This is a genomic window from Streptomyces sp. A0642 (assembly GCF_004795105.1).
GTDB lineage: Bacteria > Actinomycetota > Actinomycetes > Streptomycetales > Streptomycetaceae > Streptomyces.
On record NZ_SSBL01000019.1, the window covers coordinates 111,609 to 152,548 of the forward strand.

Annotated in this window: 45 protein-coding genes (1 of these 45 only partly in view); 40 read left to right on the forward strand and 5 right to left on the reverse strand. The window is 67.0% G+C overall.

Annotation, left to right across the window (positions count from 1 at the left end; all coding sequences use genetic code 11):
* The 7 genes from E6R60_RS26835 to E6R60_RS26865 all read left to right on the forward strand — a co-directional run.
* A protein-coding gene (locus E6R60_RS26835; RefSeq protein WP_136329246.1) for a hypothetical protein crosses the window boundary here: on the forward strand, positions 1–645 show its 3' end. Its footprint begins 1,476 nt before the window's first position; 645 of the gene's 2,121 nt are visible here — the last part of the coding sequence; its start codon lies beyond the left edge, outside the window; the stop codon is at positions 643–645.
* Positions 642–1,025 carry a hypothetical protein gene (locus E6R60_RS26840; RefSeq protein WP_136329247.1) on the forward strand — a complete coding sequence of 128 codons (384 nt, stop codon included), beginning with the start codon at positions 642–644 and terminating at the stop codon, positions 1,023–1,025. Before E6R60_RS26835 ends, E6R60_RS26840 begins: the two co-directional genes overlap by 4 nt.
* Positions 1,026–1,027: 2 nt before the next feature.
* On the forward strand, positions 1,028–2,272 hold the full coding sequence (locus E6R60_RS26845; protein WP_136329248.1) for a hypothetical protein: 1,245 nt from the start codon (positions 1,028–1,030) through the stop codon (positions 2,270–2,272).
* Positions 2,272–2,484, forward strand: a complete 213-nt coding sequence (locus tag E6R60_RS26850; protein WP_136329249.1) for a hypothetical protein — start codon at positions 2,272–2,274, stop codon at positions 2,482–2,484. The genes E6R60_RS26845 and E6R60_RS26850 overlap by 1 nt, the downstream gene beginning before the upstream one ends.
* The gene (locus tag E6R60_RS26855; RefSeq protein WP_136329250.1) at positions 2,484–2,750 is read left to right on the forward strand and encodes a hypothetical protein; all 267 of its coding nucleotides are present in this window, start codon (positions 2,484–2,486) and stop codon (positions 2,748–2,750) included. The genes E6R60_RS26850 and E6R60_RS26855 overlap by 1 nt, the downstream gene beginning before the upstream one ends.
* Before the next feature lie 115 nt (positions 2,751–2,865).
* Entirely contained in the window at positions 2,866–3,342 is a 477-nt protein-coding gene (locus E6R60_RS26860; protein ID WP_136329251.1) for a hypothetical protein, read from the forward strand.
* Positions 3,339–3,521: a hypothetical protein gene (locus E6R60_RS26865; RefSeq protein WP_136329252.1), complete on the forward strand. Its 183-nt coding sequence runs from the start codon at positions 3,339–3,341 to the stop codon at positions 3,519–3,521. Before E6R60_RS26860 ends, E6R60_RS26865 begins: the two co-directional genes overlap by 4 nt.
* Here E6R60_RS26865 and E6R60_RS26870 read toward each other — a convergent pair.
* Complete coding sequence (locus E6R60_RS26870; RefSeq protein WP_136329253.1) at positions 3,518–3,901, reverse strand: hypothetical protein; 384 nt, start codon at positions 3,899–3,901, stop codon at positions 3,518–3,520. The two genes, E6R60_RS26865 and E6R60_RS26870, sit on opposite strands and share 4 nt — an antisense overlap.
* 82 nt (positions 3,902–3,983) lie before the next feature.
* On the opposite strand from E6R60_RS26870, the gene E6R60_RS26875 reads away from it, so the two are divergent.
* The 6 genes from E6R60_RS26875 (at position 3,984) to E6R60_RS26900 (ending at position 13,025) form a co-directional block, all read left to right on the forward strand.
* Positions 3,984–6,119 (forward strand): hypothetical protein, encoded by a 2,136-nt coding sequence (locus E6R60_RS26875; protein ID WP_136329254.1) that lies wholly within the window; start codon positions 3,984–3,986, stop codon positions 6,117–6,119.
* Positions 6,116–9,298, forward strand: a complete 3,183-nt coding sequence (locus E6R60_RS26880) for a glycerophosphodiester phosphodiesterase family protein (protein ID WP_136329255.1) — start codon at positions 6,116–6,118, stop codon at positions 9,296–9,298. The genes E6R60_RS26875 and E6R60_RS26880 overlap by 4 nt, the downstream gene beginning before the upstream one ends.
* Before the next feature lie 65 nt (positions 9,299–9,363).
* A complete protein-coding gene (locus tag E6R60_RS26885; protein ID WP_136329256.1) occupies positions 9,364–10,185 on the forward strand; it encodes a hypothetical protein in 822 nt (273 codons plus the stop codon).
* A gap of 115 nt (positions 10,186–10,300) precedes the next feature.
* Positions 10,301–10,663 carry a hypothetical protein gene (locus E6R60_RS26890; RefSeq protein ID WP_136329257.1) on the forward strand — a complete coding sequence of 121 codons (363 nt, stop codon included), beginning with the start codon at positions 10,301–10,303 and terminating at the stop codon, positions 10,661–10,663.
* A 68-nt stretch (positions 10,664–10,731) separates the two neighbouring features.
* Positions 10,732–12,621, forward strand: coding sequence for a hypothetical protein (locus E6R60_RS26895; protein ID WP_136329258.1), 1,890 nt, complete (start codon positions 10,732–10,734; stop codon positions 12,619–12,621).
* On the forward strand, positions 12,609–13,025 hold the full coding sequence (locus tag E6R60_RS26900; RefSeq protein ID WP_136329259.1) for a hypothetical protein: 417 nt from the start codon (positions 12,609–12,611) through the stop codon (positions 13,023–13,025). The genes E6R60_RS26895 and E6R60_RS26900 overlap by 13 nt, the downstream gene beginning before the upstream one ends.
* Positions 13,026–13,050: 25 nt before the next feature.
* Here the strand turns inward: E6R60_RS26900 and E6R60_RS26905 are convergent, their stop codons facing one another.
* From E6R60_RS26905 to E6R60_RS26920, 4 genes are all read right to left on the reverse strand, one after another.
* Complete coding sequence (locus E6R60_RS26905; RefSeq protein WP_206309522.1) at positions 13,051–13,620, reverse strand: hypothetical protein; 570 nt, start codon at positions 13,618–13,620, stop codon at positions 13,051–13,053.
* Between the two features lie 8 nt (positions 13,621–13,628).
* A complete protein-coding gene (locus E6R60_RS26910; RefSeq protein WP_136329261.1) occupies positions 13,629–14,930 on the reverse strand; it encodes an MAB_1171c family putative transporter in 1,302 nt (433 codons plus the stop codon).
* Positions 14,927–15,463, reverse strand: coding sequence for a hypothetical protein (locus E6R60_RS26915; protein ID WP_136329262.1), 537 nt, complete (start codon positions 15,461–15,463; stop codon positions 14,927–14,929). The genes E6R60_RS26910 and E6R60_RS26915 overlap by 4 nt, the downstream gene beginning before the upstream one ends.
* Before the next feature lie 95 nt (positions 15,464–15,558).
* On the reverse strand, positions 15,559–16,149 hold the full coding sequence (locus E6R60_RS26920) for a hypothetical protein (protein WP_136329263.1): 591 nt from the start codon (positions 16,147–16,149) through the stop codon (positions 15,559–15,561).
* Positions 16,150–16,457: 308 nt separating this feature from the next.
* On the opposite strand from E6R60_RS26920, the gene E6R60_RS26925 reads away from it, so the two are divergent.
* From E6R60_RS26925 to E6R60_RS27050, 27 genes are all read left to right on the forward strand, one after another.
* Positions 16,458–16,763: a hypothetical protein gene (locus tag E6R60_RS26925; RefSeq protein ID WP_136329264.1), complete on the forward strand. Its 306-nt coding sequence runs from the start codon at positions 16,458–16,460 to the stop codon at positions 16,761–16,763.
* 371 nt (positions 16,764–17,134) lie between these two features.
* Positions 17,135–19,888, forward strand: coding sequence for a hypothetical protein (locus E6R60_RS26930; protein WP_136329265.1), 2,754 nt, complete (start codon positions 17,135–17,137; stop codon positions 19,886–19,888).
* 50 nt (positions 19,889–19,938) lie between these two features.
* Positions 19,939–20,778: a hypothetical protein gene (locus tag E6R60_RS26935; protein WP_136329266.1), complete on the forward strand. Its 840-nt coding sequence runs from the start codon at positions 19,939–19,941 to the stop codon at positions 20,776–20,778.
* A 169-nt stretch (positions 20,779–20,947) separates the two neighbouring features.
* A complete protein-coding gene (locus E6R60_RS26940; RefSeq protein WP_136329267.1) occupies positions 20,948–21,448 on the forward strand; it encodes a hypothetical protein in 501 nt (166 codons plus the stop codon).
* A gap of 38 nt (positions 21,449–21,486) precedes the next feature.
* Positions 21,487–22,476 carry an HK97-fold major capsid protein gene (locus E6R60_RS26945; protein ID WP_136329268.1) on the forward strand — a complete coding sequence of 330 codons (990 nt, stop codon included), beginning with the start codon at positions 21,487–21,489 and terminating at the stop codon, positions 22,474–22,476.
* A gap of 501 nt (positions 22,477–22,977) precedes the next feature.
* Entirely contained in the window at positions 22,978–23,355 is a 378-nt protein-coding gene (locus E6R60_RS26950; protein WP_136329269.1) for a hypothetical protein, read from the forward strand.
* A gap of 5 nt (positions 23,356–23,360) precedes the next feature.
* Complete coding sequence (locus tag E6R60_RS26955) at positions 23,361–23,681, forward strand: hypothetical protein (protein WP_136329270.1); 321 nt, start codon at positions 23,361–23,363, stop codon at positions 23,679–23,681.
* Positions 23,682–23,693: 12 nt separating this feature from the next.
* Positions 23,694–24,704, forward strand: coding sequence for a hypothetical protein (locus tag E6R60_RS26960; RefSeq protein WP_136329271.1), 1,011 nt, complete (start codon positions 23,694–23,696; stop codon positions 24,702–24,704).
* A gap of 171 nt (positions 24,705–24,875) precedes the next feature.
* Positions 24,876–25,535 (forward strand): hypothetical protein, encoded by a 660-nt coding sequence (locus tag E6R60_RS26965; RefSeq protein ID WP_136329272.1) that lies wholly within the window; start codon positions 24,876–24,878, stop codon positions 25,533–25,535.
* Entirely contained in the window at positions 25,535–26,404 is an 870-nt protein-coding gene (locus E6R60_RS26970) for a hypothetical protein (RefSeq protein WP_136329273.1), read from the forward strand. Before E6R60_RS26965 ends, E6R60_RS26970 begins: the two co-directional genes overlap by 1 nt.
* A 12-nt stretch (positions 26,405–26,416) precedes the next feature.
* Positions 26,417–26,725, forward strand: a complete 309-nt coding sequence (locus tag E6R60_RS26975) for a hypothetical protein (RefSeq protein ID WP_136329274.1) — start codon at positions 26,417–26,419, stop codon at positions 26,723–26,725.
* Entirely contained in the window at positions 26,725–26,901 is a 177-nt protein-coding gene (locus E6R60_RS36840; protein ID WP_168713686.1) for a hypothetical protein, read from the forward strand. Before E6R60_RS26975 ends, E6R60_RS36840 begins: the two co-directional genes overlap by 1 nt.
* The gene (locus E6R60_RS26980) at positions 26,901–27,569 is read left to right on the forward strand and encodes a hypothetical protein (RefSeq protein WP_136329275.1); all 669 of its coding nucleotides are present in this window, start codon (positions 26,901–26,903) and stop codon (positions 27,567–27,569) included. Before E6R60_RS36840 ends, E6R60_RS26980 begins: the two co-directional genes overlap by 1 nt.
* 41 nt (positions 27,570–27,610) lie before the next feature.
* Positions 27,611–28,327 (forward strand): FAD-dependent thymidylate synthase, encoded by a 717-nt coding sequence (gene thyX, locus E6R60_RS26985; protein WP_136329276.1) that lies wholly within the window; start codon positions 27,611–27,613, stop codon positions 28,325–28,327.
* A gap of 124 nt (positions 28,328–28,451) precedes the next feature.
* On the forward strand, positions 28,452–29,180 hold the full coding sequence (locus tag E6R60_RS26990) for a hypothetical protein (protein WP_136329277.1): 729 nt from the start codon (positions 28,452–28,454) through the stop codon (positions 29,178–29,180).
* Positions 29,177–29,899 carry an NAD(+)--rifampin ADP-ribosyltransferase gene (locus E6R60_RS26995; RefSeq protein WP_136329278.1) on the forward strand — a complete coding sequence of 241 codons (723 nt, stop codon included), beginning with the start codon at positions 29,177–29,179 and terminating at the stop codon, positions 29,897–29,899. Before E6R60_RS26990 ends, E6R60_RS26995 begins: the two co-directional genes overlap by 4 nt.
* A gap of 60 nt (positions 29,900–29,959) precedes the next feature.
* Positions 29,960–30,595: a hypothetical protein gene (locus tag E6R60_RS27000; protein ID WP_136329279.1), complete on the forward strand. Its 636-nt coding sequence runs from the start codon at positions 29,960–29,962 to the stop codon at positions 30,593–30,595.
* A gap of 121 nt (positions 30,596–30,716) precedes the next feature.
* A complete protein-coding gene (locus E6R60_RS27005; protein ID WP_136329280.1) occupies positions 30,717–32,249 on the forward strand; it encodes a hypothetical protein in 1,533 nt (510 codons plus the stop codon).
* 137 nt (positions 32,250–32,386) lie between these two features.
* Positions 32,387–32,890 (forward strand): hypothetical protein, encoded by a 504-nt coding sequence (locus E6R60_RS27010; RefSeq protein ID WP_136329281.1) that lies wholly within the window; start codon positions 32,387–32,389, stop codon positions 32,888–32,890.
* Positions 32,891–32,903: 13 nt separating this feature from the next.
* Complete coding sequence (locus tag E6R60_RS27015) at positions 32,904–33,425, forward strand: hypothetical protein (RefSeq protein ID WP_136329282.1); 522 nt, start codon at positions 32,904–32,906, stop codon at positions 33,423–33,425.
* Positions 33,426–33,487: 62 nt separating this feature from the next.
* Positions 33,488–33,844: a hypothetical protein gene (locus tag E6R60_RS27020; RefSeq protein ID WP_136329283.1), complete on the forward strand. Its 357-nt coding sequence runs from the start codon at positions 33,488–33,490 to the stop codon at positions 33,842–33,844.
* A complete protein-coding gene (locus E6R60_RS27025) occupies positions 33,841–36,012 on the forward strand; it encodes a hypothetical protein (RefSeq protein ID WP_136329284.1) in 2,172 nt (723 codons plus the stop codon). Before E6R60_RS27020 ends, E6R60_RS27025 begins: the two co-directional genes overlap by 4 nt.
* A 3-nt stretch (positions 36,013–36,015) precedes the next feature.
* Positions 36,016–36,678, forward strand: coding sequence for a hypothetical protein (locus E6R60_RS27030; RefSeq protein WP_136329285.1), 663 nt, complete (start codon positions 36,016–36,018; stop codon positions 36,676–36,678).
* On the forward strand, positions 36,678–36,923 hold the full coding sequence (locus E6R60_RS27035) for a hypothetical protein (protein ID WP_136329286.1): 246 nt from the start codon (positions 36,678–36,680) through the stop codon (positions 36,921–36,923). The genes E6R60_RS27030 and E6R60_RS27035 overlap by 1 nt, the downstream gene beginning before the upstream one ends.
* A complete protein-coding gene (locus tag E6R60_RS27040; protein ID WP_136329287.1) occupies positions 36,899–37,555 on the forward strand; it encodes a hypothetical protein in 657 nt (218 codons plus the stop codon). Before E6R60_RS27035 ends, E6R60_RS27040 begins: the two co-directional genes overlap by 25 nt.
* A gap of 670 nt (positions 37,556–38,225) precedes the next feature.
* Positions 38,226–40,703, forward strand: coding sequence for an NlpC/P60 family protein (locus tag E6R60_RS27045; RefSeq protein WP_136329288.1), 2,478 nt, complete (start codon positions 38,226–38,228; stop codon positions 40,701–40,703).
* Positions 40,700–40,940, forward strand: a 241-nt coding sequence (locus E6R60_RS27050; RefSeq protein WP_136329289.1) for a hypothetical protein, incomplete at its 3' end; no start/stop codon positions are given. The genes E6R60_RS27045 and E6R60_RS27050, both read left to right, overlap by 4 nt.

The window sequence follows — 40,940 nt, forward strand, 5'->3', positions numbered from 1 at the left end:
TACGCGTCGCGGAAGGTCGCCACGCGTGAGGAGATGGCGCACCCCGACTTCCAGCGCGGCTACAAGTACGCGGCAAAGTGGGCCCCGGGCACTCCGCTCGTCACCCCGGGCTCCCCGGAGCTGGAAGCCGGAATCTACGCCGGGCTCACCGACCAGCCGCTGCAGCGCACCGCATGGCTCGCCCAGCACGCCGAGCTCGCCAAGGTGGAGCCCCGGCTCGGCCAGCGGATCGCGGCGCACCGCCAGTTCACGCACCGGGTCGCGGCCGAGCACGCCCTGCCGACCGACGGAACGTACCTGAGTGTCGAGGCCGCCACCGGCATCGACCTCGACACGACGAACCCGACCACGTCCCCGTCGCCCGCCGGGAACACCCCGGTCAACGGTCCCGGGCAGCCGGGCCCGCTCGCCGGAGGCATGAACGCGGCCGCTCCGGCCGGTGCCGCCCCGTACAACGGCGCCGAGCCGTTCGGGCAGCCGGTCGTCCCGGCCGCGCCGTCCGTGCCGCAGGGCGCGCCCGTGCACATCCCCGACACCGGGATGGCGTCGTCCGCTCCGGCCGGGCAGGGGCTGTCGGCGCCGATGGCCTCTTTCCGGCGCACCGTGCAGGCCGCGCTCCTCACTGAGAGCGAGGGCTCGCGATGAGTGACCTCAAAGAGCTCGCGAAGGAGTGGGCGGATTACGTCGGCCAGGACTCCACGGAGGACCCGGTGTGGCGGCGCGTGCACCTAGTGCACGCGGACGGATCGGACGAGGTGCTCATCCTGCGCAAGGACGAGGGGCCGGGGCTGATCGAGAGGACGGCTGAGGAGGTTGCGTGGCAGCGGGACTTCATGGATGCCGCGCCGAAGGGACTGAGCCTGCTGCGAGCGGCGCGGACTGACAAGGAACTGCACGGCTTTACCGGCGTATCCGTGGTCCTCCCCGAAATGGAGGCGGCGATCCGTGGGCTGCTGCTCAGCGCAGGCATGGACGCGCCGGAGTCCGGCTTCTTCGAGACCTACTCCACGGCGAAGGAGCTGTGATCATGGACTTCACTTCCCTGCTCTGGGACGAGACCGGCCGCGACATTGACACCGAGCAGTCCGAGCTGGCCCGTACGGCGGCGCTGACTGATGCGTCGGCGCTTGTGGGGCCGCTGCTGTTCCAGGCGACGGATGCCGAGGACTTCGGTCACCGTCTCGCGCTGGCGGAACCGCACCTGCAGGCGATCAGCACCCGGCGCGGGTACCCGGTCGAGGATCTGGCCGGGGACCTGACGCGGCGCTTCGAGATCCTGGCCCAGGCCACCAGTGCGGCCCGGGGCAAGCAGGCTGAGGCGCGCCGGGTTACGGCGGCTCAGGAAGCCCTCATGGACGCTCAGGTGGGCAAGCTGGCGGCGCACGCGGCTCGGGAGAACCCGAACATTCCGATGCGCGAGTGCCTGCGTCTGGCCACCGAGGCCGTCGCGAAGCACGCGGACTCCTACCCGCTGGCGTACGAGTCGTGGAACGGCACGGAGGACGGCCCGTTCACCGACAGGGCGAAGAAGTGGCAGCCGCCCGCCCTGCCCGGGGCCAAGCAGCCCGCCGCCGCTGCTGTACCGGGGAGCGGGGCGGGCCCGCAGGGCGGCGCGGGGCCGGGGATGTTCGACGAGGTCAAGCAGCGCCTGGACGACGCGGAGAACCGGGTCAACCAGCTGTCCGGCCCGTCGCGCCCCTCCGGCCCGACCTCGCCGACCGCGTCCCTGGACGAAATCACGACCGCCGGATTCATGGACCGCGTCAAGAACTGGTGGAACGGCAACGAAGCACGCGAGCCCCTCGGCCCGCCGGTCACCCCGATCCTGACGCACGTGCCTGATCCGCCCAGCGTCCCTGCGGCTACGGACCACGTGGAGCACTCCTACACCGACGGCCTGATGGACGGCTTCGACAAGCACAAGACCCACCTCGACGAGAAGTGGGACGCGAACGCCGCAGGACCGGGCGCCTCGCGCGAGTACCGCGACGCGCACGACCCGCTCCATGACACCTCCAACTACACCAAGGGGCTGATGGACGTGTTCGACCACGCGAAGTCCGAGATCGGTACCGGCGCCCACCACCCGGCCCCGGCCGGTGTCCCGGGCGGCTTCAGCCATGCCGAGACCGGTAGCAACCACGGCCAGCAGCAGCTGCCGACCGACCCGACGCCGGAGTTTTCCCACCCGGCGCACCCCGACGCAGCGGGCGGCCGCAACAGCGGAACGGAGCCGATCCCCAGCTACTTCCAGTACGGGGCCCCCCGGTAATGGGCCCCAACGGAGTCTGGGGCGTCATCCTCGGTGCCGCGTTCGCGTACGAGATGTATGGCGTGTTCAACAAGACCAGCGGCGACACGCTCTCCGAGCGGGTCCGCGCCTGGTTCCGCACCAGCACCCGGGGCGGGAAGGCGGCCTTCGTTATCGCTTGGCTCGGCCTGACCGCCTGGTTCATCCCGCACATCATCTTCGGAGGTAACTGATGAGCACCCCCGCCCAGCCCGAGTGGGCCTATGGAGCAGACTTCCAGGGCACCTCGACCGTGATACCGGGGCCGGACACTTACTCCGGTGTCACGCTGGAGTTCCGGATCAGCCGTGACATTCAGGGGCTTCCGGAAGGCACGACGGACCTCACTCCGCTGATGGTCGCCGAGTCGCTCAACAGTCTGCTCGTCGACAACGGCTGGCCCCCGGCCCAGTTCTGGGGCACGCCGGTCGACGCGAAGCTCAACGAACTGCCCTCCTGAGCGGAACCGGCCCTGTTACCGTCTGCGCAACGCCCCTTCCCGAACCTTGCCCCGGGGAGGGGCGTTGTGCTGTCCCCCTACGGCCGCGCGGCCGTAGGGGGTGGAGGTGGGGGCTATGACGCTGCGCCCGGTAGAGGCACACCAATCTGGCGATGGGATTACCATCGCGCACTGCCCGTTCTGCGGCTCGGGGCAGGTCATCGGCCGGTCCGACGGCAACACCGAGTGCAGTTTCTGCAATCAATCGTTCCTGGTGCGTGTCCAGCCGACGTACTCGGCGTTCCCGCAGTCGGTCGGAGGAGCCCCTGTCGACATCCCCGGCATGCCCGATCCCGCGATGGGCGGGATGCCGCCCGGCGGCGCGCCGGGCGAAGAGGGAATGGATGACGGTGGCGGTACCCCGCCGTTCGGTGGCGACGCGGACGGCGACGACCAGGGAGCCGAGGGTCCGCCGGATGACTCCGAGGACGACAGCGGAGGCGGCGCACCTCCGTTCGGGAAGAAGGAGTCCTCCTACCGCACAGGCCGGGGCCAGCGCCTCTCGCGCCCCTCGTACATCGGGTATCTGGCCGGTCTCCTGGAGGCGAAATGACGACCTCGGTGAAGGCGCGGGTGCAGCTCACCCTGGACGGGCAGACGTACGAGCCCGGTGAGTGGATCACACTTCCGGACGATCAGCGCCCGCGCGCGCAGGAGCTGATGGCCTACGGTCTGGTCGACGAAGCTCCGGCCGCTCCGGTGAAGGTGTCGCGGCGAAGGAAGGCATCCTAGAGCCGCTTGATCGCCTTCAGTGCGTTGATCACGAGCATGGAGTTGTGGCTGTCCATGCTCGTGAATAGATCCCTGAAGTTGACCTTTACCGAGCCGCTGCCGATCGAGCAGGCGGCCATCAGGAGAGCCAGCTCTCCGCCGGACTGGGGCCAGCGTTTTTTGGAAGCGGCCACCCAGTCGAGGACAGCGATCGGTTCGCCGTCGGGTCCAACGATGTCCGGGTCGTCGCTGTAGTCGATCAGGCCGCCCGCCCATAGGCGGCGCAGCCACCATTCCTCCTCGATCAGCATGTCGACTGCCGCCCTGGCCCCGGGGTCTCCTCCGTAGGTCCATGCCCGTAGCGCCGCATGCACCTGTTCCATCGTCACGTCTGTTCGCATGCGGGCATCCTCCCATCCGCTGCGCCCTGTCCGTGATGGCTTCCCCGGCCCTAGGGGGTGAGCCACCACCGGGGAGGAACCCATGCCGCAGAACAACAGCGAGGCAAGGACCGAGGCCGCGCTGAGCCGGATGTCCCGCCTCTTCCGCCGCGCGTCCCAACATCCCGGGGCTTCGCCGGAGGAGGCCGAGATGCGGGCGAACCGCCGCATGCGCAAGCGCGCGGCCGTTGGCGGCGGGGCGGGTGGCAGCAGTCCTCAGGTGAGCTTCGCGACGGCCCGGCCGCGCGACCCGCTGTTCTACTGGCGGCAGAACAACATGCCGTTCCAATTCGATGACCCGGCGCAGATGCAGAAAATGCGCGCGTACTGCCGCCTCGTTTATGCCTCGCACCCCATTGTGGGGTCCTGCGTCGACATCTATTCGAAGTACCCGCTGCTCGGAATGAAAATGTCATGCAAGGACGAGCGGCTGACCGAGTTTTACACCCAGCACTTCCTGACAAAGGACGGGCTGGACTACAACAAGTTCCTCGTCGATCTCGGCCGGGAGTACTGGACGGTCGGTGAGGCGTGGCCGCTGGGGACGTTCAACGAGCAGCTCGGCGTCTGGGACACCGAAGAGCTCCTCAACCCCGACGACGTGGAGGTTCAGCCCTCACCGTTCCTGCGTGACCCCCGGTTCCTGATCCGGCTGCCCACGCAGATGCGGGAGCTGATCCGCACCCGTCAGCCGGTGTGGGAGTACGCCAAGCTGATGGAGGCGTACCCGGAGCTGACGTATTACGCGGATGACAATTCACTGATGCCTGTTTCGAATATTCTGCTGCGTCAGCTGAAGTTCGAGGCGGATACGTTTAACCGTCGCGGCATTCCTCTTCTGTACCGGGCGATGCGTTCGCTGATGCAGGAGGAGATGCTGAATACGGCGGTCGATTCAATTGCCGACCGGCTGTATATGCCGATCATTCTGGCGAAGCTCGGCGCGTCCGCGTCCGACCTGGGCACGCAGGTGCCGTGGATCCCGACGCAGGACGACCTCGCCGACTTCGAGGAGGCCGTAGACACGGCCCTGGCGGGCGACTTCCGCATCATCCTGTCCCACTTCGGCGTGGAGATGGAGGCGGTCCTCGGCAAGGAGGACATGCCTGACATGAGCGGCGAGTTCGAGCGGATCGAGGGCCGGATCCTCCAGACGTTCGGCCTGTCCAAGACGATGCTCGCCGGTGCCTCCTCCGGCGAGACGTACGCGGCCGACGCCCTGAACCGCGACCTGGTCACGCAGATGCTGACGAACTACCAGCAGCTCGTGAACTCGCACTACCGCGAGCGCGCGCTGGTCGTCGCCGAGGCGCAGGAGCACTTCGACTACGAAGAACGCGGCGGCCGCCGGTACGTGAAGATGGAAGAAGTCTTCGAGATCGACGAGGAGTCCGGCGAGGAACGCATCGTCGAGCAGCCGAAGCTCCTCATCCCGGACCTGCAGTTCCGCACCATGTCGCTGCAGGACGAGGCCGCGCAGACCGAGTTCTTCGAGGCCCTGCGCGAGGCCGGAGTCCCGATCTCCATGCGGACCCGGCTGCACAACGTGCAGATCGACCTCGACGACGAGGTCGAGCGGGCGCGCGATGAGGCTGTGCAGCTCGCGGTGGCTGAGCAGGAGACCCGCAAGGCGACGTACATCGCGTTGCGGGATGCGGGCCTGCCGATCCCGATCGATCTGCGTGCCGACTTCGAACCGCGCGCGCTGCCGGAGGGTCAGGACCCCCTGCAGTTGCAGGCGGACGGGCTGAGGGTCCCGATGCTGGGCCTGGACCCGACCGGGTCGCAGCCCACGCTCGCGCCCACGGTGCAGGACCTGCAGACCACTCCGGCCGACGGCGGTGTCGTCGAGCCCGGTTCGGTGCCGGAGCCGGTGGACGCCGACGGCGGGGCCCGGCCGGACGAGTCAGACGAGCAGCGCGAGTCGATGCCCAAGCAGTCCTCCCTCACGGCCAAGTCGGTTCTGCACCGGCGCGCGGGCCGGATCCGGGAGCTCGCCAACGTGCATCAGCCCAAGGTCAAGATCCCCGCGAAGCAGAGCGCCGTGGAGGGCGAGCCCGAGCCGGAGCCCCCCGTGGCTGTGCAGCGCCGCCAGCCGGTCGGAATCTACGGCGACCCCCGCCATATCGGGATGCGGCGCCACATCCCCAAAGACGAAGTACAGGAGCTGCAGGCATGAGTTTCACGCTGATCCCGATCACCGGCACGTACCTCAACGGGGCGACCCCGCGTACGGGCACGGTGCAGCTGCAGCTCACCGGGGCGCTTTACAACCAGGGCGTCACGGCTGACCGGCAGCCCAAGATCGTTTCTCTGGTCAACGGGGAGATCAGTACGTCGTTCGTGGCCACGAACGACCCGGACACGCTGCCGGTTGGCGGCGGCACGGTGGAGGTCACCGAGACACTGTCGGGCCTGCCCACGGTCACCTACCTCATCGCACTGCCGTACAACGGCGGCCCTGTGAATCTGCAGACCGCTCCCCGGCTGTCTGCGGAGGACGTTCCAGGCCCGGCGATGATCGCCCAGCCGCTCAACGAACGGGGGCGGCCCAACGGATATGCGGGGCTCGACGGGTCCGGCCGCGTCTTCCGGGACCAGCTGCCCGCAGATCTGGGCGGCGGAGGCAGCGGAGGAGGCGGGGTCGTGATCAGCGGCCAGGCCACCGATATCCAGCCGCTCGGCTCCCGGGCAGCAGGATCCACCGGCATGGCAGCCGACGCCAGTCACGTACACGAGGTGCCGCCCTTGCACCAGCTGAAGCCGCCCACGGCACCAGTTGCCATGGGCGGGCAGCGACTGACCGGCCTCGCGGCCGGGGTGGACCCTCAGGACGCGGCCACCATGGCCCAGATCGGACAGTCCGTCCTGGGCTGGGTCAACGTCAAGGACAAGGCGTACGGGGCCAAGGGAGACGGCGTAACGAACGACACCGCCGCGATCCAGGCCGCCTTGAACGCATGCGCGCCTGGTGGCATCGTCTACATTCCCGAGGGCGTCTACCGGACCTCCGCACCCCTCACGCCTCCTCCCGCCGTCACCGTGCGGGGCTCGCACGCGAACATGATGGCTGTCCCCGGACTCGTGGATCCGCCGTGCTACCTCCAGCCGCTGCCCACCTTCACCGGCACGGCCATGATCGTGCTTAAGGACCAACAGGCCGGGGCCTACCCGTCCGGTTCGGCGGAGCACCGCATCGAGAACCTGATGCTCGACGGATCCACACTGGACGGTACGAAGCCGGTCGACGGGGTCTACGCCGAGGGCAACATCCAGAACGTCCGGCTGCTGAACGTGACGATCCGCCGGATGTCCAACAACGGCATCGTTACGGCGGGCAAGGCCAACGTCTTCCCCTCCAACTGGCGCATGTCGAACGTGATAGTCGACAGCTGCCGGGCCAACGGTGTGGCCATCACGCGGCTGGCCGACCTGACCATGCTCGACTGCCAGGTCGTCGGATCCTGGGGCCACGGCATAGTCCTCGACAACATCGCCAACGGCCTGGTGATCGGCTGCCGCAGCGAGTGGAACGGGAACCACGGCATCCGGCTCACCGGCGCGTGGGGCAACGGAACGGGCTCCGGCGGGCTGCTGATGTCGGCGTGCGCGACCGACCGCAACGGCTGGAACGGGGTCCATATCGACGCCTCCGGCGCCGCGCCCCTCACCATCAGCGGCCTGATGACGCGGCGTGACGGGCGCAACGGCGGCACGGGCGGCGGATCGTATGCAGGGTTCGCGGTCGCCTCGGCCACGGCGCCGGTCCTGGTCGACGCCCTCACCTGCTACCCGGGCACCGACGACGACGGCACGGGCGTCGCCTCCCCGCAGTACGGGGCCTACCTCACCGGGGCCAGCCAGGTCCAGATCGGCGGCGGCTACCTTCACGCCGTCGAGGACGGTCTCAAGGACTCCACGGTGGGCGGATCCGTCGCGGTCGGCGCCGAAGTCACCGTGCGCAGCGGCGCCTCCAACACGACGTCGGACCGGTTGCGCCGCTACACGCGCGAGACGAACGTGACCATCAACAGCCTGCTGGGTGAGACCCCGTTCTTCATCGCCCACCGGGGCAGCGGGATGGAGTACCCCGAGCACACCATGGCCGCTTACGAGTCCGCCGTGGCGGGCGGGGTCAAGGCCATCGAGGTGTCGGTACAGGTCACGGCCGACGGGGTGCTGGTGTGCTGCCACGACCAGACGCTGGAGCGCACGACCAACGGAGTCGGGAACGTCTCGGCCTGGACATACCAGGCACTGCGGAACAAGGTGCGCACGAACCTGCGGCCGCTGCTGGGTGACGGCTGGATCGAGCAGGAGATCCCGACGCTCAAGGATGTCCTGGACCGGTTCCTCGGCAGGGTCGTGATCTTCCTGGAGGCGAAGTCGAACGTCTCCGTCCCGATCGTGCAGAAGATGCTGACCGACTTCTACCCGCACGCCAACCAGTCCTTGGTGTGGAAGGGGCACTACCAGGGAACGTCCTTCCCTTGGGCAAAAGCGCACAATATGGCTACATGGGCATATGTGGATGCAAACACCACAGATGCTCAGATGGATGCGATCTCTACACAACCGGACATGTGGGGGGTGCCTCACACGATGACCGACACCCGGATCGGACAGATCGTCGCCCGGAACAAGCCGACCATCTGCTGGGAGGTCCACCGTCGTTCGGACGTCACCCGGCTCTCGGCCCTCGGAGTGCGGGGCATGATGTGCGCGCAGCTCCAGTACGTACGCGGGACCACCCAGCTGGGTACCACGGACGACTGGGACACGTCGGTCAAGGCTCCCGGCGACATGGGGACCGTGCTCTACACCAACAACCGGGCCCTGAAGTACGCGGGTGACGGCAGCGTCCACTTCGACGTCGTCGGCGCTGCAGCGCTCATCGGTTCCCGATCCCTGCCGACGTTTCCGACCAACGGCTACCGGATCCTCTTCAAGATGAAGTACGAGGGGCTGCCCGCCTCCAACGAGCACGCGGGCATCGCCTTCGGGAAGGTTGCGGACGACTCGTACCGGTTCGACCTGGCGAACCCGTCGGGCGGCTACCACGTCGTCATGCGCGGATCGGGTCAGATGCAGCTGTACACGCATGCGGCCGGGTCGACCACAGGAACGGCGATCGGCACCGCCACAACGACGGCGCCGGTAGCCGGTCAGTGGATGTCGTTCCAGATCGACGTGACCCCCACCCAGGTCATCCTCAGCCGTACCGACGTCGGGCCGGTGGTCACGATCACAGCCGACAACACCGACTACCGGGGCGGGTATCTGCACCTGACGGCAGGGTCGGTCGGCTCTCTGGCCAACCGCCCGCACTGGCAGGACCTGATCGTCACACCGCTGTAGGTGCTGTCCGGCCCCGCCCAGCCCTCCCCAAGGGGCGAGAAATCATCGTCCCGGGGAGGGCCACCATGGCAGCCGAGATCAACGCCGCTGACGTCATCAGCAAAGCCAGGAGCGAAGTCGGTCACCACGAGGGCCGCTCCGGAGGTCACTGGAACAACGACCAGAAGTACTCCAAGGAGACGCCGGGCCTTCAGTGGTCCAACTTCATGGCCTGGTGCTGCACGTTCATCGTCTGGTGCGCCAACAAGGCGGGCGACAAGACGATCGTGCCGGTCACCGCCTCGTGCATCAACGCGGTGAACACCTACCGCGCCTGGAAGCGATTCTCGTACTTCCCCGCGACCGGCGCGCAGGTCTTCTTCGGGCCGAACGGCGGCCGCCACACCGGACTCTGCATCAGATGGAGCAAAACTCACATCTGGACCATAGAGGGCAATACGAACGACGACGGGTCGCCCGAGGGCGATGGGGTCTACGAGAAGCAGTACCTGCGGACCGACCCCTACGTGTACGGCTACGGCTACCCGAAGTACGCACACGCCATGGACTCCGCCGACCCGGACTGGAACGAGCCCGGCAAGGCTCCGGAGAAGAAGCCGACTCCGCCCCCCGCACCGGCGAAGGCCCCGGCCTTCCCCGGCCGCGAGTACTTCAGGCTCGGAGCGAAGAACAAGTACGCCAAGCAGCTGCAGACCTGGCTGGCCAAGGGCGGCTGGGGCCCGAAGTACCAGGTCGGCCCGTCGGAGACCATGTCCAAGATCGACCTGGACAAGGTCAAGGCCCTGCAGAAGCACTACCTCTCCGCGCTCGGCCCGGCCGACGGTCTGACCGGCCCGAAGACCTGGCAGTACGCCTGGGAAGTCGCCAACGGCAAGCGCAAGAAGTAGCCGCCCGGAGGCCCCGGATCGCGCCAATCTCCAGCGATCCGGGGCCTTCGCGCTGTCCTGGCACAGGCGGCGGCCGGACAAGGGGTGACAGGCAGGCCAAAGATCGAGGAGCGCCATGACGACCGAGCCCGACCCCACAATGGGGCAGCTGTGGCGGATGATCGAGGCCGACTCCCGCACCACCAGGCTCCACGTCCAGCAAACGCTCGACGACGTAAAGAAGCGCCTGGACGGCTTCATGACCAAGGACCTCTGGGAGTCCGAGAAGCGGGCGCTGGAGCAGCGCATCGAAGCGGCCGAGCGGGAATTGCGCGCGCAGGCAGCTCGGCACAACGCGCTGAAGGAAAAGCTCGAACGCGAAGCGCAGGAAGAAGCCCAAGCGCGCCGCCAGAACGGCCGCGAGTTCATCTACAAGGGCGTCATCCCCGTCCTCGCTCTGCTGGTCGCGGCGATCTCCTTGTACCTCGGCATGCGCTGACTCCCTGTCTCAGCGCCCGCGAGCACGCCCAAGAGGCGAAAGAATGGCCGTCACCGGAGGAGGACCGCGTGGGCATCCAGCCGCACATTCCGCAGCGTCACCAGCACGAGACGCTGGGCATGCAGCGCCTGGCCGTCGTCTCTGAGGACTACTGGGACTTCAAGCCCACGCAGCGAGTCCAGACCACCGACGGATTCCCCGGCACGGTCACGGCCGTCCAGGACGGCCCGTTCCCGGGCTCCGAGGAGTACCAGGTCACTCTGGACGGCGGAATGGGCGGTGGCGCCTACACGGCCTCCCAGCTGCGTCCGGCGGCCAGTGCCACGGCGGCCATGGAGCAGACGGCGGCCGCCGACTACCCGGAGCTGGCCCAAGTCCTCGTCGACCGCCCCGACCCGGCGCTGCAGCAGGTCTTCGCGGCCAGGACGGCAGCGGCCGCGCCGGTCAGCGTCGCGCCGGAGCTCTTCGCCTCACTGGTCACCACGGCGGCCGCCGACGCCGACTTCCGTTTCCAGGTCACCGCCGCCTGGCGCGACGTCGTCGCCAAGGCCAAGCGAATCCGCACCGAGGGTCGCCTGCGCGTCACCATGGCCAGCGACGGCCTCGTCTTCGCCGAGGTCAAGGGCGACCACGAGGTCTACGAGACCGGCCTGCAGCGCTTCCCCGGCAAGATGGCCGCGCACGTCTGGTCCTGCGGCTGCAAGTGGGGCGCCTACCACTGGGGCGCCGACGACGACTTCAGCCGCTTCGCCGGACGCATGTGCTCCCACGCGCTGGCCCTGCAGTACGAGGCCCAGTCCCGGGGCATGTTCGGCAAGGACATCAACGCCGACGAGGAACGCCCCTCCTGGGTGCCGCGCAAGGTCGTCGTCCGCTACGACATCGACGCCGACCAGCACCGCCTCGCACCCGCCACGGCGGCCCGGAGAGAAGCGTCGGTCAACCCCCACGGTCTGTACCTGCGGTTCGGCGACTGGTCGCGTGATGAACGGTCCAATAACAACATCACCGGCGGCAAGGAGGACGGGGTCAGCGTCTACGACCTCGACCACAAGGGCAACCCGATGGACCCCGACCCACACGGCGAGACCGAGCACTGGCCGATGGAGGAGATGCACGGCCGGATCGGGAACGCTGAGAGCGACCGAAAGTGGGGCAACGACCGCCCTCACCGCCAAGCGCACATTGTGAAGGGTGACATCGTCGGATTCGGGCAGGACAACGAGCCGTTGCTGCAGAACGTGAAGCGCGTCGGTGACTGGATGGATCACCGGCACCACTTCATGCCCGACGCCAAGCCGCACCCTCTCGGTCGCAGCGAAGACCACGAGGAGTACGAACCGCCGGAGCACCTTCCCGAACACAACCACGTGGCATCTCTGATCGGCCCTCCCCTCTCCGACGTTGCCCGTGTGGCCGTGGCTGCCGGGGAAAATCACTTGGAGGTCTCGCTGGCCCTGAGCGCGGTCGGAGTCATGGCTTCGGTGGATGCGCCGTTCGGTGAGCCGTCGGGGACGTCGTATCAGCTGCCGAAGGCGCCGGGGGCGACGCAGAAGAAGATGCCGTGGGAGAACCCGGCGTCGGCCGGGCCGCTCGCGGGCGCGGACCCGACGGGGTGGAACCGGAAGCTGCCGCTGGAGTCGTACGCGGCGCTGGAATCGGCCCTGTTCGAGCCCGGCGGCGCGGAGGCGGAGCTGCACGACGAGCCGGAGGGCGCGCTGCCCGCGACTGACGGGGTGCAGCTCCCGTCCGACGACGAGGCGCTCACGCCGTCGCTGGGCGGCCTGCGGACGCACGCCCTGAAGGACTTCACCCTCGCCGAGCGGCAGGCGCTCATCAATGAGGGGGAGGGGGTCCTGGCCGCGAACCTGGACCGCCTGAGTATCGAGGGAACCCACTACGCCGACCTGGAGCAGATCCTGGCGGCACAGGAGGACGACACCACATGGCTGGAATGACGGACAGCACGCTCTCGAACGAGGCCGCTGCGGAGGACAGCATGGACCCCTTCGGCGGGGGCAGCCACGTCATCTCGTGGCCGCGCGCGGTGACGGTCGGCCAGCTCACCGACGAGATCGCGCAGGCGCTCGGCAACGAGGTGAGCATCGCTGTAGCGATGCCGACGGACGCCAACGGCGCCGACCGCGAGGTCAGCGGCCAGCACCCGCTGAAGATCTTCGTGACGCCGCCGTCGACCGATCTCGCCGCCGTAAAGCAGCTGCTGGCCGCACACCGTCCGGATCCGCACTACGGCATGTCGGACGAGGACATCAAGCGCGGCAGTCTGGAGCGGAAGATCCGCTCCGGCGAGGAACTGACGATGGCTGAGGTTCAGGCCGCGCTGCGGATGCTCATTCGCTGACCGCTTCGCCCTCGGCCTGGTTGCACTACAGGCCGAGGGCGAAGACCGGACCGGCCACGATCGCGCCGAGGGCGGCACCGGCCACGGTCTGCCAGGGGGTGTGGTCCTTGAGCTGGGCCCGGGACCAGGCGACCATCGGGACGAGCGCGATGGACAGCAGCCACCACGGCCCGTAGAGCAGGCCGAGCATGGCGAGCGCTCCGGTCAGGACCGAGGTGTGAACGGAGATCTTCCACCACCTGGTGATGGGCCATATCGCTGCCAGCGTGACGAGCATGGCGGCCACCATGGACAGCATCGGGGCCGGGGCGCCGCCCAGGGACATGGCGGCCAGGCAGATGCCGACGGACGCCAGTATCACGGGGATGACGACCATTCGGCGCGAGCGGTCCGTGAGGTGCCGGTTGCCCCACCGGCCGTCGCCCTCGCGTATGACGATGTAGGCGATGGGGATGCCCGCGCAGAAGGTGATGGCGAGCAGTCCCCAGCCGATCCCCGGCCAGCCGTACCGGGCGCCGACGAGCAGGCATAGGGCGACGATGACGTTCTTCGGGTCGACGCCGTCGGTGAGTGCTCTGGCTGCGCGAGTCTTCATCTCAGGGGTCATGTGAGGGCCAGGCGCCTGTCGAGGCTGCTCATGACCACCCGGTTGTTCATGGCTTTCCCGATCGGCAGCAGCGCCTGGGTTGTCCTCTGCAGGTCTGCGCCAGGGTGGAGGATCGCGTTCTCCGGCGGGCTGTTAAACGGTTCCTGGCCAGCCTTTTTGCGCTGGATCGCGGTACGCAGAAGGTAGGCGGGGACCGTGTGAGGCGGAAGCCCGAGCTCCTCGGCTGTCCGTTCAGCGCTCTCATACAGGTCCGGGTCGACGTAGTCCTGGAGCGTCAGCGAGGCGTCGCAGATCTGGTTGATCCGTCGCCGGAGCCGGTAGTCGAGTCCGCGCCAGTTCCAGAAGTCGGCCCACTTGGCAAGCAGGCCGGTCAGGTGGGAGTGCAGTCGGGGGGCTCGCTGGCGAAGCCAGTTCAGGGACGTTGAGTTGCGGTGGTCTTTGCCGTAGACGACCTCGGGAACCGCCTCGGTGAGGCGGGCCCACAGGGGGCGCAGGTCGTTGACCGCCGCGTGTGCGTCCATGCGGGCTCCCATGCGCTCCCAGGCGGGAACGGCACTGCCCATCAGGACGAGTGCTACGCAGCCGACGAGGGTGATGTTGGAGGCGACGTAGACGAAGGTGTCGCCGCCCAGGAAGGGCTTGTCGGCGAGGCGGGTGACGAGATACCCGGTGCGGACGATTCCGTAGCAGGCGCCGACGGCGCAGCCGAGCGAGAGTCCTTGCATGGAGATCTTGAAGGATCCCTGGGCGCGGGCATCGCGACCGGCTGCCGAGCACATCATGCTTGCGCAGACCATGCCGAATATGAGGTAGGCGTAGAAGAGGATCAGGTGGAGGGATCCCCAGAGGTGTCCTGCCTGCTGGAAGATGAAGTCGGCGTCCTCGGTTCCGCGCCCGGTACGCCGGTAGGCGAGGGGGAAGATCGCGGTGATGACGATGATCGCTCCCCAGGTGACGACGCGGCGGGGGCGGTTGCTGATGGCGCGGCGGTAGCGGGGTTCACGTTTGCCGTCATCGCGGCCGGGGACGACGGCGATGACCCAGCGCAGAAGTCCGGCGACGGCGGCGATCCCGCACAGGTGCTTGGTGAGGGTGGCGGCGTCGTCGATGCCGGTCGCGTCGTAGATGAAGTCCCCGATGGCGCTGATCCTGGTAATCATCGAGACGTCGAGTGCGGCAAAAACAAACCAGAGGGTTCGTCCCTGCGGTGCACGCAGGGCGGCGGGTGTACGCCAGATGACCACGGCCGTCAGCGGTATGACGACCATCCAGGCAAACAGGTCGGGCGTGTCGGTCACCAGGCGCTCCGGGTTTCGAGGCTGTTTCTCATGTTGCTCAGCAGGTCGGGGGTCGAGTCGGGCGCCCGCTGCAGCCACTCCTCCGCGAAGTAGCCGAACTCCTCGGCGCGCCGCTCACGTTCTTCGCTGAAATCCGTGCGGCACATGCTTCGTTCCCACAAATCCGCGTCGGTATGAGTGCAGATGCCCTGGAGCATACGGAACAAGGTGGCCAGATCGAGGGGGTCGGGCTCGTCGCCATTGACCATGTGCCCGACCTCGTGGCCGATGATGTGCCCGTACTGCACGCCGCTTGCTGCCGGATGGACCCAGATCAGGTCCGTGTCTCCAGCTGTTACCCAGGCGCCGCTCGGACCTCCGGGTGACGCCACGAGCGGATCCCGGCTCAGGACCAGCTCGTTGCCCCGGACTTGGCGTACGTACTCGCGTAGCAGCATCTCGGGGGTGCGATCTCCGTTGGGCAGGACGAGACCCTGCAGAGCTTGGGCCCACTCGTGCTTACGGGTCCGTCCCCACCCCAGCTTGAACTTCATCCCCGCCCACCTTGCGCATGATCACTGTCCTCGTTGAATACAGCACTAAGCGTAGGGCACTGGGGTGACATCGATACCGTCTGGTCTGTTCTTGATCAATCGTTTGGCGTCGCCGCCTCGATGGCGGCCGAGAGTACGCGGATGACCCCCATGGCCTTCTGGGGGTTGAGTTGCCCGGCTCCCCGCATGGCAACCATCAGCTCCTCGGTACCCATGCCGCTCTCCTTCGCACGCCGGAAGAGGTTCTGGGCGGCCAGCATCATCTCGATCTCGGCCTCCGCCTCCCTCGTCTCCGGTGTGGCGTCGGCCCCTGAGAAGAAGTAGGCGGGGCTGACCCGGAAGAAGCTGGCGAGCGCCTGGATGACGTCCTTCGTCGGGTTAGTCCGCTTTCCGCTGCGGAGTTCTCTCAGGTAGGACGCCTGGATGGGCTGCTTGCCCTGGTCGAGCTTCTCGTTGATCTTGTCCAGGGCGGCAACGGCCGACTGGTGCTCGGGTGATCCCACGGGCGCTGAATCGATCTCAAACTTTTTCTGTTCGATGTACAACCGTGAGGCACCCTCAGCGATCTCAGGGACTGAGTAAACCCCCTCGCCTTCCTCTGGCCTCTTCCTCTTCAGCTGCTGCAGGGTCTGAATCTTGGTGGCGAGCGATCCGGCGGGGGCGGGATCGCTCTGGGGCGCCGTCATCGGGGCCCTCCCCTCTCAACTTGGAAAAATCTCCCCGTCGTTCCGCCAGATCCTACCCACGGTGGCGACTTCAGCCACACCGTCACTCTTAAATGAAGCTTATGTGTGGCTGAAGTTGACACTAAGGGGGCCTGGCGTCATACCATCGGCGCAGCAATCGACAGAACGTGTGCACGGGGGTGAGCAGGGTGACGATCGGAGTGACCTCAGACACCCTGTGCCCCGGAATTGTCACGGGAGTCCTGTCTCGTACGGCCCCAAGCGCTGTAACGGGTGAGACGTCACGTCACCCAGCACGAGGAGCCGTTGTGGCTGTCGTACCCGCACCTGCCGCCGTACGGACGATCGCACCGATCGTTGTCGGGGCCGTCCTGTCCTTCCTCACCACGCGCGGCATTGAGGTGAGCTCAGAGACTCGTGACTACCTGACCCTGGGCACCGCCGGAGTGCTGGGGTCGACGTACTACGTGGCCCTGCTCGCGCTTGAATCTCGCTGGCCCCGACTGGGCATCCTTCTCGGCTCCACCGCCAGGCCGATCTACGAGGGAAAGCACCGAAAGGCCAGTTCCGATCCGACGGCCGCCACGTCGGACTCTCCGGACGAGAAGCTGTAGACCGCCAACTACCGCTGAACCAGACCGGAGCAAAGGCCCCGGCTGACCACACTTCCCTACCCAGGAAGGTCAGCCGGGGCCTTCTCGCATGCCAGCACAAGGGTGCGTCGTCCAGTCCAACGAGGCACAGTCCGAACCGTAGCGGGTTATTTCATGTGAGTCTATTTGTCGCCAAAGAGATGGGCGCCATTCCGCTTGCGTCTCGTCGCAGATTATCCACCGACCTTTGGCCATAGCTTCGCCACCTACACGGTCCTCTCACAAAAGACGCCACATCGTTGCCGCCCGAGGCCGTTCCTGTTCGTCGCACCGCAGCCACCCCCAAGGGGCGAGAGCGCGGAAGCGCTGCAGTCCGCACAGGAGGATGCCCGGTGCTGAAGTTCGCCACGGCCCAGATCATCGCCGCAAGCTACGGCGACCAGCACATGCTGACCAAGGCGGCACACCGGGCCGTCTTCCAGTACGAGGTGCGTCCCGGCTACCTGTACGTCCGCTCCCGGGCCATCAGCTCTCGCTGCAACGACAACCACGACGAGTTCCCCGCAGAGGAGATCAAGAAGGCGTACGCCTCCTTCGTCGGCAAGCCCGTCTTCGTGAACCACAACAACGAGAATCATCGGCGCGCCCGGGGCATCATCATCGACGCGGTCCTCCACGAGGACAGAAACCCCGACGGCACTCCAGATACCTGGGTCGAAGTACTCATGGAGGTCGACGCCAAGAATTTCCCGAAGCTGGCCAAGGCCATCCTCGCTGGACACGTCGACCGCACCAGTATGGGCTGCGACGTCGAGCGCTCCGTCTGCTCCGCCTGCGGCAACGCCGCCACCACCCCCGCCGAGTACTGCGCGCACATTCCGGGCCTCAAGGGGCGCCGCATCTTCCGGCACACCGCCAGCGGCAAGCGCGTCGGCGAACTCGTCCGCGAGACCTGCTACGGCCTGAAGTTCTTCGAGAACAGCCTCCTCGTCGAGCCTCCGGCCGACCCGACCGCCCACTTCCTCGGTGTCGACTCCACCGGCCTGAGTTCCACCGCCGCCATCAACCCGGCCGAGTTCGACGACGACGAGCCGGAAGAGGACGACGGCAGCACTCTCACGCCCGCCCCCAAGCACCCGAGCCTCAAGGATCTGTACGACGCCAGGGAGCGCGCGGATCGCGGCTTCGCCGCCGTCACCCCGAACCGGACCACGCCCCAGATTCCGGACGGCTGGAAGCGTGACGTTCGGGGACCGGCCCGCCAGGACCACGTCGACAAGACGCCCACCGGCGGCGTGCACCGCAAGGACTACCCCGAGCGGCTCCAGCAGCGCCGCGAGCGGGCCGTCACGGAGTCACGCCCGTTCACGCCCGGGATCCAGAGCCTCAACAAGGCAATGGCCGTCGAGGCGGCGGGCCCGCAGTATCCGAATCCGGGCGACCACCCGTGGTTCAAGGAGACCGGCCTGAGCCACGAGCACGTCCTGTCGCACTGGGACCAGGCCACCGACGAGGAGAAGAAGCAGGGGGCCCGCTGGTACCCGGACGCCCATCACGTCGCGAAGGCCATCGCCAAGCTTGACCCGAAGATCACGGATGACCGGGAGGCAGCACACAAGGGCGCTGGTGTCCTGTCGGCGTACAGTCCGCAGCAGAACTGGTGGGCCAACCAGCACAACGCGGCCAGGTCGTTCGTCCAGGGCAAGGCCGTCGGCAAGGGTGAGGGCCTCATGGTCATGGGCTCCCACGCCACGGCTGCCCAGAAGATCATGAACGGTGAGGACCACCAGAAGGTCCTCAAGGGCCCCAAGACGCAGGACTTTGCCCACCTCATCGAGCACGCTGGGAACGACGAGCACGGACAGCCGTCCAACCGTGTCGTCATGGACCGCCACGCCCTGTCCGTGGCCGCCGGACGCCGCCTGAATGCCGATCAGGCCAAGGGATTCCAGTCCGGGAACCGGCACTACTACGAGCACGCCGCCGAGCACTACCGCACGGCGGCCGCCGTCATCTCCGACCGCGAGGGCCGCCATGTCCCGCCCCACGAGGTCCAGGCCGTCACCTGGCTCACCCGCCAGCGGCTCAACGCAGCCGAGGACGAAGGCTCGCCCGGCGGCAAGGGTCGCCAGACCGTCCAGCGTAACCAGCGCGCGCAGTGGAAGGATCTGGCTGGGGAGCACACCCCTCACCTCAAGGAGGACGGGAACTCCCACGTCTCCCGCCTCGTGGACCCACTCATGATCAACGCGGACGGCAGTATCAGCGCCGTGGCGTACGGCGAGATCAAGGCCCCGCAGGACGTCGACACGCTTCGTGAGGAGAACTGCCCGGTCTGCGGTGACGCCGACACCTACGACGGCCTCGCCTGCCAGGTCTGCGGATTCATCAGCCCTCCGGCCCAGTTTCGCAACCCCGACCTCGACATGGCCAAGAACATGGACCTGCGCAAGCAGGTCGTCGACCCGTCGCTCGTGGACGACAACGGCGAGTTGCAGCGCACCGACCAGAACGGCCAGCCGCTGCCCTCGCAGGAGGGGGAGGCGGACGGCAACCAGCTCGTTGACCCCGACCAGGTCGACGAGAACGGCCTCACGCCTTCTCCGTACGGTGACCAGGCCCTGGATGGCACCCAGCGCGGCGGCCCGGCGGTCTCCGACCGCAACGGCGACGGCCTCATCCAGCCCGACGAGATCGACCCTGATGGCAACGCCAACCTCCAGAACGACATGGTCGACCCCGAGATGGGCGGTCAGGCCGGGCCGCGCGAGCTTCCCTACAAGGGGCAGGATCACACCGGGGACTCCTTCACGCAGGGGCCGGACATGCCCTACCGGCCCAGCGGCCCGGAGGGACCCGACGGCCTGTCCAGCGAGGACGACACCACCGGTGCACCCGTCCCCGGCACTCCTAACGATGGCGTGCCCGACCTGTTCTGCCCGACCTGCGGCTTCGGAGCCGACGCGACTCCGCCGCAGACCCAGAACATGGCCAACCCCGAGGAGCAGGCCATGGACGGCATCGTGTCGGGCGACGTCTGCCCGAGCTGCCGCCGCGACCAGCTCCTGACGCCGGGGGAGATCAACGGCAATTACTCGAAGTCGCCTGCTGTCGAATCGCCCGCATGGGGCTCGCAAGGGGTGTAGAAGTGCCCACGGCCGCAGCCGTGAGCAACGAGGCTTTGAAGGAGCAGAGTATGAGCCGTCCGCTCATGGCCGCCCTCGCGGCGCAGCAGACCGTCCAGGACGACCAGCGCAAGCAGCTCGCCGTCCAGGGTGCGCAGATCGCCCTGATCGCGCGCCTGGCCGGTGTCACCGACCAGGTCAACCAGATCGCCGTCACCGCCGACATCAACAACCCGGCCCAGCCGATCGAGGACGGCCCCGAGCAGGGGCCGTCCGAGACGACCGAGCAGGCGGCGACCTCGGAGACCAACGACGACGTCCGCTCCCCGGGCCAGACCGGGAACTCCACCCAGGGTGTTCCGGCCGCCGCCACCGACGTCGCGCTCCAGCCGGGCGGCACCCTCCCGGCCGAGCCGTATGGCAACCTGCAGGACGTCACCGCGCCGGTCTCCGGCGTAAACACCGGCGAAGTCGGCGGCGACCAGACAAAGATCGAGACCGACGTGCGTGTCGGCAACCCGATGGTCCCCGACGTCGCGTTCCCCTGGACCATCAGCGACAACCAGTCCAACTCGGCGCCGCCCAGCAGCGGCGAGATGGCTGGAGGCGGCCCCAGCCGCACCCATGCCTGCATGCGCCTCGCGCGTCTGCAGATCCAGGCCGGAATCGCCCAGGGCGATGACCTCACGCTGGGCGCGCGCATCGAGGCCAACCCGGCCATGAGTAACGCGCTGATCACCCACGAGATCAACGTGCTGTCCGGAGTCGTCAAGTCCGCCTCCAGGACCTCTCCTTCGTCCGGGCCCCGCATCGCGTCGCGTTCCCCCGAGCGGGTGGCCCCGTCGCTGGCCTCCCTCTCCACCGCGACCAGCACCAGCCAGGCCGTCGAGGACAGCGAGCTCTTCGACTGACCCAGCCGTACCGAAATCGAAGGGCCCGGACCTCCCCGCCGGGCCCTTCGTCATATCCCAAGAAATTCATCCCCACTTCTCCCTGTCCCCCGCAACGTCGGCCGCGCATAGGGGGTGAAGACGGCCTGCCGGTCCCGGCAGCCAGCCGAGACACAGGAGGGCGGAACACATGATCCGCGTTCGGGCCAATAACGCCCACATCAAGCGCACCTTCCGTCCCACGTACGCATGGACCCAGGCAACGCCGAAGGCGGTCTTCCTGGACCCGGCGTGGGACCGCAGCGTGCTCATCTACCCGGGCATGGTCGCGATGCGCACCACGGGCGAGCTGGTCACGCTGATCAACAACGTCGGCGTCCCCTACGGCTTCATCGGCGACTACGTCGGCGGAGACGGCTTCGACCCGCTGCTCGACGTCGGCATCAACGCCACCTCTGTCTGGGTCATGGGCGCCGACGCGGAGGCCGAGATCCTCGCCCCCGCGTTCGACGACACCCTCGCCTGGAACGACCCGGGCACCGGAGCCGAACTCCTGGTCCACGCCCAGACCGCCGGAGCCAACCGGGGCAAGCTCGTCCCGGCCGGAACCGCCGGTGCCTCCTCGCAGCCGGTCGCCCGACTGCTCAAGGTCAACTCGCCCTCCAAGATCACCATCGGCGGCCTGCGCTAACCGCGCCCCGTAGCCGAGCTGAGAGGAACTCACACATCATGACCGCAACGCTCACCACGGGGCACAAGGGCGGCGCCACCTCCAAGAAGTCGGACGACTACGTCGCCGAAATCCTGGCCCGCCGCGAAGCCAAGGGCGGCTCCACGCTCTCCTTCGCCGCGAAGCAGCAGCGCCTGCAGACCGTCGCCTCCGACCAGACCAACGGCATCACCCGCCTCGGCGTCGGCATGATCGGCCCGATCCAGCTGAAGCTCCGCTACCAGGGCATCACCCGCAACGTCCTCGTCGAGGACCCCTGCACCCCCGGCACCCCGGTCGAGTACGACGTCTGGGACGACCTCGGCCAGGCGTACATGATGTCCGGCACCGAGGGCGAAGTTCGCATCACGCCCTTCGAGGGCAAGCGCATCCAGGTCCGGTTCTTCCGCATCGCCTCGCGCCCGGCGATCCGCAAGGAGGACCTGCTCTACCTGCGCATCAACGCCGTCGAGCAGGCCCAGGACGAGACCAAGCAGGCCATCCTCAAGCAGGAGGACAGCCGCCTCATCACCATCCTGCAGGCGGCCATCGCCGACTACACCGGCCGCGCCGACCACACGGTCACCCCCAACCACGTCATCACCGAGGCGTCCGGCTACCTCACCCCCGGCTCGCTCTACTCCGCCGTGTCGATGACGGACATGCACGAGCTCCAGAGCTCGCGCATCCTCATCAACCCGATGGACTACCGCGACATGTACCGGTGGGACATCAACCAGACCGGCTGGGCCTTCAAGGACCGCGTCGTCGCCGGTGAGACCATCACCAGCTTCGGCGAGTTCCAGCTCCAGCGCTCCATCGTCATCCCTCAGGGGCAGACCTTCCTGACGCCGGACCCGCAGTTCCTCGGCGTTTTCCCGGTCCTCTACTCCCTGGACGTCGAGGAGAACCACCGCGTCGAGTCCTTCTGGAAGGGCTGGGTCTTCGACGAGATGGTCAGCATGCTGATCCTGAACCCGAGGGGCCTGGCGAAGATCGTCAAGTCGTAACAGGCCAGCGGCCTGACTGGTCAAGGCCCTGCCGTAGTGTGCGAAGGCCCCCTCCTGATCCACGCGGGAGGGGGCCTTCGTCTTCCCACTGACCTCGGTGGTGGGCGCCATTTCCCCTGACTCAGGGCCTCTGACTGCGTGGGCGGCAGTTGGGCCTCGTGAGCCCCTCACCTCCGAGGGGGTAAGGGGCTCACGGGAGGGCGTACCTCTGGGCGGTCATCTCGGCGGGTGACATATTCTCACCCTGACAGATTCGCGGGCTCGTTGGTAGTGGATTGGAGTTTTTGCCTTCGAGAGAATGAATTTTCCTTAGCGTGCTGTCGTTCTGTGCGTGCGCGGCCGTAGTGGTTGAGGGTTTGTGGTGGGCCCTCGTGCGGTTCCGTTCTCCGGCCGCCCGCTGAACCCCCGGGTTTCCCTTCCCGGGGGTTCAGTGCTGTCTGGGGGGCTGCGGGCCGACCAAGGTGTGACGGGATCGCCCGTCACTGATTCTCGGAGGCTCTCATGCAGGTTCAGCGGCTCAAGGTCACCAACCCCTCGAATGGGGTCGTCGTCGTCACGCCCGACGCCGACCGCCCCAAGAGCTACCTCCGCTTCGAGGCCAAGGGTGACGTGGAGGGCGGCGACGTCATCTACGTCTCCCGTGCGGATGCCACGCAGACGTCCTTCATCAAGGCCGTCAAGGGCGGGATTCTGGTGGTGGAGGGGATCGAGGAGGACGAGGAGCTGTCGCAGCTGCTGGCCGTGTCCAAGCACCCGCGTTCCCTCGACGGTGAGAAGAAGCCGCTGACGGTGCAGAACGTGATCTTCGACGAGGCCAACGAGTACAAGGCGAGGACCGTCGAGGTGCCCGTCATCATCGAGTCGCTGCAGAAGGTGTGACCTGCATGTCCATGAGTGAGCACGAGCGGCGTCTGCTGCTCACCGGAACGCTCGACACTTCGGGTGTCGGTGGCAGTCCGGACTCGGAACTGCCCAACGTGGCGCTGGCTTTCCGGGAGGAGGAGGCCGTCGTCTTCGCACTGCCCGGGAAGGAGGCCGTCTCGATTCCGCTCTCGGAGCTCGCAGTTGAACCTCCGGTACCGGAGCCGGTCGTCGTGGAGCCCTCCGAGGCTCGTGAGCCGGTTTCGGCCGCACGCAAGACGGCAGCGCCCACGAAGAAGACCCCGGCGCCGAAGAAGCAGGCCGCTGGGCCTGCGAACAGCTAAGGAGGGGCCGCTGTGGCCGCGACCGACCAGACCAGTACGTACGAGACCGATGGTGCGATCGGCACGAAGGGGCGCGCGGTTCCGGCGCCGGTTCCGGTCGTTCAGCCTGACACCAGTGAGGTGGGGCTGGTCAACGCGTCGGGTTGGACTCCAGCCTCGACGGCGGTCACCGGTAGCCGGGACACGCTCAGTTCGACCGTGGTGGACGCCAATCCGCCGTACAAGGCGCCCCCGGCCCCGGTTCCCGGGGTGAACAAGGACACCACGCTGACGGACAGCCCGGTCGGCAACGGACTGGCGAGCAATTCGGTGAATCCTGCGCTGTCGATGACGGGCACGCTGGAGACAGCGAACGTGGGTGCGGTGCCGGTGGGTTCGACGGCCGTTCCGGTTGCTCCGGCGGCGCCGACTCTGATCTCCGGTGACCGCTTCGTGCAGGTGTCGTGGGTGGCTGTGGCTGACCCGGCGGCGGACGCGAAGGTGACTGAGTACGTCGTCGAGTCGGACACGGGTGGGCACACCTATGCGGGCCGGGACAAGACGTCGGTGAGGGTCGAGAACGTGACCGGCGGCCGGGCGCAGAAGTACAGGGTGCGGGCGGGCAACCGGAACGGAACCGGGGCGTACAGCCCGTGGTCGGCGGCGTCGGTGTCTCCGGGCAACGAGGACCTGGTGCGGCCGGTATCGCTGGCTGCGGACAATGTGGTCAATCCGATCTACCGTCAGGACGGCACGGTCGTGCCGGGGTCGTACGGTGCTCCTCGCGCGCCGGGCAAGCCGACGGTTGCCGCGCAGGGCACCGCCGGTACGGCGACGGTCACGTGGGCTGCCTCGGTGCCTGCGCCATCTGGTGGGTACGACGTGAAGGCGTCGTCGGGGCAGACGGTGCATGTGGCGAGCGGTGTTACGACGGCGAACGTTCCGGGGCTCACCGTGGCTGCGTCGGTGACATTCACCGTGAAGGCGATCGGTCAGCTGCAGTCGGCAACGTCGCCAGCTTCGAACGCGTACACCGTGGCGTAGCCCCTCAGTCCGGTTGCGTCATCCCTCGCCTCCTCACTTACCGGCGATGCAGCGAGGGATGACGCCTCACCCCTCAACCGTAGCGCCCCTCTGCTGCGGTTGAGGGGTCTCTTGCTGTTCGGGGCGAGGTCTCCACCCGAAAGGGCGAAGGCGACGCAGAGGAGATGGCGCATGTCCGGTACGACACCACGGCTGGGGCTGAAGACCTGGGATCAGACGGATCCCTTCCTCCGCCAGGACTTCAACGACAACAGCGCGCGGCTGGATGCGAGCCCGGCTCCGTTCCTGTGCACGTCTGGGTCCCGTCCGGCGTGGGGGCCGAATCAGGCGGGCATGCGCATCTACGAGACCGACACCCGCCGGGAGACCGTGTGGACCGGTACGGCATGGCGGGAGACCCTGTCGGCGCCGCCGGTGTGGAGCGGGTACGTCGCCCCGAACGTGGGCATGGGGCATACCACCCACGTCTACTACAAGCTGGCGACGTTCGTAGTGAACCGGCCGGGGGCGCTCCTTGTGAACCTTGCCGTGGAGGTGGCGATTCAGTCGATCTACACGATGAACCTGCACTTCCGCACGCAGATCGACGGTGTGGATTCCATGATGGGGGACGGCGGCAGCTACATCCGTGTGGAGCAGGTGCAGACATCGGGTGGCGGCTGGCAGCGTTCGTACATGGTGCCTGCGATGGGCATCCGCAGCGTGGGGGTGGGGTCCCATAACTTCGGGGTTCACGTCTGGACGGATGCCGGTGGCGTCACGCAGGCGGGATCGGCCCGCCTGGTGTCAGCGAGGGGCAGCGCGCTGCTCGTCAACTCGCAGGACACGTGATGGACGAGTACACCGACCGCGCGTACGTCTCCCGGTACGGTGCTGCGGAGTTCGGTCTGCAGGTGATGCGCGAGGGCGTGCCCGGGGACGCGGACAGTCCTGTGACCGCGACGTTGCTGCGCGACGGAGAAGCGCCGACTGAGGTGTTCTCGCGGGCCGCCGAGCACCCGGGGGCGGGCGAGTACCTGGTGCGACTGACGAGCCGGGAAACGGCGACTCCGGGCCCGTACGTGCTGGTGTGGACATACACCGTGGCGGGGGTGGATGAGGAGTGGCGCGTCTGGCTGGAGGTCGGCAAGTCCGCGCCGTCATACGACATCTTGGCCGAGCCGATGAAGAACATCATCGAGACGACCTGGACCCGGTTCTCCGACCTCTTCGACTTCGCCACCGAGGGTCCTCACCTACAGACCTACATCCAGTCGAACTTTGGCCGGAACCGCCTGGCCCAGCTGCTACGGATCGCTGTCGGGCGCCTGAACACGGTGGCTCAGCCCTTCCAGACCTACACGATCGACGGGGACGGCGGCGCGTCGTTCCCAGTGGAGCGGTGGGGGCCGCTGCTGGAGTCGGCGCTGTACGTGGAGTGCCTGCGGCATCTGATCCGCAGCTACGTGGAGCAGCCGGAGGTTCAGTCGGGCTCGGGCGTGTCCAGGCTCGACCGGCGGGACTACATGGACCGGTGGTCGGAGGTGCTGGGCACCGAGGAGCCGGTACTGAAGCAGCAGCTCGAAGTTTTCAAGATCTCGAACATGGGGCTCGGCCGCGCCCGCGTCCTGGTGTCCGGTGGCGTCTTCGGCCGCTGGGGGCCGACCCGGCTCCCTCTGTCCCATGCCGCCCGCCCGCGCTACATGACCCGTATGTACTGACAGGAGAACATCATGCTGAGCTACACCGTTGCAGAGGCCGAGGCGCAGATCGTGGAGTGGGTGCGTTCCGGCCTCAACAGTGAATGGACTGACGACGAGAACGCCGTCTCCGTGATCGTCGAGGCGGAGGTCCGCCTCCCCAAGGGCGCCGAGGGATTCCAGGCGAACGTCAGGACGTACGCCTTCGGCGACGGCAAGAAGGCGGCCATCGTCGACTGGAACCACCTGGGCCACGTCAGCCGGATCGACTACATCCAGGCCGGTCAGAACGCTGCCCAGTCACTGCGGGCGGCCATGTACCCCGAAGCCAAGGAGAAGTGATGGCCTACACCGTCGTCATCAAGGCGGGCCTCAGCAATGTGGTCCTGCCGAACGGCAATCTCTACCAGGCCGGTAACACCGTCGTCCTGACCGATGAGCAGTACGGGGTGATGCCGCAGGCGACGCGGGATGCGGTGCTGGCCTCGGCCGTCATCGTGACCGTTCCGGCGAGCTGATGTCGACCGTTCGCGGGCAGTACGTGCGGGCCCAGCAGGACTGGGCGATCGACCAGGAACGCCTCCGTCACGACCAAGCGCTCCACCACATCGGCGAGAACGCGCTCTTCGCGCTGATGTGGACGGCGCGCGACCACGAGGCGGGGCTGGTCGGTCTGTGCACGGTGTGCGCGAGCGACCGGATCTCCCAGGCATACGGGCAGGCGTCGAGAAACAAGTGCCCGAACTGTTTCGGTACCCGGTTCGAGGGCGGGTTCCGGGCGCTGATCGTGCGCCCGGCCGTCTTCACGGACGCGGATGACAGCCAGTCGTTCACCGCGCGCGGCACCGTGGCACCTCAGGAGGTACATCTGGAGACCACATCGGACTTCCGGGTGCACTCGGGGGACTACGCGATGCGGGCGACCGGCGAGCGACTGCAACTGCGGGTACCTCAGCGCACCACGCTGCGGACCGGCTTCGGGACTCCGTACCAGCGCGAGGTCGCGACGGCGTACAACCTGACGCGGGCGGCCGTCGAGGACCCGGAGTCGGTGGCCTACATGCTGCCGCCCGCCGAGACGGACGACTTGGTCGAGATCTTGTCGCGCACCGGCGCGGTCCCGCCGTCGTTCGCCGACATTGAAATAATTCGTGCTCCGCTGATTCCGCTGTACGAGCGAGACTGACTGACGTACCCGCCAAGAACCCACCACCGCGAGGCTCACCCATGACCGACATCACCCTGCGTTCCGACGTTTCCGTCGAACTGGTCAAGCACAACGCCTGCGACTCCGACGTCCTATGGGCCGCCCGTGTCTCCACCGTTGGCCAGCGCTCGTTCACCGAGGACGTCGAGGAGAGCCGCGAGAAGGGTCTGATCAACTACCTGATACGTGACCGGCACGGATCGCCGTTCGAACACACGTCGATGACGTTCCTGATCAGCGCGCCGATCTTCGTATTCAGAGAGTTCATGCGGCACCGCGTCGGCTGGTCGTACAACGAGGAGTCCGGCCGCTACAAGGAGCTGGAGCCGGTCTTCTACGTGCCGGGCGAGGACCGCAGGCTGGTGCAGGAGGGCAAGCCCGGCCGCTATGAGTTCGTGCAGGGCACGCTGGAGCAATACGGCGTAGTGCGCACGAACCTGACGTCGGTCAGCGAGGACGCCTACTACTGCTACCAGGGGATGCTGGCGGCCGGGGTCGCTCGCGAAGTCGCGCGCATGTGCCTGCCGTTGAACATCTACAGCTCGATGTACGCCACGTGCAACGCGCGCTCTCTCATGCACTTCCTCGGCCTGCGGACCACGCATGCTGACGCCGTGGTGCCGTCGTTCCCGCAGAGGGAGATCGAAATGGTCGGCGAGCAGATGGAGGCTCTCTGGGCGGAGCTGATGCCGATCACGTACGCAGCATTCGGTGCGAACGGCCGCGTCGCACCTTAGGCTCCAAGCGGCACGGAAGAGCGCCCAAGGGTGGGGACCCTGCGGGCGCTTTTTCGTGCCCCGCCAGAGACCCTGTCCGTGCCCTCCCAGCCACCTCAAGAGGTGAGGCAGGGAGGGCGCTGTCATGCCGCAGGTCGAGGTCCCTGAGGTTCACCTGGTTACGGTTCCCGACCGTATGATCATGATCGAGAAAGGGCTGTCGGCCGGGGTAGCACGGGCTGCGGCCCGGGAGGCGGTCCGGCAGGCACGTCGGCGGATGCCGAAGATGTCCGGCGCGGCCGCGCGCGGCCTGCAGCCGCTCTACGGCAAGGGGTACTTCGGCATTCAGTGGGCGACCTCGGTGGTCTGGTACCAGGACCACGGTACGAATCCGTTCACGATGCGCAGCCTGGCGGGCAAGATCATTCCGATGTGGATCGACGACCCGACCGGCCAGGAGCGCCGCGACAACCCGAAGGCCAAGGTCCGGACCACCGAGAGCGGCAAGATCCAGGTGCTGATCTTCCGGCGGGCCGCCCTGATCGGTCAGCGGAAGAAAATCTACCGGCGGGATCCGGCGACGGGCCTGCGAGTCCTGGTATCGGACAAGCCGATGTCGTACCCGGGCGCGCCTGGCCGGATCTCGCGCCGTGAGGCCGGGAAGCCGTGGACGGCGCCGGGCAAGCGGCCGGGTGCCATCGCCTCGGGCAACGTGGGTGTGCGGTGGCGGCACCCCGGCATCAAGCCGCGCTCCTTCTTGAACACGTCGATGACGCAGGCGGCCCAGAAGACTGGGGTGCTGGCGCAGCGGGTCTACGTGGCGGACAAGGGGTGGCGGAACTATGTGAGACTCCACGGTGAGGAATTCAAATGACGCTGGTCTGGTCGGAGATCATGAAGCTGGGCTCGTGGAAGCCGTTCGATGGCGAGGAGAACATCCACCCCAACGACGTGGAAGGTCATGTCCTCCGTGACGACCTGGATCGGGGTCATATCGACAGGCTGGCCGACTCGATCAGGCAGCACGGTTACAGCCCGGAGCGGCACGGCCAGCTCGGCTTGAACGTCACGGACCACGGCGAGAACGTCTATCACCACGCCAACGGCTCGGAGACGCACCCCGAGGACACCAGGCACCACGAGCACCTGCTGCACGCACTCAGGGACGTAGGGCACGGCGAGGTGCCCATGCACATCCATGACCAGTCGTCAGACCCTGAGACCGGCGAAGGTCCGCCGAAGTACTACCACGGCACTACGGCGGAGGACCTGGAGCAGGTCCATCCCAACCACGGCACCACGGGCAACTTCGGCAACACCCTCGGCATCCACGAGCCCGGCTACGCCTATGCGACCAGCAAGAGCAATGCACAGCACTACGCCGATACGGCGGCAATGACCCATGGCGGCCGGGCCCGCGTCTACGAGGTCCACCCCAACGGGCCGGTGGAGAAGGACCCGAGTCACGACGCCCACGGCAATGCTCGGGGGAACTTCCAGGACGACGTCCGCTCGAAGCACGGCTTCACCGTGCTTGGTGAAGAGGGCCCTGGACACGAAGAACACGACGAGGACGAGGACCACTGGCACTGAGCCGGGCCTGTCCGCCCCTTCTCCGTCTGCCTCAAGGGGTGACGGAGAAGGGGCTCATCCATGTACGTCACCAAGGTCAAGACGCTCGGCATCGAGGCACTCCACGCCGCGTTCGACGATCAGTACCCGGTAGCGGAGTTCCGGGGGCTGCATGCCAGCCTGGAGTACCCGGTCAAGGCAGTTCAGCTGCCCGAGGTGTGGCTTCGGTACTCCGACACGGATCCGCTGCGGCAGTCAGGCGTCGCCCACGCCGAGAACACCCACCCCGACTCGGGCGCCAAGGTGCAGCCCTACACCCGGTGGCGGTTCCAGGGGTCGTGGGAGTTCGTGGTGGTGGCGCTGTCCTCGGTGGAACGGGACCGGGTGTACGACGAGCTGATTGCGACGATCGCGTGGTCCGGCTTCGACTCCAAGCGCGGCCGGTTCCGGCAGTACTTGGAGAACAACGACCTGATCGACCTCACGATCCGCACGGACCAGATCGAGTCGACCGGTGAGAACGCGGAGCCCGGAACGCCGTGGGGGACGGACGAGGTGCTGTACGAGCGAACGCTGAACGTCGACCTGATCGGCGACTTCGTCCCGGACCCGGAGACCGGGCTGATCGTGCCGTTGTCGAAGATCCAGGTCGTGCCGTCCGTGGATCTCGCCTTGGATGACGCGGCTCGCGGGGACGGCTTCGGCGACTGGCACTGAACTACCAGAACTACCAGTGACCTACCAATTTCTCCCGGACTAGTAGTTCGCGCGTGCCCACTGTCTCGCACGGTGCTGCGACCCCAAGGGGTGACAGCAACCGACGTGACTGGTGGGTGGCATGCCCGACATCTCTTCCGCGACGTACACACCGCCCGGTGTGTACGTCAGCGATGCTTCGACTCCGGTCGTCACCCCCCGCTCGGTGTCGACCAACACGGTAACGATCATTGGTCCAGCTCTCGGGTTCGAGACGCTGACCGAGGTCTTGACGGTGTACTCGGCGTCACCGACGTCGCTGTCCCAGCGGGGGGTGTACGCCTCGGCCGTCGTGGGGCCGCCTGCCATTGCCGCGCCGGTGGTGCGGACGCTCGCGGGGACACTCATGGTCTACGGCGACGACTACACCTTCGAGGTCGTGGCGGGATCCGGCAGCGCCTCGACGGCGGTGACGCAGATCCGGCGGCTGTCGGCCGACGAGGCGGACCTGACGAAGCCGTCGCCGAACGGGCTGAAGGACGGCGACCAGGTCCGAATCACGTACGGCTTCACGTCGGCGGCGTACTACGAGCCGACGCTGTATGAGGACTACGACCAGATCGTGGCCGCGTACGGACCGGCCATGGTGTCGGTCGCCCCCACGGACATCACGCAGTCGCAGGTTGCCTCGGCGATGACTCTGGCCTCGAAGATCGCGCTGGAGAACGGTGCTGCGTCGGTGCTGTGCGTGCCGACGAATCCGGCGGCGGGTGCCGACTTCCGGGCGCAGCTGGCGGCGGCCTACAAGAAGGTCGAGGCGGACTACCGGGCGCAGTTGCTGGTGCCGCTGTTCGTGGATGGCCCCTATGACGCGCACACGCCGACGAACGTGGCCAACCTCCTGTCGGACGTGAACCTGCACTGCGAGACGGCGGCCGCCGACGGGTTCGGCCGGATCGCGTTCACCGGCACGGCCACGGCGTACGACAACGCGACCGGCCACGACCAGCTGGCGCTGCAGCAGAACAGCAAGCGGCTGGTGCTGGCCTATCCGAACCGGCTGCTGGCGTTCAACAGCGCGGTGAACGCTTCGACGGAGGTCGACGGGTTCTACCTCGCGGCCGCGATGGCGGGGCGCCTGGCGCGCAACCCGGTGGCCCGGGGTCTGAGCCGTCAGCCGGTGTCGTCCTTCAGTGGTCTCCCGGCACCGGTGTACCAGCAGATGACGCGGACGTTCAAGAACAACCTGTCCCGGTCCGGCGTCTGTGTGGCGGAGATCAACCAGGCCAACCAGCTGGTGGTCCGGCACGGGCTGTCGACGCAGATGCAGTCGATCCTGACGCAGGAGATCTCGCTGACGCGGATCGGCGACACCCTGCTGCAGATGGTCCAGAGCGGCATGGAGAACTCGGGCCTGATCGGTGAGCCGATCACCCCTGAGATGACGACGAACGTCAAGGGGTCGCTGATCGGCCTGCTGGAGCAGGCTGTCGCCGACGCGGTGATCGTGTCATATGCCAACGTGCAGGTCCGGCAGCTGAGCGCGGACCCCTCGATCATCGAGGCGACGTTCTCGTACAAGCCCGCGATCCCGATGAACTACGTCGTGATCAAGTTCGCTGTCGACCTGAACACCGGCGACACCACGGCCGAGGAGCCGCAGGAAGCCGCCTGAGCCCGGCGCGGCAGGCCGTGACGGGCTACCTGCCGCGCCTTCGAGAGGACCCCGGGGTGAGGGCCCCGGGGTCCTCTGCTGTCCGCAGGCGCACGGCTGGCCGTAGGGGGTGAGACCTACGGATGGGGTGGTGAGCAATGCCTGCTGGTAAGGCACGCGTTACCGGCTCCGGCTACTCGACCTTCGTGTACGCCGGTAAGCCGATCGCATATCTGATCAGCGTCGAGGATGCGGGGCAGCGGGCCTGGTCGGACAAGGGCCAGGCGTACTCCTTCATCCACCCGATGGGCAGCCGGGTACCTACGGAGATCGCGACCTCGCGCGTGCTCGCCGGGGCGACACTGCAGCTGACGATCCAGGAGCTGTGGAACCAGGCGCACTGGGAGCACATGGCCGGGATGGCTGGCACCAGCAACATCGTCGAGATCTTCGAGCGGCTGAGCCGTACAGCGAACTACGTGACCGCGCAGACGATCATCAAGCCGCCAGGCACCGAGTCCACCCCTTCGAAGTGGCGCGGAAAGATCTACCACAACGTGACGATCGTTGACATCGCGGACGGGGACACGCTCACCGTCGGTGGCCTGGACGTCGCCAAGCCTGTGGTCTGCGCATACACCCACACCACCCCGCTGCGCTGACCAGGAGCACACGATGAGCGACACCTACGGCACCTACGACCCCGCCGACCGGCCGGGCCGCAAGGCCACCGCGCCGGAGGCCGTATCGACGCTGACTGCGGAGGACGGCACGGTGCTGCCGTCCTTCGATCAGCGGCACTCCGAGAACTTTCGGGGGCTGCTCTACATCGGATCGCTGACCGAGCGGTTCTCCTGGCTGGGCCATGACTTCGTCATCCGGACCCTGGCTGTCGACGAACTGCTGGCGGTGTCGCTGGTGCTGAAGGAGTACCAGGGCACGGGCGGCGGCGAGCAGCTGGCCTACGCGACCGCCATGGTGAGTATGTCCGTGGTCTCCGTGGACGGCGAGGAGCTGCCCGCCCCGATCGGAGAGGACCAGAAGCTGGCCGAATGGGCGCACCGGCGCTTCGCGTACGTCAAGAACAACTGGTACCAGTACACGATCTCCCATGTCTTCCAGAAGTACCTGGAGCTGGAGGACAAGGCGCAGCAGGTGGTTGATGCGATGGGAAAAGCCTTCGCCTCGACGGACTAGACCCCTTCGTCGAGCGGCATCTCAGGATCGCTGAGAGGCGTGGTCTGCTGCGGGGCGCGCGCTTGTCGGCGGTGCAGCAGTTCGGGCTGGAGCTGCTGATTCTGGCGGACGGGTGGAAGGCCAGCGAGGGGTGGGACGAGCGTCTGCGGATGGCTCTGGTGGCCGCCGGTGCCGACCCGGGTGACGTCTTCGCGGACATGCTGCCTGCCGAGGACGTCGATCCGGCGCAGGACGCCGAATTGGACCTGGACTACTCGGCTGTGAACTGGGCTGAGGACGCCTCGGTGGATGAGTGGCAGCTCCTGCAGGAGCAGTTGGCCTCTACCCGCGTTTCGGTGCCCAGCACATCTCCAGAGGCCACTGACGGGCCAGTACTGCCCGAGGTTCCGGACGTTGACTTCGATCGGGAGTGGCAATGACGACGCCCACGCCAGGCAACGGGCTCGACGGAGCTGTACGCCAGCTGACGATGCTCGTCCAGGCCCTGTTGCACCAGCAGCAGACCCAGACGAACTTGCCGTCGTCGTCGGCGCAGATGCTGCGCCAGGCACGACAGAACCTGACTCCGGGGTCGGTGGCGGCGGGCCTGCTGGGCGGCGGAGTACCGTCTCCTGGTGCTCCGACGGGGGCTTGGCTACAGCAGGCCGCCATGTCACTGGTGAGTCAGGTTGCTCTGAATCAGCCGCGCCGCGCGCAGACGCCGCAGGGCCCGCCTGCTGGTCCAACTCCACCGACAGTTCCTCCCAGCCAGCCCGCCGTTACGCCGCCGTACCCGTACATGTGGGGGGCGCCATACGGAGGTGGCGGCGGGGGGTACAACGGGCCTCAGCCGGGGCCGTACCCGGGGCCGATCGTGGCTCCGTCGCATCAGGGCGGCGGCGGTGGTGGCGGTACGGGCATCGGTTCGTGGGTGAAGTCGAGCCTGCCCCGGGTGGGCGCGATGGTCGGCGGGCCGTGGGGCGCTGTTGCCGGTACGGCCGTGGCGGCCGCTACAGGCATTCCGGCGGAGGTGCGTTCCCAGCGGGACAAGAACGCCTTCTACCAGTCGATCGAGGGTGGCTCGAACTTCGATGGCTTCGCGGAGCGCGCGCACGAGGAGGCATACCGGTGGACGACATTCGGTGTGCTTTCCAGTGACGAGGCGCGGAAGGCGTTCAAGGGTGTCACCAAGCTGGGCTATAACTCCAAGGTGGAGGGCGGTGAGGGCCGCCAGGACGCTCTCGATTTTATTTATCATGGCAAGACCCGGCGCGGTGCGACGGTGGACGAGAGCCTGCAGACACTTCAGGTTGCCTCGAAGAATGCACTGACGAATTTCAATGATCTCTCGAATGCCTTGAATGAGGTATCCGACAGTGCGGGTAAGGCGGGTGTGAACTCGCAGATGGCACGTGCTGAATTCACCCAGCTGATGGATGTTGCGAATAAGAGCGGATATGGGTCGTCGGCCGTCGGTGTGGCTGCACTCGAACAGCAGACGAAGAATTCTTACGGCCGCTCTTTTCAGGACATGGATGTTTCGAAGCGGCTGGGTGTAAGCCACGCGTACATGGCTTCTTCTATCGCAGGTATTTCCGTGTCGGAGTATCTGACCTCTGGTCCGACCGCAAAGGGAGCAGCTGACCAGCTGCTCGACAGTGCGTCTGTACGGGCGGCGCTGAAGCCCGGTGTTGAGGCGTGGATCAAGGAGCAGATCTCCAAGAGCGGTGGGGACGTCTCAGAGGAGACCGCCACACAGATCGGCGAGGAGCTGATCCAGAAGTTCTACCCCAACGACGCCTTCGCGCTTGCGCAGGTGGTGGGGACCCTGTCCGGCAACGGCGGCCTGTCGCAGGATCCGGTGAAGGCAGCCACGTGGATCGTGCAGCAGTACAACGGCAAGGGTGCTGGAGCCACGGCCAGCAACATGAAGAAGCAGGACCAGAAGTCGCTGGAGAAGACCAGCGAGAGCAACCGCCTGCGGACGGACGTGAAGGAGAACCTGCGCCCGCACGCGTCCGGTGGTCGTGGCGGCGTCGTGACCGGTGCGCTGAAGGGCCTGGACAAGGAAACCTCCGGCGGCTTCCTCGGCTTCGGAGGAGACCCGTCCGACGCCGTGAGTGCATACGAGAAGTGGCACAAGAAGACCGGTGACGAGGACCCCGTCGTCTACAACCTCCTCAACAAGATCGATGGGGACGACAAGTCGAAGGTTGCCATTACGACAAAGGACGGGAAACGTGTCGTTTCCCTGACTGAGGCAATCAAGAATCACCGGAACGAGCTTGCTTCTGGGAAGGCCGTCGTCGTCGAGGGCGATAAGGCGGGCAAGTCCGTTGCCGAAATTCTCGGCGATGACAAGGTAGACCCTCTTCGCGATTTCTCGAAGGAGGCGAAGGCCAGTGGAAAGGTCGGCGAATCTTATGAGGAGTGGGAGAAGAAGCACACGACGAAGGACAAGAAGGGCAGGGAGAAGCTGGAGATCGGCCTGACGGCCGAGGCCCGGCGCCTGCTCACCGTCCTGGATTCCACCGGGGTCAACGGTTCGGCCGCGACTGCGAGCCCGCCCCTGAGTCCCTACCCGTCCAACCCGAGCTACCAGGAGTAGGCCGTGGCCCTCGCGTCCCTGGGCTTTCCCGGCGGCCCTCAGCTCACCTTTCGGCTCAACCCGAGCTCCATCGACTGGGGCTTCGACATCCACACCAGCGTCACGGACACCGTCGGCGGCCGCGTCGTACAGATCACCGGAGCCACGCTTCGGGACCTGACTGTCGTGGGGTACCTGGGCGAGAACCACAAGGCCGGAGCGTCCCCTGACGGCAACAGTGACCACGCTGGAGCCTCCTGGAGGCTCCACGAGGCGTTCATCGCCCGGTGCCGGGCCATCATGCAGCACCAGGCGCGGGACTCCCGAACGCCTGGAAAGATGCACGCTCCGGCCACCTTCAACTATCCGGGCCGGGGCTGGCGTTGGCAGGTCTACCTCAAGGCCGTCCAGGACCTGGACGGCGCGGGCAGCATCGAGCACCGCACCGGCAAGTTCTCCCACGGCTACCAGCTCACCATGTTCATCGTCCAGGGCGGCTCGGACTCCCTGGTCAAGGCCGGGTCCTCCATGAGCGAGATCGACGCGGCGCAGGCCAGCGCCATCGCCTCGTACATCAAGCGCATCAGCGAGGGCATCGGCTGGCGGCAGAGCGAGTACAACGGCCCGATGGACCGCAACACCACCGACCCCAGCACTGTTGACAGCGACGAAGGGCAGAAGGACTGATGGCTGATCAATGGGGTTCCGACGTGCCCGTGTCGATGCCGCAGCCGCTGCCGCCCGGCGTCGTCGGCGTTGTGCCCATGGGCGGGTTCACGATGACGGAGCAGGGGCTGTTCCCGGACCTGTCCTCCGCCGACCACGAGCGCCTGTCGCGGCCGACGTACGCGCCGTACGACCCGTTGCACCTGCAGACCGAGGACGTGCCGGAGCCGGAGGAGGAGCAGTGGCAGACACGCGCCGGGGGCTGAACTGCAGCCTGTCGTATCCGAACGGCAAGAGCACGGCCAGCATGCGGGTGCGGGTCGACATGGTCGGACACGGGCTGACGATGGTCGCGGACGAGTCCATGGGACGCAACTCCCGGGCCTACTACCCGCACCGGCTGGCGCCCGCGCGCTTCTACCTGCGGGTGCTGCTCAAGGGATACGCCGAGCGCAAGAGCTTCGCGGACTGGATGCAGCGCTACGCCGACTACGTCATGAACCCGGGCCTGCCGGGCGGGGCGAAGTTTCCCGACATGCGGGTCCTGCTGCCCGCCCGGAACTTCGACCGTGAGGGTGTGCCGCTCACCGGCTTCGAGTGGGGCGACGCGATCGGGGCGATGATGTGGACTCCGACGATCACGTTCGAGACGACCAGAGAGCCCCAGGACACCGAGGGGTGGGCGACCAGCACCTTCGAGCACGCCGCCGACCCGGACATGAAGTACTTCTGGCCCATGGGTACACAGCTCGGCGGCAATGCCGTCCCCTCGGGTAACTACACGAACATCATCGACGGAAGCGACGGCGGCTCTGATCAGGGGCAGGGCCAGCTCCCGCCCATTCAGTACACCGAGGACCTTCCCGGGCCGTGGGCCCGGGAAGACTACGGAAGCTGATCGTGTTCGTCTCAGGCGGTCTGCGGAGTGCTGGGGGCTGGTGCCACAACCTCGTCCTCGTCCCAGCCTCCATCCCCACGGCACTGGGGGCACCACGGAGACAGCCTGCCGTGAATCTCGGTGGCCCACATGTCCAGGATGACGACCGCCATCAGGACGTCGTGTGCGGCTCGCTCCGCCGGACCTCCCCCCAATAGGCTGGATCCGAGAAGCAGCGCAACCCATACGACAGTGAGCACAACGACACGTCGAGGAGTGGCGCGGACTCGATGATGGTGCCTCAGCCAGACTCCGCGCCTCTGAGCCTGCCCATCAGCGTCCAGCGGCATCTGTTCCACGCAGGTCTCGCACAGCGCCCCGCGACTATGGGCGAGCCAGAAGAAGACCCCCACGATGATGAGCGCTGTGGCTGCGGTGGATGCCGCCAGACCGAGAAAGCCGTCGGGAAGGGTCCAGGCGACAACGTGGCTGATCACGATTGAAGCGGTGTAGAGCGGTAGTCCGAGGTGGCGGTGCGGTGAGTTCGCGAACGGTAGCGGAATACGCATCTGAGGTATCTCCTAGGCGGGGTGGGAGATCGCCGATTCTTCCACAACGGCGCGCCTCCGGCTGACGTGTTCGTCGTGTCCGCCGCCGCCGCTCCGGCTTGAAGGGGCGGAGGTGGTCCCCCTTGCCGAACTTCGTCCTGGCGCCAGGCGTGAAGGTGTACGTCGCGACCCAGAAGCACGGGATCATCGACGTGTCCGACGACCTCGTCGAGGGTTCGATGGTTCGACGTTCTGATGGTGTGAGCTCGTTCTCATTCTCACTGCAGAACGCGCGCCGGAAGTACGACGGCGTGATGGCTCCGAACGACCGCATCAGCGTGCAGATGAAGCGGCTGAAGTGGGTTCAGGTCTACACCGGCTACCTGAACAAGGTGCCCCTGCTCACGGCCTGGCCGCGCGTCGTCCACCTCACCTCGTCGTGCTCGCTCAAGCGGCTGCAGTACTGGTACTGGGACTCGCACACCGAGGCGTCGCAGACCATGGTCCGCCAGGCTCTGGAGGACGCGGGGAAAGACTCCGGCGTCTCGGACGGCGGCATGACCAATGTCGCCCTGACGGTCCTCAAGAAGGTCGTCGGATGGCCGTCGTCCAAGGCCCACATCGCAGCCATCCCAGGGAACTGGTTCGGTGTCGTCGAGGCCCTGGCCAAGCAGATCGATGCGGAGCTGACCGGCGCCGACGAGATCGCGCGCACGCTCTTCGAATCGCTCGGCACGGCCTCCGTGGGCGCGGGCGGTGCCGACTCCAGCGCGCTCACGGGTAAGTACGGCGGCTTCGACAGCGCATCCCAGAAGGCCAACGCCGCCACGATCTACTCCGTCGGCAAGCAGGTTGGCGCCAGCACCCGCGACTGCATCATCGCAATCATGACGGCGATGCAGGAATCCGGCCTGAACAACCTTGACCACGGCGACCGGGATTCGCTGGGGCTGTTCCAGCAGCGGCCCAGCCAGGGTTGGGGCACCAAGGCCGAGATCATGAATCCTGAGTACTCGTCGAAGAAGTTCTACGAGGTGCTGTTCAAGGTCAAGAACCGGGACAAGCTGGAAATGTGGGAGGTCTGCCAGAAGGTCCAGCGTTCCGGTGTGCCCCGGGCGTACGAGAAGCACGAGAAGCCTGCGACGGCCATGGTCCGGGACCTGGAGAAGGGCGGGGGCGGCAACGACGACCTCACGTCCAAGCCGCAGGGGACCACGAGCGGCCTGGCGCTGGCACAGCTCGCCGTCAACTTCTGCAACAAGTACCCGAACATCCCGTACACCCAGAAGTACGGAGGCACGCAGCTCTCGATCCTGAGCGCTGAACCGCCGCCGGGCCTGGACTGCAGCTCGTTCATTCAGGCGATGGTCCTGCGGGCCATGGGCAGTCTCTACAACCTGCCGCGCGTCGCCTCGGCGCAGGCTGCCTTCTGTAAGCGGGTCTCGGTAGCGACGGCGCTGAAGACGCCGGGGGCGTTGGTCTTCAAGGGCGGCTCGATCGCGTCCATCCATCACGTGGAGATGTCGCTGGGGGACGGCCAGAACACGATCGGAGCGCACCGGCGCGGGGCGCAGCCGCACGACGTCGGAGTCAACCCTCCGCTCCCAGCCAGCTACTGGGACTTCGGCGGCTTCCTGCCGCGCATCGCGTACACGACGGGCGCGGGCGGAGTGATCTTCGACGGAGTCGACGGCGGGACAGAGATCCCTGAAGCCACGGATCCTGGCATCGAGCTGGTCACGGGCGCGGACGCGCCCGGCTACAACCCGGACGACCCGTTCGACAAGCTCTTCGGCGACAACGCGTGGCTGCCGATCTCTACTGCCGAGAACGACCCAAACTACATGATGGCGCAAGCCCTGGCCGGGCCTCGCGCGCTCCTCAATGACCAGCCGCTACTCCCGTATTTGAAGAACCTGTTCAACTCGACGATGCGGAGCTTCTGCTCGGCGCCGAACGGGGACCTGATCGCTTGGTACCCGGACTACTACGGGATGTGGGGCACGGCGGCGAAGATGGTGATCCAGCCGATCGAGGTCCAGGACTTCGAGGTGAGCTGGAGCGACGACTACATGGTCACGCACCAGTTCGTGGTGACGGCCCCTTTCGGGACGAATGTCTTCGATCCGTCCACGGGCACTCCGCAGTCCGCCATCGGTAACGACTACCTCAACCAGATGGCCGCCCTCACGACCGGCGTTGTAACGATTGACTTCCCCGGCGTCTGGAAGGCGCTGTTCGGTATGGATATGACCGAGAAGGAGGCGAAGGCGTACGCGGACTGGATCAAGCAGCGCTTCGGTGCCCGGCCGGACTATCAGCAGCTGCCTGGCCTGATCGGACCGAAGGCGCAGTTGTTCTCGGCGATCTTCCTGTTCATGCGGCAGTTCGCCTACCAGTACTCGGCCAGCGTGCCGCTTACGTTCATGCCGGAGCTCTATCCAGGGATGATCATGCAGATTCCGGAATTCAACTTCCAGGCGTACATCACCACCGTGACGCACAACTTCCGCTTCGGGGAGGGCGGTGGCTTCTCCACCTCGGTCGCCATCGCGGCCCCGGCCCGGCTCACCGGCAAGGGCAACAAGCTGCTGGGCCTGCCGATGGCGGGTGGAGCGTGAGGCCCGGCGACAGCGCGACGTACGGCATCGGCTGGACCTTCAAGCAGATCGTGATCCGCGAGATCGACTGGACTCGCGGCCGGGCCTACGCCGTCGACACCGAGGGGCAGCAGATCGAGGTCGCCACATCGGTACGTCGCACGGGTCTGACGCCGGAGGTTGGCCAGACGTGGCTGGTGGACCGGACCTTCGGGCCGTACACCTTCGTCGCTCTGATCTCCCACGAGCCCCCGGCCT

Excerpts from the sequence above, each read along its gene's own strand:
- E6R60_RS26840 (WP_136329247.1), top strand. The coding sequence starts at position 642 with ATGAGTGACCTCAAAGAGCTCGCGAAGGAGTGGGCGGATTACGTCGGC.
- E6R60_RS26845 (WP_136329248.1), top strand. The coding sequence starts at position 1,028 with ATGGACTTCACTTCCCTGCTCTGGGACGAGACCGGCCGCGACATTGAC.
- E6R60_RS26850 (WP_136329249.1), top strand. The coding sequence starts at position 2,272 with ATGGGCCCCAACGGAGTCTGGGGCGTCATCCTCGGTGCCGCGTTCGCG.
- E6R60_RS26855 (WP_136329250.1), top strand. The coding sequence starts at position 2,484 with ATGAGCACCCCCGCCCAGCCCGAGTGGGCCTATGGAGCAGACTTCCAG.
- E6R60_RS26860 (WP_136329251.1), top strand. The coding sequence starts at position 2,866 with ATGACGCTGCGCCCGGTAGAGGCACACCAATCTGGCGATGGGATTACC.
- E6R60_RS26865 (WP_136329252.1), top strand. The coding sequence starts at position 3,339 with ATGACGACCTCGGTGAAGGCGCGGGTGCAGCTCACCCTGGACGGGCAG.
- E6R60_RS26870 (WP_136329253.1), bottom strand. The coding sequence starts at position 3,901 with ATGCGAACAGACGTGACGATGGAACAGGTGCATGCGGCGCTACGGGCA.
- E6R60_RS26875 (WP_136329254.1), top strand. The coding sequence starts at position 3,984 with ATGCCGCAGAACAACAGCGAGGCAAGGACCGAGGCCGCGCTGAGCCGG.
- E6R60_RS26880 (WP_136329255.1), top strand. The coding sequence starts at position 6,116 with ATGAGTTTCACGCTGATCCCGATCACCGGCACGTACCTCAACGGGGCG.
- E6R60_RS26885 (WP_136329256.1), top strand. The coding sequence starts at position 9,364 with ATGGCAGCCGAGATCAACGCCGCTGACGTCATCAGCAAAGCCAGGAGC.
- E6R60_RS26890 (WP_136329257.1), top strand. The coding sequence starts at position 10,301 with ATGACGACCGAGCCCGACCCCACAATGGGGCAGCTGTGGCGGATGATC.
- E6R60_RS26900 (WP_136329259.1), top strand. The coding sequence starts at position 12,609 with ATGGCTGGAATGACGGACAGCACGCTCTCGAACGAGGCCGCTGCGGAG.
- E6R60_RS26905 (WP_206309522.1), bottom strand. The coding sequence starts at position 13,620 with ATGAAGACTCGCGCAGCCAGAGCACTCACCGACGGCGTCGACCCGAAG.
- E6R60_RS26915 (WP_136329262.1), bottom strand. The coding sequence starts at position 15,463 with ATGAAGTTCAAGCTGGGGTGGGGACGGACCCGTAAGCACGAGTGGGCC.
- E6R60_RS26920 (WP_136329263.1), bottom strand. The coding sequence starts at position 16,149 with ATGACGGCGCCCCAGAGCGATCCCGCCCCCGCCGGATCGCTCGCCACC.
- E6R60_RS26935 (WP_136329266.1), top strand. The coding sequence starts at position 19,939 with ATGAGCCGTCCGCTCATGGCCGCCCTCGCGGCGCAGCAGACCGTCCAG.
- E6R60_RS26940 (WP_136329267.1), top strand. The coding sequence starts at position 20,948 with ATGATCCGCGTTCGGGCCAATAACGCCCACATCAAGCGCACCTTCCGT.
- E6R60_RS26945 (WP_136329268.1), top strand. The coding sequence starts at position 21,487 with ATGACCGCAACGCTCACCACGGGGCACAAGGGCGGCGCCACCTCCAAG.
- E6R60_RS26950 (WP_136329269.1), top strand. The coding sequence starts at position 22,978 with ATGCAGGTTCAGCGGCTCAAGGTCACCAACCCCTCGAATGGGGTCGTC.
- E6R60_RS26955 (WP_136329270.1), top strand. The coding sequence starts at position 23,361 with ATGTCCATGAGTGAGCACGAGCGGCGTCTGCTGCTCACCGGAACGCTC.
- E6R60_RS26965 (WP_136329272.1), top strand. The coding sequence starts at position 24,876 with ATGTCCGGTACGACACCACGGCTGGGGCTGAAGACCTGGGATCAGACG.
- E6R60_RS26970 (WP_136329273.1), top strand. The coding sequence starts at position 25,535 with ATGGACGAGTACACCGACCGCGCGTACGTCTCCCGGTACGGTGCTGCG.
- E6R60_RS26975 (WP_136329274.1), top strand. The coding sequence starts at position 26,417 with ATGCTGAGCTACACCGTTGCAGAGGCCGAGGCGCAGATCGTGGAGTGG.
- E6R60_RS36840 (WP_168713686.1), top strand. The coding sequence starts at position 26,725 with ATGGCCTACACCGTCGTCATCAAGGCGGGCCTCAGCAATGTGGTCCTG.
- E6R60_RS26980 (WP_136329275.1), top strand. The coding sequence starts at position 26,901 with ATGTCGACCGTTCGCGGGCAGTACGTGCGGGCCCAGCAGGACTGGGCG.
- thyX (WP_136329276.1), top strand. The coding sequence starts at position 27,611 with ATGACCGACATCACCCTGCGTTCCGACGTTTCCGTCGAACTGGTCAAG.
- E6R60_RS26990 (WP_136329277.1), top strand. The coding sequence starts at position 28,452 with ATGCCGCAGGTCGAGGTCCCTGAGGTTCACCTGGTTACGGTTCCCGAC.
- E6R60_RS26995 (WP_136329278.1), top strand. The coding sequence starts at position 29,177 with ATGACGCTGGTCTGGTCGGAGATCATGAAGCTGGGCTCGTGGAAGCCG.
- E6R60_RS27000 (WP_136329279.1), top strand. The coding sequence starts at position 29,960 with ATGTACGTCACCAAGGTCAAGACGCTCGGCATCGAGGCACTCCACGCC.
- E6R60_RS27005 (WP_136329280.1), top strand. The coding sequence starts at position 30,717 with ATGCCCGACATCTCTTCCGCGACGTACACACCGCCCGGTGTGTACGTC.
- E6R60_RS27010 (WP_136329281.1), top strand. The coding sequence starts at position 32,387 with ATGCCTGCTGGTAAGGCACGCGTTACCGGCTCCGGCTACTCGACCTTC.
- E6R60_RS27015 (WP_136329282.1), top strand. The coding sequence starts at position 32,904 with ATGAGCGACACCTACGGCACCTACGACCCCGCCGACCGGCCGGGCCGC.
- E6R60_RS27025 (WP_136329284.1), top strand. The coding sequence starts at position 33,841 with ATGACGACGCCCACGCCAGGCAACGGGCTCGACGGAGCTGTACGCCAG.
- E6R60_RS27035 (WP_136329286.1), top strand. The coding sequence starts at position 36,678 with ATGGCTGATCAATGGGGTTCCGACGTGCCCGTGTCGATGCCGCAGCCG.